Annotated in this window: 54 protein-coding genes (2 of these 54 cut by a window edge); 21 read left to right on the forward strand and 33 right to left on the reverse strand. The window is 70.2% G+C overall.

The annotated features are described in order from the left end of the window. The 3 genes from nusB to AC5Y5E_RS06805 all read right to left on the reverse strand — a co-directional run. On the reverse strand, nucleotides 1-447 hold the 5' portion of the coding sequence (nusB, locus tag AC5Y5E_RS06795) for a transcription antitermination factor NusB (RefSeq protein WP_499902221.1). The gene continues 12 nt to the left of window position 1, outside the view; only the first 447 of its 459 coding nucleotides appear in the window; the start codon lies at nucleotides 445-447; its stop codon lies beyond the left edge, outside the window. Nucleotides 448-456: 9 nt separating this feature from the next. Next, a complete protein-coding gene (gene efp, locus AC5Y5E_RS06800) occupies nucleotides 457-1020 on the reverse strand; it encodes an elongation factor P (RefSeq protein WP_066929672.1) in 564 nt (187 codons plus the stop codon). A gap of 123 nt (nucleotides 1021-1143) precedes the next feature. Next, entirely contained in the window at nucleotides 1144-1668 is a 525-nt protein-coding gene (locus AC5Y5E_RS06805; RefSeq protein ID WP_499902222.1) for a PE family protein, read from the reverse strand. A gap of 174 nt (nucleotides 1669-1842) precedes the next feature. Between AC5Y5E_RS06805 and AC5Y5E_RS06810 the strand changes: the two genes are divergently transcribed. Next, nucleotides 1843-3072 carry a PE family protein gene (locus AC5Y5E_RS06810; protein WP_499902223.1) on the forward strand — a complete coding sequence of 410 codons (1230 nt, stop codon included), beginning with the start codon at nucleotides 1843-1845 and terminating at the stop codon, nucleotides 3070-3072. On the opposite strand, the gene AC5Y5E_RS06815 is transcribed toward AC5Y5E_RS06810, so the two are convergent. Then, nucleotides 3069-4178, reverse strand: coding sequence for a M24 family metallopeptidase (locus tag AC5Y5E_RS06815; RefSeq protein ID WP_499902224.1), 1110 nt, complete (start codon nucleotides 4176-4178; stop codon nucleotides 3069-3071). The genes AC5Y5E_RS06810 and AC5Y5E_RS06815 overlap by 4 nt on opposite strands. Nucleotides 4179-4211: 33 nt before the next feature. Between AC5Y5E_RS06815 and AC5Y5E_RS06820 the strand changes: the two genes are divergently transcribed. Next, complete coding sequence (locus AC5Y5E_RS06820; protein ID WP_499902225.1) at nucleotides 4212-4898, forward strand: B-4DMT family transporter; 687 nt, start codon at nucleotides 4212-4214, stop codon at nucleotides 4896-4898. On the opposite strand, the gene aroQ is transcribed toward AC5Y5E_RS06820, so the two are convergent. The 10 genes from aroQ to AC5Y5E_RS06870 all read right to left on the reverse strand — a co-directional run bounded on the left by aroQ (nucleotide 4895) and on the right by AC5Y5E_RS06870 (nucleotide 14261). After that, nucleotides 4895-5323: a type II 3-dehydroquinate dehydratase gene (gene aroQ / locus AC5Y5E_RS06825; RefSeq protein ID WP_499902226.1), complete on the reverse strand. Its 429-nt coding sequence runs from the start codon at nucleotides 5321-5323 to the stop codon at nucleotides 4895-4897. The two genes, AC5Y5E_RS06820 and aroQ, sit on opposite strands and share 4 nt — an antisense overlap. Continuing rightward, nucleotides 5320-6402 (reverse strand): 3-dehydroquinate synthase, encoded by a 1083-nt coding sequence (gene aroB / locus AC5Y5E_RS06830; RefSeq protein WP_499902227.1) that lies wholly within the window; start codon nucleotides 6400-6402, stop codon nucleotides 5320-5322. Before aroB ends, aroQ begins: the two co-directional genes overlap by 4 nt. Next, nucleotides 6399-6923, reverse strand: coding sequence for a shikimate kinase (locus tag AC5Y5E_RS06835; RefSeq protein ID WP_499902228.1), 525 nt, complete (start codon nucleotides 6921-6923; stop codon nucleotides 6399-6401). The genes aroB and AC5Y5E_RS06835 overlap by 4 nt, the downstream gene beginning before the upstream one ends. After that, entirely contained in the window at nucleotides 6923-8128 is a 1206-nt protein-coding gene (gene aroC / locus AC5Y5E_RS06840; protein ID WP_499902622.1) for a chorismate synthase, read from the reverse strand. The genes AC5Y5E_RS06835 and aroC overlap by 1 nt, the downstream gene beginning before the upstream one ends. A 20-nt stretch (nucleotides 8129-8148) precedes the next feature. Next, on the reverse strand, nucleotides 8149-8568 hold the full coding sequence (locus tag AC5Y5E_RS06845; RefSeq protein WP_499902229.1) for a prepilin peptidase: 420 nt from the start codon (nucleotides 8566-8568) through the stop codon (nucleotides 8149-8151). 10 nt (nucleotides 8569-8578) lie between these two features. Continuing rightward, nucleotides 8579-9388, reverse strand: a complete 810-nt coding sequence (locus AC5Y5E_RS06850) for a shikimate dehydrogenase (RefSeq protein ID WP_499902230.1) — start codon at nucleotides 9386-9388, stop codon at nucleotides 8579-8581. Further along, a complete protein-coding gene (locus AC5Y5E_RS06855; RefSeq protein ID WP_499902231.1) occupies nucleotides 9363-10610 on the reverse strand; it encodes an endolytic transglycosylase MltG in 1248 nt (415 codons plus the stop codon). The genes AC5Y5E_RS06850 and AC5Y5E_RS06855 overlap by 26 nt, the downstream gene beginning before the upstream one ends. Continuing rightward, the gene (gene ruvX / locus AC5Y5E_RS06860; RefSeq protein WP_499902232.1) at nucleotides 10603-11106 is read right to left on the reverse strand and encodes a Holliday junction resolvase RuvX; all 504 of its coding nucleotides are present in this window, start codon (nucleotides 11104-11106) and stop codon (nucleotides 10603-10605) included. The genes AC5Y5E_RS06855 and ruvX overlap by 8 nt, the downstream gene beginning before the upstream one ends. Beyond that, nucleotides 11107-13809: an alanine--tRNA ligase gene (gene alaS / locus AC5Y5E_RS06865; protein WP_499902233.1), complete on the reverse strand. Its 2703-nt coding sequence runs from the start codon at nucleotides 13807-13809 to the stop codon at nucleotides 11107-11109. It abuts the gene before it with no gap. A gap of 62 nt (nucleotides 13810-13871) precedes the next feature. After that, complete coding sequence (locus AC5Y5E_RS06870) at nucleotides 13872-14261, reverse strand: secondary thiamine-phosphate synthase enzyme YjbQ (protein ID WP_499902623.1); 390 nt, start codon at nucleotides 14259-14261, stop codon at nucleotides 13872-13874. 169 nt (nucleotides 14262-14430) lie between these two features. Between AC5Y5E_RS06870 and AC5Y5E_RS06875 the strand changes: the two genes are divergently transcribed. Both AC5Y5E_RS06875 and AC5Y5E_RS06880 read left to right on the forward strand, forming a co-directional pair. Further along, on the forward strand, nucleotides 14431-15051 hold the full coding sequence (locus AC5Y5E_RS06875) for a hypothetical protein (RefSeq protein ID WP_499902234.1): 621 nt from the start codon (nucleotides 14431-14433) through the stop codon (nucleotides 15049-15051). Nucleotides 15052-15165: 114 nt separating this feature from the next. Continuing rightward, nucleotides 15166-15789, forward strand: a complete 624-nt coding sequence (locus tag AC5Y5E_RS06880) for a hypothetical protein (RefSeq protein WP_499902235.1) — start codon at nucleotides 15166-15168, stop codon at nucleotides 15787-15789. On the opposite strand, the gene AC5Y5E_RS06885 is transcribed toward AC5Y5E_RS06880, so the two are convergent. Both AC5Y5E_RS06885 and AC5Y5E_RS06890 read right to left on the reverse strand, forming a co-directional pair. Then, nucleotides 15786-16121, reverse strand: a complete 336-nt coding sequence (locus tag AC5Y5E_RS06885) for a hypothetical protein (RefSeq protein WP_499902236.1) — start codon at nucleotides 16119-16121, stop codon at nucleotides 15786-15788. The genes AC5Y5E_RS06880 and AC5Y5E_RS06885 overlap by 4 nt on opposite strands. Next, on the reverse strand, nucleotides 16118-17467 hold the full coding sequence (locus AC5Y5E_RS06890) for a replication-associated recombination protein A (RefSeq protein ID WP_499902237.1): 1350 nt from the start codon (nucleotides 17465-17467) through the stop codon (nucleotides 16118-16120). Before AC5Y5E_RS06890 ends, AC5Y5E_RS06885 begins: the two co-directional genes overlap by 4 nt. Before the next feature lie 136 nt (nucleotides 17468-17603). Here AC5Y5E_RS06890 and AC5Y5E_RS06895 point away from each other — a divergent pair, with 136 nt between their 5' ends. The 3 genes from AC5Y5E_RS06895 to AC5Y5E_RS06905 all read left to right on the forward strand — a co-directional run bounded on the left by AC5Y5E_RS06895 (nucleotide 17604) and on the right by AC5Y5E_RS06905 (nucleotide 24629). Further along, the gene (locus AC5Y5E_RS06895; RefSeq protein ID WP_499902238.1) at nucleotides 17604-18596 is read left to right on the forward strand and encodes a hypothetical protein; all 993 of its coding nucleotides are present in this window, start codon (nucleotides 17604-17606) and stop codon (nucleotides 18594-18596) included. A gap of 72 nt (nucleotides 18597-18668) precedes the next feature. Beyond that, nucleotides 18669-21998, forward strand: coding sequence for a transglutaminase family protein (locus AC5Y5E_RS06900; RefSeq protein WP_499902239.1), 3330 nt, complete (start codon nucleotides 18669-18671; stop codon nucleotides 21996-21998). Then, complete coding sequence (locus tag AC5Y5E_RS06905; RefSeq protein ID WP_499902240.1) at nucleotides 21999-24629, forward strand: circularly permuted type 2 ATP-grasp protein; 2631 nt, start codon at nucleotides 21999-22001, stop codon at nucleotides 24627-24629. A gap of 246 nt (nucleotides 24630-24875) precedes the next feature. Here AC5Y5E_RS06905 and AC5Y5E_RS06910 read toward each other — a convergent pair whose 3' ends face one another. Beyond that, the gene (locus AC5Y5E_RS06910; protein WP_499902241.1) at nucleotides 24876-26102 is read right to left on the reverse strand and encodes a PE family protein; all 1227 of its coding nucleotides are present in this window, start codon (nucleotides 26100-26102) and stop codon (nucleotides 24876-24878) included. Between the two features lie 282 nt (nucleotides 26103-26384). On the opposite strand from AC5Y5E_RS06910, the gene AC5Y5E_RS06915 reads away from it, so the two are divergent. Then, on the forward strand, nucleotides 26385-26969 hold the full coding sequence (locus AC5Y5E_RS06915; protein WP_499902242.1) for a TetR/AcrR family transcriptional regulator: 585 nt from the start codon (nucleotides 26385-26387) through the stop codon (nucleotides 26967-26969). After that, nucleotides 26969-28201, forward strand: coding sequence for a glycosyltransferase (locus AC5Y5E_RS06920; protein WP_499902243.1), 1233 nt, complete (start codon nucleotides 26969-26971; stop codon nucleotides 28199-28201). The genes AC5Y5E_RS06915 and AC5Y5E_RS06920 overlap by 1 nt, the downstream gene beginning before the upstream one ends. Before the next feature lie 333 nt (nucleotides 28202-28534). Here AC5Y5E_RS06920 and AC5Y5E_RS06925 read toward each other — a convergent pair whose 3' ends face one another. Together AC5Y5E_RS06925 and AC5Y5E_RS06930 are read right to left on the reverse strand one after the other, a co-directional pair. Continuing rightward, nucleotides 28535-29581: a zinc-binding metallopeptidase family protein gene (locus AC5Y5E_RS06925; protein ID WP_499902244.1), complete on the reverse strand. Its 1047-nt coding sequence runs from the start codon at nucleotides 29579-29581 to the stop codon at nucleotides 28535-28537. Then, a complete protein-coding gene (locus AC5Y5E_RS06930) occupies nucleotides 29574-30494 on the reverse strand; it encodes a transglutaminase family protein (RefSeq protein ID WP_499902245.1) in 921 nt (306 codons plus the stop codon). Before AC5Y5E_RS06930 ends, AC5Y5E_RS06925 begins: the two co-directional genes overlap by 8 nt. A gap of 72 nt (nucleotides 30495-30566) precedes the next feature. Between AC5Y5E_RS06930 and AC5Y5E_RS06935 the strand changes: the two genes are divergently transcribed. Beyond that, entirely contained in the window at nucleotides 30567-30956 is a 390-nt protein-coding gene (locus AC5Y5E_RS06935) for an MmcQ/YjbR family DNA-binding protein (protein ID WP_499902246.1), read from the forward strand. Here AC5Y5E_RS06935 and AC5Y5E_RS06940 read toward each other — a convergent pair. The 3 genes from AC5Y5E_RS06940 to aspS are packed head-to-tail and all read right to left on the reverse strand — an operon-like array spanning nucleotide 30951 to nucleotide 34161. After that, complete coding sequence (locus AC5Y5E_RS06940; protein ID WP_499902624.1) at nucleotides 30951-31979, reverse strand: FUSC family protein; 1029 nt, start codon at nucleotides 31977-31979, stop codon at nucleotides 30951-30953. The genes AC5Y5E_RS06935 and AC5Y5E_RS06940 overlap by 6 nt on opposite strands. Further along, nucleotides 31958-32389, reverse strand: coding sequence for a nitroreductase family deazaflavin-dependent oxidoreductase (locus AC5Y5E_RS06945; protein ID WP_499902247.1), 432 nt, complete (start codon nucleotides 32387-32389; stop codon nucleotides 31958-31960). Before AC5Y5E_RS06945 ends, AC5Y5E_RS06940 begins: the two co-directional genes overlap by 22 nt. Next, nucleotides 32386-34161 carry an aspartate--tRNA ligase gene (gene aspS, locus AC5Y5E_RS06950; RefSeq protein WP_499902248.1) on the reverse strand — a complete coding sequence of 592 codons (1776 nt, stop codon included), beginning with the start codon at nucleotides 34159-34161 and terminating at the stop codon, nucleotides 32386-32388. The genes AC5Y5E_RS06945 and aspS overlap by 4 nt, the downstream gene beginning before the upstream one ends. Before the next feature lie 48 nt (nucleotides 34162-34209). Between aspS and AC5Y5E_RS06955 the strand changes: the two genes are divergently transcribed. The 5 genes from AC5Y5E_RS06955 to AC5Y5E_RS06975 are packed head-to-tail and all read left to right on the forward strand — an operon-like array spanning nucleotide 34210 to nucleotide 39109. After that, complete coding sequence (locus AC5Y5E_RS06955) at nucleotides 34210-35187, forward strand: alpha/beta hydrolase (protein ID WP_499902249.1); 978 nt, start codon at nucleotides 34210-34212, stop codon at nucleotides 35185-35187. Between the two features lie 13 nt (nucleotides 35188-35200). Further along, nucleotides 35201-36088, forward strand: coding sequence for an oxidoreductase (locus AC5Y5E_RS06960; protein ID WP_499902625.1), 888 nt, complete (start codon nucleotides 35201-35203; stop codon nucleotides 36086-36088). A 9-nt stretch (nucleotides 36089-36097) separates the two neighbouring features. Then, nucleotides 36098-36601 carry an SRPBCC family protein gene (locus AC5Y5E_RS06965; RefSeq protein ID WP_499902250.1) on the forward strand — a complete coding sequence of 168 codons (504 nt, stop codon included), beginning with the start codon at nucleotides 36098-36100 and terminating at the stop codon, nucleotides 36599-36601. A gap of 9 nt (nucleotides 36602-36610) precedes the next feature. After that, entirely contained in the window at nucleotides 36611-37489 is an 879-nt protein-coding gene (ypfJ, locus tag AC5Y5E_RS06970; RefSeq protein ID WP_499902251.1) for a KPN_02809 family neutral zinc metallopeptidase, read from the forward strand. A 6-nt stretch (nucleotides 37490-37495) separates the two neighbouring features. After that, complete coding sequence (locus AC5Y5E_RS06975) at nucleotides 37496-39109, forward strand: MFS transporter (protein WP_499902252.1); 1614 nt, start codon at nucleotides 37496-37498, stop codon at nucleotides 39107-39109. A gap of 15 nt (nucleotides 39110-39124) precedes the next feature. Here AC5Y5E_RS06975 and AC5Y5E_RS06980 read toward each other — a convergent pair whose 3' ends face one another. Next, nucleotides 39125-39553 (reverse strand): Rv2576c family protein, encoded by a 429-nt coding sequence (locus AC5Y5E_RS06980; protein ID WP_499902253.1) that lies wholly within the window; start codon nucleotides 39551-39553, stop codon nucleotides 39125-39127. An 81-nt stretch (nucleotides 39554-39634) separates the two neighbouring features. Between AC5Y5E_RS06980 and AC5Y5E_RS06985 the strand changes: the two genes are divergently transcribed. Further along, on the forward strand, nucleotides 39635-41200 hold the full coding sequence (locus AC5Y5E_RS06985) for a purple acid phosphatase family protein (RefSeq protein WP_499902254.1): 1566 nt from the start codon (nucleotides 39635-39637) through the stop codon (nucleotides 41198-41200). 1 nt (nucleotide 41201) lies between these two features. Here AC5Y5E_RS06985 and AC5Y5E_RS06990 read toward each other — a convergent pair whose 3' ends face one another. Beyond that, complete coding sequence (locus tag AC5Y5E_RS06990; RefSeq protein ID WP_499902255.1) at nucleotides 41202-42206, reverse strand: Rv2578c family radical SAM protein; 1005 nt, start codon at nucleotides 42204-42206, stop codon at nucleotides 41202-41204. A 52-nt stretch (nucleotides 42207-42258) separates the two neighbouring features. On the opposite strand from AC5Y5E_RS06990, the gene AC5Y5E_RS06995 reads away from it, so the two are divergent. Continuing rightward, nucleotides 42259-43131, forward strand: coding sequence for a haloalkane dehalogenase (locus AC5Y5E_RS06995; RefSeq protein WP_499902256.1), 873 nt, complete (start codon nucleotides 42259-42261; stop codon nucleotides 43129-43131). On the opposite strand, the gene AC5Y5E_RS07000 is transcribed toward AC5Y5E_RS06995, so the two are convergent. Continuing rightward, on the reverse strand, nucleotides 43128-44642 hold the full coding sequence (locus AC5Y5E_RS07000; protein ID WP_499902257.1) for an HNH endonuclease signature motif containing protein: 1515 nt from the start codon (nucleotides 44640-44642) through the stop codon (nucleotides 43128-43130). The two genes, AC5Y5E_RS06995 and AC5Y5E_RS07000, sit on opposite strands and share 4 nt — an antisense overlap. A gap of 141 nt (nucleotides 44643-44783) precedes the next feature. Here AC5Y5E_RS07000 and AC5Y5E_RS07005 point away from each other — a divergent pair, with 141 nt between their 5' ends. Both AC5Y5E_RS07005 and AC5Y5E_RS07010 read left to right on the forward strand, forming a co-directional pair. Continuing rightward, nucleotides 44784-45230, forward strand: coding sequence for a DUF6636 domain-containing protein (locus tag AC5Y5E_RS07005; RefSeq protein ID WP_499902258.1), 447 nt, complete (start codon nucleotides 44784-44786; stop codon nucleotides 45228-45230). A 35-nt stretch (nucleotides 45231-45265) separates the two neighbouring features. Next, complete coding sequence (locus AC5Y5E_RS07010; protein WP_499902259.1) at nucleotides 45266-45712, forward strand: DUF6636 domain-containing protein; 447 nt, start codon at nucleotides 45266-45268, stop codon at nucleotides 45710-45712. Between the two features lies 1 nt (nucleotide 45713). Here AC5Y5E_RS07010 and AC5Y5E_RS07015 read toward each other — a convergent pair whose 3' ends face one another. The 5 genes from AC5Y5E_RS07015 to AC5Y5E_RS07035 form a co-directional block, all read right to left on the reverse strand. Beyond that, on the reverse strand, nucleotides 45714-46190 hold the full coding sequence (locus AC5Y5E_RS07015) for a hypothetical protein (RefSeq protein ID WP_499902260.1): 477 nt from the start codon (nucleotides 46188-46190) through the stop codon (nucleotides 45714-45716). A gap of 8 nt (nucleotides 46191-46198) precedes the next feature. After that, on the reverse strand, nucleotides 46199-46507 hold the full coding sequence (locus tag AC5Y5E_RS07020) for a hypothetical protein (RefSeq protein WP_499902261.1): 309 nt from the start codon (nucleotides 46505-46507) through the stop codon (nucleotides 46199-46201). A 106-nt stretch (nucleotides 46508-46613) separates the two neighbouring features. After that, nucleotides 46614-47369, reverse strand: coding sequence for a hypothetical protein (locus tag AC5Y5E_RS07025; protein WP_499902262.1), 756 nt, complete (start codon nucleotides 47367-47369; stop codon nucleotides 46614-46616). 114 nt (nucleotides 47370-47483) lie between these two features. Then, nucleotides 47484-48749, reverse strand: a complete 1266-nt coding sequence (hisS, locus tag AC5Y5E_RS07030) for a histidine--tRNA ligase (RefSeq protein WP_499902263.1) — start codon at nucleotides 48747-48749, stop codon at nucleotides 47484-47486. Further along, nucleotides 48746-49408: an MBL fold metallo-hydrolase gene (locus tag AC5Y5E_RS07035; protein WP_499902264.1), complete on the reverse strand. Its 663-nt coding sequence runs from the start codon at nucleotides 49406-49408 to the stop codon at nucleotides 48746-48748. The genes hisS and AC5Y5E_RS07035 overlap by 4 nt, the downstream gene beginning before the upstream one ends. 107 nt (nucleotides 49409-49515) lie before the next feature. On the opposite strand from AC5Y5E_RS07035, the gene AC5Y5E_RS07040 reads away from it, so the two are divergent. Both AC5Y5E_RS07040 and AC5Y5E_RS07045 read left to right on the forward strand, forming a co-directional pair. Then, nucleotides 49516-50412, forward strand: a complete 897-nt coding sequence (locus AC5Y5E_RS07040; RefSeq protein WP_499902265.1) for a peptidylprolyl isomerase — start codon at nucleotides 49516-49518, stop codon at nucleotides 50410-50412. Between the two features lie 78 nt (nucleotides 50413-50490). Beyond that, nucleotides 50491-52266, forward strand: coding sequence for a protein kinase domain-containing protein (locus tag AC5Y5E_RS07045; protein WP_499902266.1), 1776 nt, complete (start codon nucleotides 50491-50493; stop codon nucleotides 52264-52266). A 5-nt stretch (nucleotides 52267-52271) separates the two neighbouring features. Here AC5Y5E_RS07045 and AC5Y5E_RS07050 read toward each other — a convergent pair whose 3' ends face one another. The 3 genes in view from AC5Y5E_RS07050 to AC5Y5E_RS07060 are tightly spaced (at most 43 nt apart) and all read right to left on the reverse strand, a layout consistent with a single transcriptional unit that may run on beyond the window. After that, on the reverse strand, nucleotides 52272-54632 hold the full coding sequence (locus AC5Y5E_RS07050) for a RelA/SpoT family protein (RefSeq protein ID WP_499902267.1): 2361 nt from the start codon (nucleotides 54630-54632) through the stop codon (nucleotides 52272-52274). Nucleotides 54633-54675: 43 nt separating this feature from the next. Further along, a complete protein-coding gene (locus tag AC5Y5E_RS07055) occupies nucleotides 54676-55221 on the reverse strand; it encodes an adenine phosphoribosyltransferase (RefSeq protein ID WP_499902268.1) in 546 nt (181 codons plus the stop codon). Beyond that, nucleotides 55203-56655, reverse strand: the 3' portion of a protein-coding gene (locus AC5Y5E_RS07060; protein ID WP_499902269.1) for an ABC transporter substrate-binding protein. Its footprint extends 206 nt past the window's final position; 1453 of the gene's 1659 nt are visible here — the last part of the coding sequence; the start codon falls outside the window, past its right edge; the stop codon is at nucleotides 55203-55205. The genes AC5Y5E_RS07055 and AC5Y5E_RS07060 overlap by 19 nt, the downstream gene beginning before the upstream one ends.

A 56655-nucleotide genomic window follows, 5' to 3' on the forward strand; every position in this document is an offset into this window, starting at 1 on the left:
CCGGACCGCCTTGGCCGCCGCGCGGATCTGCGGGGTCACCAGCATGACCTGGCCGAGAACCCCGTTGACGAAGCCCGGCGACTCGTCGGTGGACAGCTCCTTGGCCAGCTGCACGGCCTCGTCCACGACGACGGGCTCGGGGACGTCGTCGGAGTAGAGCAGCTCCCACACCGCGACCCGCAGGATGGCCCGGTCCACCGCCGGCAGCCGGTCCAGCGTCCAGCCCTGCAGGTGCGTGCTGATCAGGTCGTCGATGTGGGCGATGTGCTCGCCCACCCCCCGGGCCGCGGCGGCCGTGTACGGATACAGCGCCGACACGTCGGGGTTCGCCTCGGCCAGCGCGGTCCGGACGTCGACGACCTCCACCGGGGTCAGCCCCCGGGCCTCGGCCTCGAACAGCAGGTCGACGGCGCGCTTGCGCGCCAGATGGCGTCCCCTAGCAGCCATGGGGCCGGCTCACGCGTTGACGCGGCCCAGGTAGCTGCCGTCGCGGGTGTCCACCTTGAGCTTGTCCCCGGTGTTGATGAAGAGGGGCACCTGGATCTCCGCGCCGGTCTCGACGGTGGCGGGCTTGGTGCCCGCGCTGGACCGGTCGCCCTGCAGGCCGGGCTCGGTGTGGGTGACCTCCAGCTCGACGGACACCGGCAGCTCGAGGTACAGCGGCGCCCCGTTGTGGAACGCCACCTGCACGGGCAGGCTCTCGAGGAGGAACCGGGCGGCGTCGCCGACCAGGGACTCCGGCAGGTGGTGCTGCTCGTAGTCCTGGCTGTCCATGAACACGAAGTCCGAGCCGTCGCGGTACAGGTAGGTGGTGTCGCGCCGGTCGACGGTGGCGGTTTCCACCTTGACGCCGGCGTTGTACGTCTTGTCGACCACCTTGCCGGACAGCACGTTTTTCAGCTTGGTGCGCACGAAGGCCGGCCCCTTGCCGGGTTTGACGTGCTGGAACTCGACGATCTGCCATAGCTGGCCGTCGATCTCCAGCACCAGTCCGTTCTTGAAGTCGGCAGTCGATGCCACGGCGGTGTATCTCCTCAGGGATGGCAGTTCACGCGAACTTCGCTGTCGGTTCGCCCCATGCAGATTACCCGCGCCGCGGCCCCGGCCCGCACCGTGCGCCAGTGATCGCGCGCACCCCGGCCCCTAGAGGGCGACCAGGATATTCAGCGCGATGTCGATCGTCGGCAGCACGAAAACAAAGAAGAATGCGGTCGAAAAGGCGATGGCTTGGCGAATCAGCGGAAGCAGAAATCCCGCCAATTGATTGAGCATCTGTTCGAAAGTGGTGAGGGCGCCGGCGAAGAAATTCTGCACATCGCCCCATAGGGCGGAGATGGCGCCGGTAATCGATTCCGCGGGCGCGGCCGCGGGTGGCAGCAACGCGGCGTTGGCGGCCTCGGCGGCCGCATACGATCCCGCGCCCCTGGCCAACTGCTGGACGAACTGCTCCTGCGCCGCCGCCGCCTGACCGGCCTGCGCCTGGTAGTGCTCGGCGTGCCGGGCGAAGAAGTTCGCGATGGTCACCGACACCTCATCGGCGGCCGCGGGCAGCACCGCGAGGGTCGGGGCGGCCGCCGCGATGTGCGCGGCGCTGAGATTCGAGCCGATGCCTGCCAAATCCGTTGCCGCGGAGGCGATTACCTCCGGCGCCGCGGTCAAATACGACATGTCGGCTCTCGCACCCGGTCAGCCTAGCCTGCCGGTGCGCGCGCGAAAACTTAACAAATGGCCAACTTTGGGCGTCGCGTCCGGCCAACTTTGTAGGGAAATCCCTAATTGAACGCCCAGTCCCCCGATCGCTAGCGTCGCCGCCAACGGGTTTGGGGCAACTGGGAGGTAGGCATGTCGTTTGTCATTGCGGCGCCGGAGTTCATGTCGTCGGCCGCATCGGATCTGGCAAACATCGGCTCGGCGCTCGATGCCGCCCACGCCGCGGCCGCGGTCCCGACGTCCAACGTGCTGGCGGCCGCCGGCGACGAGGTGTCGGCAGCCATCGCGTCAATATTCGGGGCGCACGGGCAGGCCTACCAGGCGCTCAGCGCCCAGGCCGCACAGTTCCACCAGCAATTCGTCGGGCTGATGAACGCCGGGGTGGCGCAGTACGCCGGCGCCGAGGCCGCCAACGCCAACCCGCTGCAGACCCTCGAGCAGGACATCCTCGCGGTGATCAACGAGCCCACCGAGATACTGCTGGGACGCCCGCTGATCGGCAACGGCGCCAACGGGATCACCAACGCTCAGGGCGTCGGCACCCCCGGCCAGGCCGGCGGGATCCTGTGGGGCAACGGCGGCGCCGGCGGCAACAGCACGGCCGGCGGAGTGGCCGGCGGCGCCGGCGGTGCCGCCGGGCTGTTCGGTCGCGGCGGCGCCGGCGGCACCGGCGGCCAAGCCGCGAACGGCGGGGCCGGCGGGGCGGGCGGCCTCATCTACGGAGGCGGCGGCAACGGCGGCGCGGCCGGGGGTTCGGCCGGGTCCGGCGGCGTCGGCGGCGCCGGCGGGTCGGCGGGCCTGTTCGGCAGCGGCGGCCTCGGCGGCGCCGGAGGCGGCGGCGCCCACGGCGACGGGGGCGCCGGCGGCGCCGGCGGCAACGGGGGCCTGCTCTACGGCAACGGCGGCGGGGGCGGCATCGGCGGCGACAGCGCCCAGGGCAACGGCGGCGCCGGAGGCGGCGGCGGGCACGGCGGCCTGGTCGCCGGCAACGGCGGCGCGGGCGGGGCCGGCGGTGGAGCCGGCGACCAGGGCAGCCCGCACGGCGGCGCCGGCGGCAACGGCGGCGCCGCCGGGGCGCTGTTCGGCGACGGCGGAGTCGGCGGCCAGGGCGGCGTCGCCCTCAACGGCGGCCACGGCGGCAACGGCGGCGACGCCGCCCTCTTCGGCTCCGGCGGTGGCGGTGGCAACGGCGGCAACAGCGACGGCGGTGGCGGCGCCGGCGGCGCCGGCGGCAACGCCAAGCTGGTCGGCAACGGCGGCAACGGCGGCAACGGCGGGACCGGCTTCACCAACGGCCAAGGCGGCCCCGGAGGTGCTGGTGGGCTGTTGAACGGCGCCCACGGGGCCAACGGCACCAGCTAGCTGAGAATGGCCAGTTCCTTGGGGAACCGCGTCAGCAGTTCGGGGCCGTGCCCGTCGGCGCCGTCCGGCACGACGAGGGTGTCCTCGATGCGCACGCCGCCACGGCCGGGCAGGTAGACGCCGGGCTCCACGGTGACCACCGACCCCGCCAGCAGCGTGCCGGCGGACGTGGCGCCGATTCCGGGCGCTTCGTGGATCTGCAGGCCCACCCCATGCCCCAGGCCGTGGCCGAACTGCTCGCCGTAGCCGGCGTCGGCGATCAGCTGGCGCGCGGCGCCGTCCACCTCGCGCAGGTTGGCGCCCGGCTTCAGGGCCTCGCGGCCGGCGCGCTGCGCCTCGGCGACCAGCTGGTAGATCTCCAGCTGCCAGTCGGCGGCCCTGCCCAGCACGAAGGTGCGGGTCATGTCGGAGTGGTAGCCGGCGACCAGGGCGCCGAAGTCGATCTTGACGTAGTCGCCCTCGGCCAGCACCGCGTCGGTCGGGCGGTGGTGCGGGATCGCCGAATTCGGCCCGGCGGCCACGATCGTCTCGAACGAGATCGCGTCCGCGCCGTGGTCGAGCATCAGCGACTCCAGTTCGCGGCTCACCTCGCGTTCGGTGCGCCCGGGCCGCAGGCCGCCGCGCGCCACCAGATCGGCCAGCGCGGCGTCGGCCGCCTCGCAGGCCAGGCGCAGCAGCGCGACCTCGCCGGCGTCCTTGACCTCGCGCAACGCCTCGACGGTCCCTGCGGCCCGCACCAATTCGGTCGAAGCCTTGCGCTCCTCGATCTCGCCGGTCAGCGCGTCGAAGCCGTCGACGGTGACCACGTTGCTCTCGAAGCCCAGCTTGCCGACGGCGGCGTCGGCGGCCCGGCCCGCCAGGTACCGCCCGACCGCGCGCTCGATGGCGACCTCGAGGTCGGGCGCCTGCGCGGCGGCCTGGGTGCGGTACCGGCCGTCGGTGGCCAGCACGGGGTCGCGGTCGTCGGCAAACACCAGCAACGCGCCGTTCGATCCGGAGAAACCGGACAGATACCGCACGTTGACCAGGTCCGTGACCAGCATCGCGTCCAGCCCGCTGGCCCCGATCTGCGCTTTCAGCTTGTCTCGGCGCTGGGAATGTGTCACGACCCTTGACGGTACTCGCTAGGCTTTCCCTTCATGAGGAACTGGATCCTGCGCGGATTGGTGTTCGCCGCCGCGATGGTCGTCGTCCGTTTGATACAAGGTGCGTTGATCAACGCGTGGCAAACACAGGCCGGGTTGATCAGCATCGTGCTGCTGCTCCTGTTCGTGATCGGCGTCGTCGTGTGGGGGGTGCTCGACGGTCGGGCGGACGCCACGGCGCAGCCCGATCCGGACCGCCGCCAGGACCTGGCCATGACGTGGCTGCTGGCCGGCCTGCTGGCCGGCATCCTCAGCGGCGCCGTCGCCTGGCTCATCGCGCTGGCCTACACGGGGCTGTATACCGGGGGCCTGATCAACGAGGTGACGACGTTCGCGGCGTTCACCGCGCTGCTCGTCTTCCTGCCGGGGATCATCGGTGTGGCCGTGGGCCGCTGGCGCATCGACCGCAACCCGCCGCCCCGCCCGCACGAGCCGGGCGACGAGCGGGCCGACACCGACGTCTTCTCGGCCGTCCGCGGCGACGAGGCACCGACGGGCGAGATACCGGCGCAGACGGCCCCGGGTGTGCAGGCCGAGGAACGCACCGGTTCGGTCGCGACCGCCGAGCGCGACGCGCCCACGGAAGTCATCCCGACGGGCCAAGACGACGCCAAGACGGAGGTCATCCGCACCGACGACGCGAGGCACACCAAGCCGGGCTCCGAGCCGGAAAAAGGTTAACCCGCGTCGGCCAGGTAGCGCAGGGCGAGCAGGTAGCCCTGGACGCCAAGCCCGACGATCACCCCGGTCGCGACCGGGCTGATGTAGGAGTGCCGCCGAAACTCCTCGCGGGCATGCACATTGGAGATGTGCACCTCGATCAGCGGCGCACTCAGGTCGGCGCACGCGTCGCGCAGCGCCACCGAGGTGTGGGTCAGGCCGCCGGCGTTGAGGATCACCGGTTCGCCGGCATCGGCCGCCAGGTGAATCCAGTTCAGCAGCTGTGCTTCGTTATCGCTTTGCCGCACAACGACTTTGAGGCCGAGAGCGGCGGCTTCGCGTTCGATCAGCACCGTCAGTTGTTCGTGCGTGGTGTCGCCGTACACGTCGGGGTCGCGGCGGCCCAGCCGGCCCAGGTTCGGGCCGTTGATGACATTCACCGTCATAACGCCTCCAACCCCGAGTAGGCCGCGGCCAGCAGCGACGGGTCGGGTCCCGTCAACCGGCCCGGCTTCCCGAGCCCGTCGAGGACGACGAACCGAAGCACGCCGGCACGGGTTTTCTTGTCCCCTGCCATGTATTCCAGCAACTGCGGCAACGCGTCGGCGTCGTAGGTGACCGGCAGTCCGAGCGAGGTCAGGATGCTGCGGTGCCGCGCCGCGGTGTCGTCGTCCAGCCGGCCGGCGAGGCGGGCCAGCTCCGCGGCGAACACCAGGCCCACCGACACCGCGGCGCCGTGGCGCCACCGGTAGTGCTCCCGGCGCTCGATCGCGTGCGCCAAAGTGTGTCCGTAGTTGAGGATTTCGCGCAGCTCCGACTCCTTCTCGTCGGCGGCGACGACCTCGGCCTTGACGGCGATCGCGCGCCGGATCAGTTCCGGCAGCACGTCGCCCGCGGGATCCAGCGCGGACTGCGGGTCGGCCTCGATGAGGTCGAGGATCACCGGGTCGGCGATGAACCCCGCCTTCACCACCTCGGCCATCCCGGCGACGAGTTCGTTGCGCGGCAACGTCTTCAGCGTCTCCAGGTCGACGAGGACGGCCAGTGGCTGATGGAACGCGCCGACCAGGTTCTTGCCGGCGTCGGTGTTGATGCCGGTCTTGCCGCCGACGGCCGCGTCGACCATGCCGAGCAACGTGGTGGGGACGTGCACGATGTCGACGCCGCGCAGCCAGGTCGCGGCCGCGAAACCGGCGACGTCGGTGGCGGCGCCGCCGCCCAGGCTGACCAGGGCGTCCTTGCGGCCGATCCCGATGCGGCCCAACACCTCCCAGATGAATCCGACGACGGGCAGGTCCTTGCCCGCCTCGGCGTCCGGGATCTCGATGCGGTGTGCGTCAATCCCCTTGTCGGCCAGGCGGCTTCGGATCTCCTCGGCGGTGTCGGCCAGGACCGGCTGATGCAGGACGGCGACGCGGTGCCGCCCGGACAGTAGGTTCTCCAGCTGGCCGAGCAGGCCGGTGCCGATCACCACCGGATACGGTTCTTCGACGGCCACGTGCACGGTGACCGGGGCGGCGGTCATGTGGTGGCCCCGCTCGTCGTCTCCAACCGGCTGAGGATGTTGCGGACCACCGCGCCGGGATTGCGGCGGTTGGTGTCGACCTGGATGGTCGCGACGCGCCGGTACAGCGGGACGCGTTTGGCCATCAGCTCGCGGTATTTCTCGGCGCGGTCCGGCCCGGCCAGCAGCGGGCGCACGGCGGTCCCGCCGGTGCGCCGCACCCCCTCGCGCGCGCCGATCTCCAGGTAGATGACCGTGTGCCCGGTGAGCGCCTCGCACACGCCGGGGCTGGTGACGGCTCCGCCGCCGAGCGAGAGGACGCCGTCGTGGTCGGCCAGCGCCGCGCGCACGACCTGTTCCTCGATGCGGCGGAACTCCTGCTCCCCGTCGGTGGCGAAGATGTCGGCGATGCTGCGTCCGGTCTGCTGCTCGATCGCCGCGTCGGTGTCGAGCAGGCCAACCCCGAGCGCCTTGGCCAGCCGCCGCCCGATGGTGGACTTGCCGGAGCCCGGCAGCCCCACGAGCACCGCCTTGGGGGGCATCATGCGGTACCGCGCGCGGCGGGCGATTCCCGATCGGCGACCGCGCGCTGGTAGGACTCGACGTTGCGGCGGGTTTCGGTCAGCGAGTCGCCGCCGAACTTTTCCAGCGCCGCGCGGGCCAGCACCAGCGCGACCATGGTCTCGACCACGACGCCGGCGGCCGGCACCGCGCACACGTCCGAGCGCTGATGGATCGCGACGGCCTCGTCGCCGGTCGCCATGTCGACGGTGGCCAGGGCCCGCGGGACGGTGGAAATGGGCTTCATCGCGGCGCGCACCCGCAGCGGCTGGCCGTTGGTCATGCCGCCTTCCAGCCCGCCGGCGCGGTTGGTCGAGCGGACGACACCGTCGGGCCCGGGGTACATCTCGTCGTGGGCGCGGCTGCCGCGGCGACGGGCGGTCTCGAAGCCGTCGCCGATCTCGACGCCCTTGATCGCCTGGATGCCCATCACGGCGGCGGCGAGCTGGCTGTCCAGCCGGTTGTCGCCGCTGGTGAACGAGCCCAGCCCGACCGGCAGGCCCAGCGCCACCACCTCGACGACGCCGCCGAGGGTGTCGCCGTCCTTCTTGGCCGCCTCGATCTCGGCGATCATGGCTTCCTCGGCCGCCTTGTCGAACGCGCGGACCGGGCTGTCGTCGATCGCGGCCAGGTCCTCCGGGCGTGGCGGCGGACCGTCGTAGGGCTTTGACGGGCCGATGGCGATGACGTGCGAGAGCACCTCGACGCCGAGCGCCTGACGCAGGAACGAGCGGGCCACGGTCCCGGCGGCCACCCGCGCCGCGGTCTCGCGGGCGCTGGCCCGCTCCAGCACCGGCCGGGCGTCGTCGAAGCCGTACTTCAACATGCCCGCGTAGTCGGCGTGGCCGGGCCGCGGCCGGGTCAGCGGTTCGTTGCGGGCGCTGTTCGTCAGTTCGGCCGGGTCCACCGGGTCGGTGGCCATCACGGTTTCCCACTTCGGCCACTCGGTGTTGCCGATCTCGATCGCGATCGGCCCGCCCAGGGTGACGCCGTGGCGGATCCCGGACAGGATGGTCACCGCGTCGCGCTCGAACTTCATCCGCGCGCCGCGACCGTAGCCCAGGCGGCGGCGAGCCAGCTGATCGGCGATTTCGTTGGACGTGACGCCGACGCCGGCAACCATGCCTTCCACCACGGCCACCAGCGCGCGACCATGGGATTCTCCGGCGGTGATCCAGCGCAACACCCGGCCATTCTCCCATGCGCTCAACCGAGCAAGGCCAACCCCGCCGCGCCCGCGGTGGCCAGGCACATCGACGGGCCATGCGGCACGGTCCGCGCGCCGCGCCACCACGCGACCAGGCCCGCCAGCGCGGTCAGCAGCGGCGCCGCCAGCGCCGCGAGGAACCACACGTCGGGCCCGAAACAGCCGGCTAGGCCGCCCAGCCCGGCCGCCAGCTTGACGTCACCGGCCCCCATCGCCGCGGGCGCGACGAGGTGCACCAGCAGGTAGGTACCGGTCAGCGCCGCCGCGCCGGCCAGCGCCGGCTGCCCGTGGCCGGTCAGGGCGGCCGCCAGCAGGATGCCAACAGCCCCGGGCAGCGTCAGCAGGTTGGGCAGCCGGCGCCGCCGGATGTCGAAGACGCTCAGCGCGCCCATCCACAGCAACACCACCCCGGCCGCCACGTTCGGCACGCTAGCGCAGCGCCGCCTCCATCGCCGCTCGCGGCGCGGGCAGCCCGGTGAACTGTTCCACCTGGGAAAACGCCTGGTGCAGCAGCATCTGCAGACCGTCGATCACCCGGCCGCCCGCCGCGGCCACCGCGGCGGCCAGCGGCGTCGGCCACGGGTCATAGACGGCGTCCAGCAGGACCGGGATCGCGGCGAACGCGCCCGCGTACCGCGCGGCCACCTCCGCGGGGATGGTGCTGACCAGCACCTCCGCGCCCGCCACCTCGTCGGGCAACTGGGCGCTGTCCAGGCCGCAGAACCGCGTCTCGACGCCGACGCGGACGCCGAGATCCACCAGCCGGGCGGCCTTGTCCGGATCCCGCGCCACCACCGTGACCCCGGCGACGCCGAGCTCGGCCAGGCCGACGACGGCCGCCGGCGCGGTGCCCCCCGATCCACAGACCAGCGCCCATCCAGAGGCCGATCCGACGGCGCCGGAGACCCCGTCGACGTCGGTGTTGTCGGCCCGCCACCCCGCCGGCGTGCGCACCAGCGTGTTGGCCGCGCCGACCAGGGCCGCGCGCTCGGTGCGCTCGTCAGCGAAGCGCAGCGCGGCGAATTTGCCCGGCATGGTCACCGACACCCCGACCCATTCCGGCCCGAAACCGCCGACCACGCCGGGCAGCTCCTCGGCGCCGCAGTCGATGCGCTCGTAGGTCCAGTCGTCCAGCCCCAGCGCCCGATACGCGGCCAGGTGCAGGTCGGGGGACTTCGAATGGGCGATCGGGCGTCCGAGCACCCCCGCCTTTCTAGCGGGGCGTGCTGTCGAGGACACCGTTGTGCTTAGCCAGCTCGATATTGGCCAGATGCTGCTGATAATCCTTCGTGAACAGCGTCGTGCCCTGGGCATCGATCGTGACGAAGTACAGCCAGTCCCCCGGCTCCGGATGCTCGGCGGCGCGCAGCGCGTCCACCCCGGGCGAACAGATCGCCGTGGCCGGCAGCCCCTGGGACACGTAGGTGTTCCAGGGCGTCTTCTGGGCGCGGTCGGCGTCGGTGGTGGCGACCTCGCGGCGGTCCAGCGGATAGTTCACGGTCGAGTCGAATTCCAGCGTGTGGTGGGCGTGCAGGCGGTTGTAGATCACCTGCGCCACCTTCGGGAAGTCCTGGGTGTTGGATTCCTGCTGCACCAGCGACGCGACCACCAGGATGTCGTAGGGCGACAGCCCCCTCGCCTGCGCGGAATCCTGCAGGCCCGACTTCGTGTACTCCACGGCGCCCGCGCTGATCAGGCTCGTCAGGATGCTCTCCGCCGACGACGCGGGGTCGACGTTGAAGGTCCCCGGCGCGATCAGGCCCTCGATCCGGCGATGGTCCTTGCCCAGCTCGGTGACCGGCTCGACGGCCCACGGCGGCACCGCCAGCGTCGTGGGCGCGCTGTTGGACGCCGCGGCGCGCAGGTCGTCCACCGAGACGCAGCGCTTGTCGCCGTCGAGGTCCACGCAGGTTGCGCGGGAGATCAACGAAAAGATGCCGGGATTCACCTTGTTGGTCTTCATGTCGGTGGTGTCGTCGAGCTGACGGCCCTCCGGGATAACCAGTCGCCCCACCCGGTTGTTCGGGTCGGCCAACCGCGCGACGGCGTTGGCCGCCGGGATCTCCGTGCGCATCCGGTAGTAGCCGGGCTGGATCGAGTTGATCGCGGCGTTGCCGTGCGCGGCGTTGACGAACGCCCGCACTGTGGCGACCACTCCCTGGCTGTGCAGCGTCTCGCCGACCATGGTCGTCGAGTCACCGTCCTGCACGTGAATCACGATGTCGCGCTTGCCGTCTCCGCTGAAGTCGTCACCGGAGCCGACCACCGTGTTCCACAGCCGGGTGCCGACGAAGACCACCACGACCGCGACCACGACCAGCGTCGCGAGGGCGATCCGGCCAACGAAGCGCTTGCGCCGCTTGCGCTGTGCTGCCCGGTTGCGGGCAACCCGGCTCATTCGGCGCCGTGGCGCCCCAACCGCTTCCGGCTCGGCGCGCTGGCCGCGGGCGCTGTCAACCATCGCCGACCCCTCCGCTGGCCGCGCGGCGCTGGTCGAGCCAGCTCTGCAGGATCGCCACCGCCGCGGCCTGGTCGATCACCGCGCGCTGCTGCCGGGCCCGGACCCCCGCGGCGCGCAGGGACCGCTGGGCGCTGACGGTGGTCAGGCGCTCGTCGGCCAGCCGCACCGGTGTGGGGTCGATCCGCCGGGCCAGCGTCTCGGCCAGCTCGATCGCGTCCACCGCCGACGGCCCGGTGCGGTCGGCCAGCGTGCGCGGCAGCCCGACGATCACCTCGACGGCCTCCAGCTCGGCGGCCAGCTCGGCCAGCCGGCGCACGTGCTTGCCGGAACGGTCGCGGCGCACCGTCTCCACCGGGGTGGCCAGGATGCCGTCCGGGTCGCTGGCAGCCACGCCGATCCGCACGCTGCCCACGTCGATGCCGAGCCTGCGACCTCGCCCTGGGTCCTGATCGGGGTCGCCGGGCCGGTCGGGGAGGCGGTGCTGTGTCAAGACCACTCAACCGACCCGCGCGATCGCTGCGATCTGGGCGCGAACCGCCTCAAGCGCCGCGTCGATGCCGGTCGGGTCCTTTCCGGAGCCCTGCGCCAGGTCGGCCTTGCCGCCGCCGCGGCCGTCCACGGCCCCGGCCAGCGGCTTGATCAGCTCGTTGGCGCGGATGCCGAGGTCCTGGGCCGCGGCGTTGGCGGCGATCGCATACGGCACGCTGTTGCCCTCACCCTCAGAGATGAGCGCCACGACCGCCGGATCGCTGCCCAGCTTGCCCCGGATGTCGCCGACCAGGGAGCGCAGGTCGGCCGCCGTCATCCCGCTCGACATCCGCTGCGCCACCACACGCACGTTACCGATGCGCTCGGCGCCGGCCGCGGCGTTGGTCGCGGCGGCCCGCGCGCCCGCGAGCCGGGCGCGCTCCAATTCCTTCTCGGCGGCCTTGAGGCGCTCCACCAGGTTGGCGACCCGGGCCGGCACCTCCTCGGACGGCACCTTCAGCGACGACGCCAGCCCGGCCATCAGCGCGCGCTCCTTGGACAGGTGGCGGAAGGACTCCAGCCCGACGTAGGCCTCCACGCGGCGGACCCCGGACCCGATCGACGACTCGCCCAGGAGGGTCACCGGACCGATCTGCGCCGAGTTGTGCACGTGCGTCCCGCCGCACAGCTCGAGGGAGAACGGCCCGCCGATCTCCACCACCCGCACCTCGTCGGGGTAGGCCTCGCCGAAGAGCGCCATCGCCCCCATCGCCTTGGCCTTCTCCAGCTTCTCGGTGAAGGTGTGCACCTCGAAGTCGGCCTGCACGGCCTGGTTGGTGACCTCTTCGATCTGGGTGCGCTGGTCCTCGCTCAGCGGCCCCTGCCAGTTGAAGTCGAAACGCAGGTAGCCCGGCCGGTTCAGCGATCCCGCCTGAACGGCGTTGGGCCCCAGCACCTGTCGCAGCGCGGCGTGCACCATGTGGGTGCCCGAGTGTCCCTGGGTGGCGCCGCGGCGCCAATCCGGATCCACGGCGGCGACGACGGTGTCACCCTCCACGAACTCCCCGGACTCGACGTTGACCCGGTGCACCCAAAGGGTTTTGGCGATCTTCTGCACGTCGGTGACGGCCGCGCGGGCGCTCCCGCCCGCGCCGGTTCCGCTGATGCTGCCCTCGTCGGCGATCTGCCCGCCCGACTCCGCGTACAGCGGGGTGCGGTCCAGCACCAGCTCGACGCGCTCGGCCCCGTCGGCTCCGTGCGCGACGACCGGCACCCGCTTGCCGTCCACGAAGATGCCCAAAATCCTTGCCTCGGAGGTCAACTCGTCGAAGCCGGTGAACTCGGTGGGCCCGGCGTCGACGAGCTCGCGGTAGGCGCTCAGGTCGGCGTGCGCGTGCTTGCGGGCGGCGGCGTCGGCCTTGGCACGCTGGCGCTGCTGGAGCATCAGCTCGTGAAAGCCCGCCTGGTCGACCTTCAAACCGGCCTCGGACGCCATCTCGAGGGTGAGTTCGATCGGGAAGCCGTAGGTGTCGTGCAGGGTGAACGCATCGGAGCCCGAGACCTGTTTGGCGCCCGATGATTTCGTCGCGCTGACCACCTCGTCGAACAACCTCGAACCCGACGACAGCGTCCGGTTGAAGGCCGTCTCCTCGGCCACGGCAATGCGCCGGATCCGGTCGAAGTCGGTGACGAGTTCGGGATACGACGGGCCCATCGAGTCGCGCACGGTGGCCATCAGGTCGCCGACGATCGGGTCCTCGATGCCCAGCAGCTTGGCCGACCGGATCACCCGGCGCAGCAGCCGGCGCAGCACGTAGCCGCGCCCGTCGTTGCCGGGGCTGACGCCGTCGCCGATCAGGATCGCCGCGGTGCGGCTGTGGTCGGCGATGACGCGATAGCGCACGTCGTCGTCGTGGTTGCCCACGTCGTAGCCCCGCGGCGCGCGCGCCGCCACCACGTCGATGATCGGCCGCAGCAGGTCGGTTTCGTAGACGTTGTGCACACCCTGCAGGACCAGCGCGATCCGCTCGACGCCCATGCCGGTGTCGATGTTCTTGCGCGGCAACGGCCCGAGGATGGCGTAGTCCTCCTTGGTGCTGCCCTCGCCGCGCTCGTTCTGCATGAAGACCAGGTTCCAGACCTCGAGGTACCGGTCCTCGTTGGCGACGGGACCGCCCTCGGGGCCGAACTCGGGCCCGCGGTCGTAGTAGATCTCCGACGACGGCCCGCACGGCCCGGGAATGCCCATCGACCAGTAGTTGTCGGCCATGCCCCGGCGCTGGATCCGTTCGGCCGGCAGGCCGGCGATCTCCTGCCAGAGCTCGACGGCCTCGTCGTCGTCGTGAAACACCGTGGCCCAGAGCCTTTCGGGGTCCAGGCCGTAGCCGCCGTCGGCGACCGGATTGGTCAGCAGTGACCAGGCCAGCTCGATCGCCCCGCGCTTGAAGTAGTCGCCGAAGGAGAAGTTGCCGGCCATCTGGAAGAAGGTGTTGTGCCGGGTGGTGATGCCCACCTCGTCGATATCGGGCGTGCGGATGCACTTTTGGATGCTGGTGGCCGTCGCGTACGGCGGCGTGCGCGCGCCCAGGAAGAACGGCACGAACTGGACCATCCCGGCGTTGACGAACAGCAGGTTGGGGTCGTCGAGGATCACCGATGCGCTCGGCACCTCGGTGTGGCCCGCCTTCACGAAGTGATCGAGGAATCGCTTCCTGATCTCGTGTGTCTGCACTTTTGGTCCGCTTCTTCCTTGTTGCGTTGCTTTGCTTCGATCGGGGTTCCCAGCCTAGACAGCTAGCCCTCCAGGAAGCTCAACCGCACCGACCGCCGTGGATTGTCCTGGTTGAGGTCGACCAGCACGATGCTTTGCCAGGTGCCCAGCTGCGGGTCGCCGCTGGCGACCGGCACCGTCACCGACGGCGCGACGATCGCCGGCAGCACGTGGTCGGCGCCGTGCCCGGGCGACCCGTGCGCGTGCCGGTACCGCTCGTCGCGCGGCAACAGCCGCTCCAGCGTGTCGACCAGGTCGTCGTCGGAGCCGGCGCCGGTCTCGATGATCGCGACCCCGGCCGTCGCGTGCGGGACGAACACGTTGCACAGGCCGTCGCCGTAGCTGAAGCAGAACCGCCGCACCGCATCGGTCAGATCGACGATGCGGCGCTGGGCGGTGTCTACCTGCAGCACATCGGTATGCACCCGGTCCAGCCTACGGCGAGGCCAGCATGACCGGCCAATCGTTTGTGAGGGCGGCCACACCCCCGGGGGGCATTGCCACCGTTAACTGCCAGGAGGAAGGTAACTCCTGGACCGGTGGCGCCACCGGGGCGCTGCCCCGACAAAGAGGGGGTGGATCGTGTACGCACGCTCTACCACTATTCAGGCGCAAACCTCTTCCATCGACGGGGGTATCGCGCACGTTCGCGATGAGGTGATGCCCGCGCTGCAGGCCATGGCGGGCTGTGTCGGGGTGTCCCTTTTGGTCGACCGGCAGTCGGGCCGGTGCATTGCTACGAGCGCGTGGGAGACCGAGGACGCGATGCGCGCCAGCGCGGATCGGGTAACGCCGATCCGCGATCGGGCCGGGGAAATGTTCGGCGGCACGGCATCTGTCGACGAGTGGGAGATCGCGACGCTGCACCGCGACCACCACGCGCCCGACGGTGCGGGCGTCCGAGCGACCTGGGTCAAGGTGCCGCAGGACCAGATGGACAGCGGCATCGAGTACTTCAAGTCGTCCGTTCTGCCCCAGCTCGAGGACCTCGACGGGTTCTGCAGCGCCAGCCTGCTGGTCGACCGCGCATCCGGGCGGGGGGTGTCGTCCGTGACGTTCGACAGCCTCGACGCGATGGATCGCAACAGGGACCAGGCGACCGCCCTCAAGATCGCGTCGATCCGGGAGGCCGGCGTCGAGGAACTCGACGAGCGCGAGTTCGAGCTGGCGCTGGCGCACCTGCGCGTTCCTGAGATGGCCTGACCTGGGTCAGGTGGCTCCGCCGGGCCCATTGCCACGCCCAGTTCGCAGGAGGAAGGTAGTCGGTGGGACCGGTGGCGCCACCGGGGCGCTGCCCCGACATAGGAGGGGTCGGTCGTGTACGCACGCTCTACCACCATCCAGGCGCAACCCTTGTCGGTCGACATCGGCATTGCGCACGTGCGCGATGTCGTCATGCCCGCCCTACAGGAAATGGACGGGTATGTCGGGATGTCGCTGCTGGTTGACCGGCAGGACGGCACCTGCATCGCAACCAGCTCCTGGAACAGCCTGGAGAAGATGCGCGCCAGCGCCGAGCGGGTGGCGCCCATCCGCGACCGCGCCGCCATGATGTTCTCCGGCCAGGCGCGGGTCGAAGAATGGGACATCTCGCTGATGCGTCGCGATCATCGGTCGCATCAGGGGGCATGCGTGCGGGCCACCTGGCTCAAAGTGGTGCCGGACCAGATCGAGCGGTCCCTCAACTTCTACCGGATGTATGTGCTGCCGGAGTTGGAGACGCTCGACGGCTTCTGCAGCGCCAGCCTGATGGTCGACCACCCGGCGTGCCGGCGCGCGGTGGCGTGCTCGAGCTTCGACAGCATGGAAGCGATGGCACGAAACCGGGACCGGGCCAGTGAGCTGCGCAGCAGGCGCGCGCGGGACCTGGGAGCCGAGGTGCTCGACGTCGCCGAATTCGAGCTGGCGATCGCCCATTTGCGGGTGCCCGAGCTGGTCTAGGGCAAAGCGTCCCCGGGGAATCCGCGGCACTCGTGCACCTGATAGGTGAACACCCCCGCCGCCACCCCGGGGTCGTCAGCCATGATCGTGGTGGTCTCGTCGACCGTGGCCGCGAACACCCCGATGCCGCACACGTCGGAGGAGTCGGTGACCGGCAGCACCACCGCCAGCACGCCGTCGTCGCGCAGGCCGAAGTTGCGCCGGCCGTGCTCCCAGATGATCCCGGGCGACGACTCGTCCCCGAACCTCGGGCCGCGCTTGAGGATGACGACGCTGTAGGCCTTGGCAGTGGGCAGCAGCCGGCCCATCTCCTCGTCGGTGAAGGTCTTCATGCCCGTCCCCTCTTGCGGATGATCGCGCGCAGCCGGTCCAGTCGGCCGGCCATCTCGCGCTCGCCGCCGCGGCCGGTGGGCCGATAGTAGTCCACGCCCACCAGCTCGTCGGGCGGATATTGTTGGGCGACAACGCCATCCGGGGCGTCGTGCGAGTACTTGTAGCCCTGCGCGTTGCCCAGCGCCGCGGCGCCGGAGTAGTGCCCGTCGCGCAGGTGCGGCGGCACCAGGCCGGCCCTGCCGCCCCTGATGTCGTCCATGGCCGCCGCCAGCGCGGTGGTGACCGCGTTGGATTTCGGCGCGGTGGCCAGGTGGATGGTGGCGTGCGCCAGCGTCAGCTGGGCCTCGGGCATGCCGATGAGCGCCACGGTCTGGGCGGCGGCGACCGCGGTCTGCAGCGCGGTCGGATCGGCCATCCCGATGTCCTCGCTGGCCAGGATCATCAGCCGGCGCGCGACGAACCGCGGGTCCTCCCCCGCGACCAGCATGCGGGCCAGGTAGTGCAGCGCGGCGTCGACGTCGGAGCCGCGCACCGACTTGATGAAGGCGCTGACGACGTCGTAGTGCTGGTCGCCGTCGCGGTCGTACCGCACGGCGGCCTTGTCCAGCGACTGCTCGATGGTCTCGACGGTGACGAGCTCGTTCGCCTCGGCCGCGACCTCCAGCGCGGTCAGGGCGCGGCGGGCGTCGCCGGCGGCCAGCTGCACCAGGAGGTCGACGGCCCCGGGCTCCACGTCGACCCGGCCGCCCAGGCCGCGGGGGTCGTCGATCGCGCGGCGGACCAGGGCGCGGATGTCGTCGGAGGTCAGCGGCCGCAGCTGCAGGATCAGCGAGCGCGACAGCAGCGGCGCCACCACGGAGAACGACGGGTTCTCCGTGGTCGCCGCCACCAACAGCACCACCCGGTTCTCCACGGCGGACAGCAGCGCGTCCTGCTGGGTCTTGGAGAACCGGTGCACCTCGTCGATGAACAGGACGGTCTGCTCGCCGGAAAGCAGCGCGTGCCTCGCCTTGTCGATCACCGCGCGGACGTCCTTGACGCCGGCCGACAGCGCCGACAGCGCCTCGAACCGGCGGCCGGTCGATCCCGAGATCAGCGCGGCCAGCGTGGTCTTGCCGCTGCCCGGGGGCCCGTACAGGATCACCGACGCGACGCCGGAACCCTCCACCAGGCGGCGCAGCGGCGATCCGGGCGCCAGCAGGTGGCCCTGGCCGACGACTTCGTCCAGCGACGCCGGCCGCATCCGCACGGCCAGCGGCGCACCCGCCGACACGCCGAAGCCCTGGTCGGTTGTCTGCGGTGCGCCGGGAAGGTCGAAGAGACCGTCGGACACGGTTTTAGGCATACCACGTCGGGACGACGGCATGCGCCGGCGGAAAAGGCCGAAAACAATCCAAGCGTCCTGGCGACTTATTTGCTAAGTTCCGGTTTGCCAGATTCCGTGCGCGTGGCCACAGGTTGAATCAACAGCTAGGACGGACATGAGCCAGCCCCCCGAGTACCCCGGCACCCCCCAGAACCCTCCCGGCTACCCGCCACCGCCCGGTTACGGCGCACCTCCGCCACCACCGCCCGCGGGCCCGCCGCCCGGTTACGGCGCACCGCCGCCCGGCCCGCCGCCCGGTTACGGCGCTCCCCCGCCACCCCCTCCCGGCTACGGCGCGCCGCCGCCCGGCTATGCGCCGCAGCCCGGCTACGGCGGCGCCCCCGGCGGTCAGCCGGCCTTCAGCATCGGCGAGGCGTTCAGCTGGGCCTGGGGCAAGTTCACCCAAAACGTCGCGCCCCTGGTCGTCTCCGCTCTGATCTACGCGGTCCTGATCGGCATCGCCTACAGCGCGATCCTGTTCGGCGGCGGCATGGGCTCGACCACGACGACCACCAACATCGACGGCTACACGACCGCCACGACGAGCATCGGCGCCGGCGGGATGATCGTGATGATCGTCGGCTACGTATTGATCTATGCGGTAGGCATTTTCGCCCAGTCCGCGTTCCTGTCCGGGTGCCTGGACATCGCTGACGGCCGGTCGGTGAGCATCGGTTCGTTCTTCAAGCCGCGCAACCTCGGCAATGTGATCCTCGCCGCAATCATCATCGGGATCCTGACGTCGATCGGCTCGGTGTTGTGCTTCATCCCCGGCCTGATCGTGGGCATCTTCGCGCAGTTCGCCATCCCGTTCATCATCGACCGGTCGCAGGGCGCCATCGACGGGCTGAAGTCCAGCTTCACCACCGTCCAGGCGAACTTCGTCAACGCCCTGCTGGCGTGGCTGGTGCAGGCGGCGGCCGTCGTCGTCGGCTTCATCGCTTGTGGCCTGGGCATCCTCGTCGGCGGGCCCGTCGCCGCGCTGATCGGGATCTACGCCTACCGCAAGCTGTCCGGCGGCCAGGTCGTTCCGCTGGAGCAGCCGGGGGGTGGTTACCAGGCCGGGCCGCCCCCGGGCACGCCGCCGCCGGGGCCCCAGTACGGGTAGGCCGGGGGGCCAAGGCGGTTCGCCGATTGCGGCCGCGCTGCGACCTTGTGGCGCTTGTGATGCAATCAGCGGGTGAGCATCAAAGTTGCGCTGGAGCACCGCACCAGCTACACCTTTGACCGACTGGTCCGGGTCTTCCCGCACGTGGTCCGGCTGCGCCCCGCCCCCCATTCCCGCACGGCCATCGAGGCCTACTCGCTGCGCGTCGAGCCGGGCGACCACTTCATCAACTGGCAGCAGGACGCGGTCGGCAATTTCCTTGCCCGGCTGGTGTTTCCGAATCCCATGAGCCGGCTGACCATCACCGTCGGGCTCATCGCCGACCTCAAGGTGATCAACCCGTTCGACTTCTTCATCGAGGACTGGGCCGAGACATGGCCCTCGGGCGGGTGGACCTACCCCAAGGAGCTGGCCGACGACCTCAAGCCGTACCTGCGGCCGGTCGACGAGGACGGTGAGGGGTCGGGCCCCGGCGAGCTGGCGCAGGCCTGGGTGGGCAACTTCCGGGTGCCCGACGGCACCCGCACCATCGACTTTCTGGTCGCGCTCAACCACGCCATCAACGCCGACGTCGCCTACAGCCTGCGGATGGAACCCGGCGTGCAGACACCGGATTTCACGCTGCGCAACGGCGTGGGCTCGTGCCGCGACTCGGCGTGGCTGTTGGTGTCGATCCTGCGCCAGCTCGGGCTGGCCGCCCGGTTCGTGTCGGGCTACCTGGTGCAGCTGGCCTCCGACGTCGAGGCGCTCGACGGGCCGTCCGGCCCCGCCGCCGACTTCACCGACCTGCACGCGTGGACCGAGGTGTACATCCCCGGCGCGGGCTGGATCGGGCTGGACCCGACGTCGGGGCTGTTCGCCGGCGAGGGCCACATTCCGCTGGCGGCCACGCCGCACCCGGCGAGCGCGGCGCCCATCAGCGGCGGCACCGAGCCCTGCGAATCGATCCTGGAGTTCTCCAACACCGTCACCCGCGTCCATGAAGATCCGCGCGTCACGCTGCCCTACACCGACCAGGCCTGGCGGACCATCTGCGACGTGGGGCGGCGCCTCGACGAGCGGCTGGCCGCCGCCGACGTCCGGCTGACGGTCGGCGGTGAGCCGACGTTCGTCTCGGTGGACAACCAGGTCGACGAGGAGTGGACGACGGCCGCCGACGGCCCGCACAAGCGGCAGCGGGCCTCCGACCTGGCCGCCCGGCTGAAGTCGGTGTGGGGGCCGCAGGGGCTGATCCAGCGCGGGCAGGGCCGGTGGTATCCGGGAGAACCGTTGCCGCGCTGGCAGATTGCGCTCCACTGGCGCACCGACGGGCGACCGCTGTGGACCGACGACACGCTGCTGGCCGATCCGTGGGGCGCCGCGCCGGGCCGGGTCGACAAGGACGCGGCCTACGAGGTGCTCGCCGCGATCGCCGACGGGTTCGGCCTGCCGGCCTCGCAGCTGCGGCCGGCGTACGAGGACCCGCTGGCCCGGCTGGCCGCCAAGGTGCGCAAGCCGCACGGCGAGCCGGTCGAGGTGGGCGACGACCTCGACCCGGACACCGACACCGCCGAGAACCGCGCCGCGCTGCTGGCGCGCCTCGACGAATCCACCACGGCCCCGGCCGCTTTCGTGCTGCCGCTGCACCGGCGTGAAGACGAGCTCGGCTGGGCCAGCGCGAACTGGCGGCTGCGGCGCGGGCGGATCGTGCTGCTCGAGGGCGACTCGCCGGCGGGCCTGCGGCTGCCGTTGGACTCGATCAACTGGCGCCCGCCCCGCGCCACGTTCGACGCCGATCCCTTGACCGCGGGAGGCGAACTCGCGGCGGACGCCGCGAGTGACGCCGTCGTCACCGACCCCGGCGGCGCGCCGCCGACCGCGATGGTCGCCGAGGTGCGCCGCGGGCAGCTGTACATCTTCGTGCCGCCCACCGAGGCGCTCGAGCACTTCGTCGACCTCGTCGCCCGGGTCGAGGCCGCGGCGGCCAAGGCCGACTGCCCGGTGGTGATCGAGGGCTACGGCCCGCCGCCGGACCCGCGGCTCACGTCGGTGACCATCACCCCCGACCCCGGGGTCATCGAGGTCAACGTGCCGCCCACCGCCAGCTTCGCCGAGCAGACGCGGCTGCTGGAGACGCTGTACGAACAGGCCCGGCTGGCCCGGCTGTCCACGGAGTCCTTCGACGTCGACGGCACGCACGGCGGCACCGGCGGCGGCAACCACATCACGCTGGGCGGCGTCACGCCCGCGGACTCCCCGCTGTTGCGCCGCCCCGACCTGCTGGTCTCGCTGCTGACCTACTGGCAGCGGCACCCGTCGCTGTCCTACCTGTTCGCCGGGCGGTTCGTCGGCACCACCTCGCAGGCGCCGCGCGTCGACGAGGGCCGCTCCGAGGCGCTGTACGAGCTCGAGATCGCGTTCGCCGAGATCGCGCGCCTGTCCGGACCTTTCGGGGGCGGTGCCCCAAAGCCCTGGGTGACCGACCGCGCGCTGCGCCACCTGCTCACCGACATCACCGGCAACACCCATCGCGCCGAGTTCTGCATCGACAAGCTCTACAGCCCCGACAGCCCCCGCGGCCGGCTCGGCCTGCTGGAGCTGCGCGGCTTCGAGATGCCGCCGCACCTGCGGATGGCGATGGTGCAGTCGCTGCTGGTGCGTTCGCTGGTGGCGTGGTTCTGGGACGAACCGCTGCGCGCCCCGCTGATTCGGCACGGCGCCAACCTGCACGGGCGATACCTGTTGCCGCACTTCCTGATTCACGACATCGCCGACGTCGCCGCCGACCTGCGCGCGCACGGCGTGCCCTTCGAGACCAGCTGGCTGGACCCGTTCACCGAGTTCCGCTTCCCGCGCGTCGGCACCGCCGTCTTCGACGGCGTGGAGATCGAGCTGCGCGGGGCGATCGAACCGTGGAACACCCTCGGCGAGGAGGCCACCGCGACGGGCACGGCCCGCTACGTCGACTCGTCGGTCGAGCGCATCCAGGTCCGCATCATCGGCGCCGACCGCCACCGCTACGTGGTGACGGCCAACGGCTACCCGGTGCCGCTGCTGGCCACCGACAACCCCGACATCCACGTGGGCGGCGTGCGGTTCAAGGCCTGGCAGCCGCCCAGCGCGCTGCACCCGACCATCAGCACCGACGTGCCGCTGCAGTTCGAGCTGGTCGACCTCACCACCGGGACGTCGCGCGGCGGCTGCACCTACCACGTCGCGCATCCCGGCGGCCGCTCCTACGACGAGCCTCCGATCAACGCCGTCGAGGCCGAGTCGCGCCGCGCCCGCCGCTTCGAGGCGACGGGCTTCACCCCGGGCAAACTCGACCTGTCCGCGATCAAGGAGCGGCAGGCCCGGATTTTCACCGACATCGGCGCGCCGGGCATTCTCGACCTGCGGCGCGTGCGTACCGTTCAGCAGTAAATGTCGTCCCTCGAAGTCCCCTCCGCCCACTACGACGCCGACCGGCTGCTGGCCGGGTACCGGACCGCGCGGGCCCAGGAAGCGCTGTTCGACCTGCGGCACGGACCCCGGGTCGGCTACGACGAGTTCGTCGACCGCGACGGCAACGTGCGCCCGGCGTGGTCCGAGCTCGCCGACGCGGTCGCGGAGCGCGGCCGGGCCGGGCTGAACCGGCTGCGCTCGGTGGTGGACGGCCTGATCGACAACGACGGCATCACCTACACCGAGGTCGATCCCGACCACGGCGGCGTGGAGCCCCGGCCGTGGAACCTGGACACGCTGCCGATCGTGCTGTCCGCGGCCGACTGGGACGTGCTGGAGGCCGGGCTGGTGCAGCGCTCCCGGCTGCTCGACGCCGTGCTCGCGGACCTGTACGGGCCCCGCGCCCTGCTCACCGAGGGCATCCTGCCGCCGCAACTTGTGTTCGGTCACCCCGGTTACGTGCGGCCCGCCAACGGCATCGAGGTGCCCGGGCACCACCAGCTGTTCATGCACGCCTGCGATGTCAGCCGGGTGCCGGATGGCAGCTTCGCGGTCAACGCCGACTGGACGCAGGCGCCGTCCGGCGCGGGCTACGCGCTGGCGGACAGACGCGTTGTGGCGCACTCGATTCCGGACCTCTACGAACGGATCGCGCCGCGGCCGACGACCCCGTTCGCGCAGGCGCTTCGGCTCGCGCTCATCGACGCCGCCCCCGACGTCGCCCAGGACCCGGTGGTCGTGGTGCTGTCCCCCGGCATCTACTCCGAGACCGCGTTCGACCAGGCGTACCTGGCCACCCTGCTGGGCTTCCCGCTGGTGGAGTCCGCGGACCTGGTGGTGCGCGACGGCAAGCTGTGGATGCGCTCGCTGGGCACGCTCAAGCGCGTCGACGTGGTGCTGCGGCGGGTCGACGCGGAGTACACCGACCCGCTGGACCTGCGCGCCGATTCCCGCCTCGGCGTCGTCGGGCTGGTGGAGGCGCAGCACCGCGGGACGGTGACCGTGGTCAACACGCTGGGCAGCGGCATCCTGGAAAGCCCTGGGCTGCTTCGGTTTCTGCCGCAGCTGGCCGAGCGGCTGCTCGACGAGGCCCCGCTGCTGGCGACCGCGCCGGTCTACTGGGGCGGTGTCGCCGGCGAGCGCTCGCACCTGCTGGCCAACCTGTCGTCGCTGCTGATCAAGTCCACCGTCGGCGGGAAAACCTATGTCGGGCCGACGCTTTCGTCGGCGCAGCTGGCCGAGCTGGCCGCGCGCATCGAGCACATGCCGTGGCACTGGGTCGGCCAGGAGCTGCCGCAATTCTCCTCGGCGCCCACCGACCACACCGGCGTTTTGACGTCGGCCGGCGTGGGCATGCGGCTGTTCACGGTCGCCCAGCGCGGCGGCTATGCGCCGATGATCGGCGGCGCCGGCTACGTGCTGGCCCCCGGCCCGTCGGCGTACACGCTGAAAACCGTTGCCGCAAAAGATGTCTGGGTGCGCCCGACGGAGCGGGCGCGGGCCGAGACCGTGACCCTGCCGTCGGCGCCGGCGCCGGCGAAGACCGCGGCGGGCACCTGGGGGGTCAGCTCGCCGCGCGTGCTGTCCGACCTGTTCTGGATGGGCCGCTACGGCGAGCGGGCCGAGGAGACGGCCCGGCTGCTCATCGTGGCCCGCGACCGCTTCCACGTCTACCGGCACCAGCAGCACACCGAGGAAAGCGAGTGTGTGCCGGTCCTGATGGCCGCGCTGGGCCGGATCACCGGCAGCGACACCAGCGCGGGCTACGGCGACACCGACGACCACGCGGAGATGATCGCCGTCGCCCCCTCGATGCTGTGGTCGCTGACCCTGGACCCGAATCAGCCCGGGTCGCTGGTGGGTTCGGTGGACGGGCTGGGGCTGGCCGCCAGGTCGGTGCGCGACCAGTTGTCCAACGACACGTGGACGGTGCTGTCCGGGGTGGAGCGCGCGCTGGCGGCGCGAACCGAACCGCCGGACTCACTCGCCGAGGCCGACGCGCTGCTCGCGTCGGCCCAGACCCACACGCTGGCCGGGATGCTGACGCTGGCCGGGGTGGCCGGCGAGTCGATGGTGCGCGACGTGGGCTGGACGATGATGGACATCGGCAAGCGCATCGAACGCGGCCTGTGGCTGACCGCCCTGCTGCGGGCCACGCTGACCACCGTCCGCGGCGCGGCCGCCGAGCAGACCATCATCGAGGCGACGCTGATGGCGTGCGAGTCGTCGGTCATCTACCGGCGGCGCACCGTGGGCAAGGTCAGCGTCGCCGCGGTGGCCGAGTTGATGCTGTTCGACGCCAGCAACCCGCGGTCGCTGCTGTACCAGCTGGAGCGGTTGCGGATCAACCTCAAGGACCTGCCGAGCTCGTCGGGGTCGTCGCGCCCCGAGCGGTTGGTGGAGGAGATCAACACGCTGCTGCGCCGCTCGCACCCCGAGGAGCTGGAGGAGATCGCCGACGGCCGTCGCGCGCAGCTGGCCGAACTGCTCGACGCGATCCACGCCGAGCTGCGCAACCTGGCCGAGGTGATCACCGAGACGCAGTTGCGGTTGCCGGGCGGGTTCCAGCCGCTGTGGGGCCCCGACGAACGCCGGGTGATGCCGGCCTAGGCCCGGCCCCGGTTTCTCCCCGCTGATCCGTAGCAAGGTGTCTCGCCGCCTAGCGGCCTGCTGGTCAAGCTGGCGGAGTTGGGGTTGGCCGATGTCGCAGGGCTGCGGGCGACGATGAGCCAACTACCGGCGAATCAGGGCACGCGCCGAAGCACACCCACCGCCGACCGGCCGGCTCGGGCCGCACCCATCAAGCTGACGACGCCATCGGGGCGTTCGGGCACTTCAAGGCGGTCGGCTCTTCGGTCAGCTGGCGCCGGTCGTGCCATGCGCGCCGAACAAGAGTCCGCCCGTGCCGCCGGCACCACCCTTACCGTGGCTTTCGCCGACCGCGCCGTCGCCGCCGTTGCCCCCGCTGCCGACCAGCTGGGCGTTTCCGCCGTTGCCGCCGGCGCCTCCGCCGAGGCCGCCGCCGCCGGCCCCGCCGCCGCCCCCGTTACCGAACAGGGCCGCGGCGCCGCCATCGCCACCGCGACCGCCGTTGATGCTGTCGCCGCCATGACCACCGGCCCCGCCATCGCCGATCAGCGCGCCGGCGGCACCGCCGGCGCCACCGGCGCCGCCGTGGGGGCCGCCATCAGTGCCGCCGTCGCCGCCGTCCCCGCCGGCACCGCCGCTGCCCACCAATCCGCCATGTCCTCCGCTGCCGCCGGCGCCGCCGTCGCGCATCGATCCGCCATGTCCTCCGCTGCCGCCGGCGCCGCCGTCCCCGTAGAGCAGCCCGCCGTTTCCGCCGGCACCGCCGGCGCCGCCGGCGCCGAAACCACTAGCGCCGCCGGCACCGCCAATTCCGCCGTGACCAAAGAGGCCCGCCGAGCCGCCGGCACCGCCAATCGGGCCGGTAAGCTCTGCGGAACCGGCGGCACCGCCGTTGCCGCCGGCGCCGAAGATAAGGCCGCCCGCCCCGCCCGCCCCGCCGTTCCCAAACTCAGCCCCCCTGCCCCCCATGCCGCCATTTCCGAACAGCCCGGCGGCCCCGCCCGCGCCGCCAGCCACACCGGCGGCGGTGCTGTTGCCGCCGTTACCGCCGTTGCCCCAAAGGATTCCGCCGGCCTGGCCGGGCGTTCCCACCCCTTGGGCGTTCGTCGTGCCGTTGGCACCGTCGCCGATCAGGGGGCGACCCAGCAGCGTCTCGGTGGGCGCATTGATCACCCCGAGCAGGTCTTGCTCGAGGGTCTGCAGCGGATCTGCGTTCGCGGCCTCGGCGAGCCCGTATTGAGTGGACGCGGCATTGAGCAGCGTGACGAACCGCTGATGGAAGGGCTCCGCCTGGGCGCTGAGCGCTTGGTACGCCTGCCCGTACTGGCCGAATAGTGCCGACACCGCGGCCGAAACCTCGTCGGCGCCGGCGGCCAGGATGCCCGTCGTGGAGGAGGCGGCGGCCGCGTGCGCCGATTTGATAGCCGAGCCGAGGTTGTCCAAGTCCGTGGCCGCCGACGTCAACAGGTCCGGTGTTGCTACCACAAAAGACATGAGCACTCCTTCGCCTGTTCCAGTGCGTGGTACGAGATTGAGACGCGTGACGAACGACCCCGCCCGGGCCACGACATCTCATTAGGCCTGGTCTGTGGCCGCTCCCCAGAGGAATCGCAACTTCATTTTACTGTGACTAACGCCAATATAGATATTGGTGTGAGTGATGTCAACATGAATATGGCGGCGTCTGCGACTTGGGGTCGCGGCACACAGGTTCGCGGCATCGATCACGATCGCCACACCGACTGTTTTGGTGGTAACGTCGGTGACATGAAATTGATGCGGTCGTACGATATGACCAATCGGTCGGCGGCCGCGGCGCAGACCGCGGAGCGCATCGCGTCCTCGGCGATGACGTTGTTGGAGTCCACGCCGGCGGCCACGGTGACGTTGGCCGATATCGCGGCCGGCGCAGAGGTCACCGTGCAGACGGTGTTGCGCCACTTCGGTGATCGCGACTCGGTGTTCGCCGCGGCGATCGAACGCTTCGCGCGCGAGGTGTTCACCCAACGTGGACAGGCGGTATCCGGCGATCCGGCGGACGCGATCACGAACTTGGTGGACCACTACGAAGCACATGGGGCTTTGGTGCTCAAGCTGATCGCCGAACAGTCCGCCTCCCCGGCGATCGCCGCCATGGCGACCGGCGGGGCGCGCTATCACCGCGACTGGTGTGCCCGCGTGTTCGCCGACTCGCTAGTGGGCCTGACCCGCGCTGAGCGTGCCCGGCGGCTGGCCCAGTTCGTCGCGCTCTGCGACGTGCGCACCTGGCACTTGCTGCGCAACGATGGCCACCTGACACGCGCTCAAACCCTGACCGCGTTGCTGGAGTTGGTAACCCCCCTGGTCGAGGGGACCCGGTGATGGGCGTCGTGTTGGCCTATACCTCGCCGTCGCTGGGTCATCTCTATCCCATGGTGCCGCTTCTGGCAGAACTTCGATCCCGTGGTCACCGGATCGTGGTGAAGACGCTCGGCGCTGGTGTCAGCGTCGCACAGCAGCTCGGATTCGCGGCAGAGGCCATCGACCCGCAGATCGAATCGGTCGCGATGAGCGACTGGAGGGCGCCGAACTCGTTGGCGGCACTCAAAGTCGTGATGTCCGTCTTCGGTGCGCGCGCCGCCGTGGAAGTCGCCGACGTGCGCGTCGCGTTGGCGGCGCACCGGCCAGACGCGATGATCATCGACGCCAACTGTTGGGGCGCAGCATCTGTGGCCGAAGCCGAAGGGATGGGTTGGGCGACGTTGTGGCCCTATCCGCCATTCATCCGATCGCGAGGGGCGCCGCCCTACGGCCCGGGCCTGCGACCCTGGCCCGGGCTGCGCGGGCGCCTGCGCGACGCCGCCGTTCGACCCTTCGTCACCGGCGCGCTCGAACGCGCCATGGTCTCGGCGCTCGCCGAAGTGCGCCAAAGTGCGGGCGCCGACACCATCAACAGCGCGGATGACTTCGCACTACGGCCCCCACTGGTCTTGGTAGCCACCGCCGAACCCTTCGAGTACCACCACCCCGACTGGCCCTCCCATGTGCACCTCATCGGTCCCTGCGACTTCGACCCGTCACCGGCGGACGTTCCCGGTTGGCTAACAAGCATCGAGCGCTCCATCGTGCTCGTGACCTCGTCGACCGAGTTCCAAGACGATGCCGCGCTGCCATCGGCGGCATTGAAAGCATTGCACGGCAGTCAATTCCACGTCGTGGCAACCATTCCCGCAGGCCTGCCGCCCGAGATTGCGACACCTCTCAATGCGACGGTGACCAGGTCGGCACCGCACGGGATGATCTTGGACCGGGCGGTGTGTGCCATCACCCACGGCGGCATGGGTTCAACACAGAAGGCCCTGGCGCGGGGAGTACCGGTCTGCGTCGTCCCGCACGGCCGAGACCAATTCGAAGTAGCACGCCGCGTCGAGGTCGCCCAGTGCGGCACCCGGCTACCCGCTCGCCGACTATCCGTCAAGCGACTACGTCACGCCATCGACGCCGCGCTCTCCATGACCGCCGGCGCCGAACGCGTCGCTCGCGGATTCACCGCTTCCGGCGGTGCCACTCACGCCGCCGACCTCGTCACCCGCGCACTCCTCAGCCCAAACTAATTCGCACGAAGTCGACAGCGGCAGCGGCGAATCAGATTCCGCGAGTTCGCTGTCGGCACCACACCTAGGCGTGGGCTTTCTTCGCGGCGCGGCGTCCAGCTGACTTGGCGAGTTTCGCTAGAAACGTAGCGGTCGCTCTTTGGAGTGCCCGACAATCCGCGTCGCTCCAACGTCGCCGGCGCTGCGGCTCCGCGCTCCATGCTGGGGTGGCGCCCCAATCACGCGTGTTGTTGGTCTGCCACTTGTCCAAATCCGTAGATCAATGCGTTGAGCCCATCGATCCAGAGCTCTCGGGCCGTGTCCTCTTCGGGCAGTCCAACTCGTGATCCCGGGCTACCCCGCGGCGGCCGCGGGTCCGCGCAACTCCGAGGTCACCTCGTCGATCACGTCGTGGATGAACTGCATCTTGTCCAGGACCGCGACCGGCAGCACGAACGGGTACAGGTCGTCGTGGCCCATCGAGCGGTTCACCATGTTCAGCGACCACGACAACGGCAGCCACATCTCGATGATGGTGGGAAATGCGCTGGGGCCCAACGCCGGACTGTTGAACGTCGCCGACGCCGGCGCCAGGCCGCACCAGGCCGAGGTGTCCAGGGCGTCGCGGATGTGCAGGTAATGGGCGAAGGTCTCGGCCCAGTCCTCGGCGGCGTGCATGGTCGCGTACGACGAGACGAAGCTCTCCTGCCACCCCTCGGGCGCGCCGTCGGCGTAGTGCCGGTCCAGCGCCTCGGAGTAGTCGGCGTCGGGGTCGCCGAACAGCTCCTTGAACCGCGCCAGGTTGTCGCTCGACGGGGTGATCAGCCGGTAGTAGTAGTAATGCCCCACCTCGTGCCGAAAGTGCCCGAGCAGGGTCCGGTACGGTTCGTCCATCTCGACCCGCAGCTGCTCGCGGTGCACGTCGTCGCCCTCGGCGAGATCCAGTGTGATGACGCCGTTCTCGTGGCCGGTGAACACCTTCTCGTGTGCGCTGGACAGCAGCCGGAACCCCAACCCGTAGTCCGGGTCGCGGTCCCGCCCGACGATCGGCAACTTCAGCTCGTGCAGCTCGGCGATCAGCCGCCGCTTGGCGGCCTCCGCGCGGGCGAATGCGGCCAGGCCGTCGGTGTCGTTGTCGTTGGGCCGCTCCAGCGTCAGCGCACACGACACGCACAGCCCCCCGCGATCGTTCTTCGGGACCAGCCAATTGCATTCCGCCAGATGAAGATTGGCGCACAGCTGGTACTCGTCGGCAGCCACGGCGCCAGCGTGCTCGCCGTTGGTGATCACCAGCAGGGCCATCTGCTCGAGGGAGAACCCCAGCGAGCTGCCGCACGACAGGCACGCCGAGTTCTCGAACGCCAGGCGCTGGCCGCAGTTGGGGCAGTGGAAGTCACGCATGCAGCGCGTCACCCCCGAACGGCACGACGTCGACCGCGACGTCGATCACGCTGTGCTCGGAGTTGGTGTAGATGATGCCGCGCAGCGGAGGCACGTCGGCGTAGTCGCGCCCGCGGCCGACGATGATGTAGCGCTCGTCGACCAGCTGGTCGTTCGTCGGGTCGAGCCCCAGCCACTCGAACCGGCCCGGTTCCTGCGGGGTCCACACTCCCGCCCAGGCATGGGTCGCGTCGATGCCGATCATCCGATCCTTCCCCGGTGGCGGGTCGGTGGCCAGATAGCCGGACACGTAACTGGCCGCCAACCCGTTGGCGCGCAGGCAGGCGATCGCTAGCCTCGCAAAGTCCTGACATACCCCTTCCCGGGCCGCCAGAACCTCATTGACCCCGGTGGAAATCGTCGTCGACCCGGATCGGTAGGTGAAGTCGGTGAAGATCCGCGACGCCAGGTCGCGCATCACATCGACCAGAGGGCGGCCCGGCTCGAAACTGGGGGCGGCGTATTCGCGGACCGCGTCGGTGATCTCCGGCGGGTCCAGGTCCAGGGTGAACTCGGTCGCGAGCGCTCCCCTGCGCCCGGCCGGCCGGGATGCCTCCCACGGCTGCACCGCCGGCCCGCTGGTGTAGCGCTCCGGGGGCGGCGGATACACGTCGACGATGGAGTCGCCGGTGATCGTCAGCGAGTGGTGCGGCTCGGTGACGTGGAAGTAGGAGCTGACGTTGCCGTAGCTGTCGCTGCTGGTGGAGCTGTCGGCGGGGGCCGGGTCGATGGTCAGCCGGTGCGCGATGCACCGCTGGCGCGCGGAATCCCGCGGCGTGAGGAACGCGCGGCCATAAGAGCTGGTCACGACGTCGGAGTAGCGGTACTGGGTGCGGTGGGTGACCCGGTGCCGGCGGGCCTCGGCTTCTGACACAACGCTGATCCCATCACACCGGGTTTGCCGATCGCGAGCCAAGCGCGCCATATCGGGCGCACAATCATCAGCGTGGCCACGTGGAACGACGTCGCCCGCATCGTTGGTGAGCTGGCACTTACCTCCGAGCCGTCACCGCACGAGTGGCGGGTCGGCAAGAAGTTGCTGGCGTGGGAGCGGCCGCTGCGCCCGTCGGACCGTGAGGCGCTGGCGGACAGCGGGGTCGAACCCCCGGAGGGCGACATCCTCGGCGTCCGGGTTTCCGACGAGGGCGTCAAGTTCGCGTTGATCGCCGACGAGCCCGGCGTCTACTTCACCACCCCGCACTTCGACGGCTACCCGGCGGTGCTACTTCGGCTGGCCGAGATCGCGCCACGTGATCTGGCGGAGGTGATCACCGAGGCGTGGCTGACGCAGGCGCCCAAGAAACTGGTGCAGGAGTTCCTGGCCGACTCGCTATGAGCGCAGGTCGATGACCCGCTGCAGGTCGTCGACGCAGGCCTGCACGGCGTCGGCGAGCACCACCTGGTTTTTCTCGCCGGCGGCCGCGCGCAACTGCGACGCATGATGGCGCGCGGCCGCGGTGTACGCGCACGCCCCGGCGGGGTCGGAGTCGGCCAGCGCCGTGGCGGCCGCCAGCACCACCAGCGCGCTGTGGACGGGCGGCGCGGCGCGGCAGCCGTCGCCGGGGACGACGGCGCGGGCGACTTCCAGCACCGAGCCCGCGAGCAGGGCCACGTGCACGGCCTGGTGATCGGCGGCCCGCACGGCAGCGCGCAGGCCCCAGCGCCGCGGCGCGACCGCCACGACCTGACGGGCGGTGGTGCGCGCCTCGATGAGCCCACCGAGCTCCGCGTGCACCCGATCGACAGCCGACAGGGGCCAGCCCGGCGGGGCCTCCCGGCGCCCGGCGGCGAGGTCCGCCGCGCGGGTCAGGACGCCCTGCAACACGCCCAACACGCCGACGCGGGCGCTGCGCAGGAGCGTCAACGGATCCGCCGGGAACAGCAGCACGGCGAAGACGATCGCCACGAGACCGCCGATCAGCGCGTCGTAGGTCCGCTCGAAGCCGACGTTGGTGCGGTACAGGGCCAGCACCAGGATCGCCGAGATGGCGGTCTGGTTGGCGAACATCATCCCCTGCCCGATGAAGCCGTGACCGATGAACACCGCGATGCACAGCGCGAGGAACGCGGCGATCCCGATGGCCAGCGCACCCGGCCCGAGCACAGCCTGCACCGCGATGCCCACGCCGATCCCCAGAATCACGCCGAAGATCATCTGCACGGCGCGCATGGCGCGCAGCACGTTGCTGATCGACAGCGACACCGCGGCGGCGATCGGCGCGAAGAACGGCTGCGGGTGGCTCAGCAGGTCGTGCGCGATGTACCAGGACAGCCCGGAGGCGACCGACGTCTGCACGAGGTAGAACCACACCCCGCGCAGCCGCTTGAGGCCCGCGCTTACGCCGGCTGCAACTCGAATAGCGGAATCACCCTGCTGGTCTTGGACTGGTATTCGCCGAAGCCGGGCGCCGCGGCCGCGACCTTGTCGAAGAGCGCGTCGCGCTCGTCGCGCGGCAGCTCGTGGGCGGCCACGTCGAACGCGTCCGTGCCGATCTCCACGTGGGCCGCCGGGTTGGCGCGCAGGTTGTGCACCCAGGCCGGGCTGACGGGCGCGCCGGCGAACGAGCCGATGATGATCAGCTTGCCGTCGATGCGAAAGTAGGCCAGCGGCGACACCCGGGGCTGGCCGGACTTGGCGCCCGTCGTGTGCAGCAGCAGTAGGTTGGCGCCCTCGAACTGGCCGCCGACCTTGCCCTCGTTGGAACGGAACTCGTCGATGATGCTCGTGTTGAAGGCGTTGATGGTGGCGGTGTCAGGCATTTCAGTCATGCCCGGTCAACCTTCTCCGGCTTGGCGTCTATTCCGGACTCTTTGCGCTGCTGGGGCGTGATGGGCGCCGGCGCGTTGGTCAGCGGGTCGACGCCGCCGCCGGTCTTGGGGAACGCGATCACCTCGCGGATCGAATCGACCCCGGACAGCAGCGCGTTGATGCGGTCCCAGCCGAACGCGATGCCGCCGTGGGGCGGCGCGCCGAACATGAACGCCTCCAACAGGAATCCGAACTTCTCCTCGGCCTCGGCCTTGTCCAGGCCCATCACGGCGAACACCCGTTCCTGGATGTCGCGGCGGTGGATACGGATCGAGCCGCCGCCGATCTCGTTGCCGTTGCAGACGATGTCGTAGGCGTCGGCCGGCACGCTGCCGGGATCTTTGTCGACGGCGTCGGAGAATTCGGGCTTGGGCGAGGTGAACGCGTGGTGCACCGCGGTCCACGCCCCGGTGCCGACCGCCACGTCCCCGGCGGCGGTCGCGTCCTCGGCGGGCTCGAACAGCGGCGGGTCGACCACCCACACGAACGCCCACGCGTCCGGGTCGATGAGGCCCAGCCGCTGGGCGATCTCGCCGCGGGCCGCGCCCAGCAGGGCCCGCGACGACTTCGCCGGACCCGCCGAAAAGAAGATGCAGTCCCCCGGCTTGGCCCCGACGTGGCCGGCCAGGCCGGCGCGTTCGGCGTCGGACAGGTTCTTGGCCACCGGGCCGCCCAGCTCGCCGTCGTCGCCGACCAGGACGTAGGCCAGCCCGCGGTGCCCGCGCTGCTTGGCCCACTCCTGCCAGCCGTCCAGGGTGCGCCGCGGCTGGGAGGCCCCGCCGGGCATCACGACCGCGCCGACGTAGGGCGCCTGGAAGACGCGAAACGTGGTGTCTTTGAAGAACTCCGCGCACTCGACGAGCTCGAGGCCGAACCGCATGTCGGGCTTGTCGGAGCCGAACCGGCGCATGGCGTCGGCGTAGCTGATCCGCGGGATCGGCGTGGGGAGCTGGTAGCCGATCAACCCCCACAGCGCGGCCAGGATCTCCTCGGAGATGGCGATGACGTCCTCGGCGTCGACGAAGCTCATCTCCATGTCGAGCTGGGTGAACTCGGGCTGGCGGTCGGCGCGGAAATCCTCGTCGCGGTAGCAGCGGGCGATCTGGTAGTAGCGCTCCATGCCGGCCACCATCAGCAGCTGCTTGAACAGCTGCGGGCTCTGCGGCAGCGCGTAGAACGAGCCCGGGTGCAGGCGCGCCGGCACCAGGAAATCGCGCGCCCCCTCCGGCGTCGACCGGGTGATGGTCGGGGTCTCGACCTCGACGAAGTCGTGCCGCGCCAGCACATCGCGCGCGGCCGCATTGACCTTGGAGCGCAGCCGCATTGCCGCGGCCGGGCCGTCGCGGCGCAGGTCGAGGTAGCGGTACTTCAGTCGCAGCTCCTCGCCGGCGGGCTCGTCGAGCTGGAACGGCAGCGGCGCGCTCTCGCCCAGCACGGTCAGCGAGCTGACGTTGAGCTCGATGTCGCCCGTGGCGATCTCCGGGTTGGCGTTGCCCTCCGGCCGGATCTCCACGACACCGGTCACCGCGACGCAGAACTCGGCGCGCAACCGGTGCGCCTGGGCCAGCACGTCGGCCGCGCGGAACACCACCTGCGCGACGCCGGACGCGTCCCGCAAGTCGATGAAGATGACACCGCCGTGGTCGCGGCGGCGGGCCACCCAACCGGCCAACGTCACCTGCTGGCCGGCGTCGCTGCTCCTCAGCGCACCGGCGGCATGGCTGCGCAGCACGAAATACTCCCCTTTTGCCCGATTGAACGACTGCCCAGTCTAGAGTGCATGAGCGACGTCGCCGCGGACGGATCAGGAGTGCACATGACCACGTATGCGTTCGATCCGGAAATCGCCGCCGTCGTCCCACTGCTGCCCGATCTGCCGGGCGACGACCCGTTGGCCATCCGGGCGGCGCTGTCGGAGATGATCGCCCAGTTTCCACCGCCGGACACCACCGGGGTGCGGATCGAGGACCGTCAGATCCCGGGCCGCGACGGCGATCCCGCGGTGCCGATCCGCATCTACCAACCCGAACGGCGCAGCGCTCCCGCCGCGATCTACCACGTCCACGGCGGCGGGTTCATCGCCGGCGACCTCGAGACCGAACACGCCTCGAACGTCGCGCTGGCACGCGAACTCGGCGTGGTCGTGGTGTCGGTCGACTACCGGCTCGCGCCGGAAACCCCATTTCCAGGCGGCCTGGAAGACGTCTACGCCGGGCTGGTCTGGACCGCCGCGCACGCGGACGAACTGGGCGTCGACCCGCACCGCATCGCCATTCAGGGCACCAGCGCCGGCGGCGGGCTCGGCGCCGCGCTGGCGCTGCTGGCGCGCGACCGCGGCGGGCCGCACATCGCCTTCCAGTTCCTGTCCGTGCCCGAGCTCGACGACCGCCTGGCCACCGCGAGCATGATCGCGTTCACCGACACCCCTTTTTGGAGCCGCCCCCGCGCGATCGTCAGCTGGAACTGCTACCTGGGGCCCGGCCGCGCCGGCGGGGACGACGTGTCGATCTATGCCGCGCCGGCCCGCGCGACCGATCTGGCGGGCCTGCCGCCCGCCTACGTTTCGGTCATGCACTTCGACCCGCTGCGCGACGAGGGCGTCGCCTACGCGCTGGCCATGCTCGCCGCCGGGGTGAGCGTCGAATTGCATTTGTTCCCAGGGACTTTCCACGGCTCGATGCTGATCCAGGATGCGGCGATCTCGAAGCGGGAGCAGGCAGAAACCGTCGCCGTGCTGCGCCAAGCGCTCGCGCTCTAGTAATTTCGGACCTATCGCCACCAACATCGCACTGGTCGGTCCCGGCGCCGTCGGCACGACGGTCGCCGCGCTGCTGCACAAGGCCGGGCATTCCGTGCTGGTGTGCGGCCGCACCCCCCGTGACGCCATCGAGCTGCGGCCCGACGGCGCCGACCCGATCGTGGTGCCCGGCCCCGTGTGCACGGATCCCGGCGCGGTCGCCGGCCCCGTCGACGTGGTGATCCTGGCGGTCAAGGCCACCCAGAATGACGAGGCGGCCGGCTGGCTGGGCCGCCTGTGCGACGAGCACACGGTCGTCGTCGTGCTGCAGAACGGTGTCGAGCAGGTCGAGCAGGTGCAGCCGCACTGCCCGTCGTCGCCGGTGGTGCCCGGGATCGTCTGGTACGGCGCCGAGACGCAGCCGGAAGGGTGGGTGCGGTTGCGCACCGAACCGCGGCTGGTGTTGCCGTCGGGGCCCTCGGCGGAAGCGGCGGCCGAGCTGCTGCGCGGCGCCGGCTGCCAGGTCGAGTGCGATCCCGACTTCATCACGGCCGCCTGGCGCAAGCTGCTCGTCAACGCGCTGGCCGGGTTCATGGTGCTGACCGGGCGGCGGTCCGGGATGTTCCACCGCGACGACGTCGCCGCGCTGTCGCGCCGCTATGTGGCCGAATGCCTGGCCGTCGCGCGCGCCGAGGGCGCCCGGCTGCCCGACGGCGTGGTCGACGAGCTGGTCGACATGTTCCGCAAGGGCCCCAAGGACATGGGCACGTCGATGCTGTTCGACCGGGAGAACCACCGGCGGCTCGAGTGGGACATCCGCAACGGCGTGATCATCCGCAAGGCCCGCAACCACGACCTGGCGACCCCGATCAGCGACATCCTGGTGCCGCTGCTGGCGGCGGCGAGCGACGGGCCGGGTTAGGTTAGGGCCATGTTCCCTTGCGAGCGTGTCGACCTGGGCTTCGTAGATACCGCGCCGTTTCGTTTCCGCAACAGCGTCGACCTCGCCGTCACGCCCGAGCAGCTGTTCGAGGTGCTCGGCGACGCCGGGTCGTGGCCGCGCTGGGCGCCGGTGATCACGAAAGTCACCTGGACAACTCCCGAGCCGCGCGGCGTCGGCACCACCCGCACCGTCGAGATGCGCGGCGGGATCGTCGGGGACGAGGAGTTCCTCGCGTGGGAACCGTTCACCCACATGGCATTCCGGTTCAACGAATGCTCGTCGAAGGCGGTCGCGGCGTTCGCCGAGGACTATCGGGTCGAGGTCATCCCCGGCGGGTGCCGGCTGACGTGGACCATGGCGCAGAAACCGGCCGGCCCCGCCCGGCTGGTGATGCCGGTGTTCGGGCCGCTGCTCAACCTGGGGCTCCGCCGGTTCCTGCGCAACCTACGCAGCTACACCGACGCCCGGTTCCCCGTAACCCGGCAACCTTAGGAGCGTGCAATGACCTTCAACGAGGGCATGCAGATCGACACCAGCACCGCGTCGTCTTCCGGCGGGGGCGGGATGGGGATGGCCATCGGGGGCGGTGGCCTGGGGCTGCTGATCCTGCTCGGGGCGTTGTTCTTCGGCATCGACCCGGGCCGCATCATGACCCAGCAACAGACCAACACCGGCGGCTATTCGGCGCCCGGTTTCGACCTGAGCCAGTGCAAGACCGGCGCCGACGCCAACAAGTACGTCCAGTGCCGCGTCGTCGCCACCGGTAATTCCGTCGACGCGGTCTGGCATCAGCTGATGCGCAACTACACCCGCCCACACGTGCGCCTGTTCACCGGATCCGTCGACACCGGGTGCGGCCCGGCCACCACCGCGGTGGGACCGTTCTACTGCCCGGTGGACCAGACGGCGTACTTCGACACCGACTTCTTCCAGGAACTGGTCGACCGATTCGGTTCCAGCGGTGGACCATTCGCGCAGGAGTACGTCGTCGCGCACGAATACGGCCACCACGTGCAGCAGCTGCAGGGCGTCCTGGGCCGCGCCCAGCAGGGGGCGCAGGGCGCCGGGGGCAACGGGGTGCGCACGGAGCTGCAGGCCGATTGCTACGCCGGCATCTGGGCCCACTACGCGTCAACCGTCAAGCAGCAGAGCACCGGCGTGCCGTACCTGGAGCCGTTGAGCGACAAGGATATTAACGATGCGCTTTCGGCCGCCGCGTCGGTGGGCGACGACCGCATCCAGAAGCAGGCGACCGGACGCGTCAACCCGGAGTCCTGGACGCACGGCTCGTCGACGGAGCGGCAGAAGTGGTTCACCATCGGCTACCAGACCGGTGACCCCAACCAGTGCAATACGTTCGCCGCGACCGATCTGGGCTGAGCGCTCATGGTGGTCCAGGATCAGGAGCTGGCCGACGATGGGCAGGCGTCGGCGTGGGCACCGTTGCGCAATCGCATCTTTCGCAACCTGTTCATCGCGCAGTTCGTCTCGAACATCGGGACCTGGATGCAAAGCGTGGCGGCGCAATGGTTCCTGATCGAGGACCACAGCAGCGCCACCGTCGTGGCGCTGGTGCAGACGGCCAGCCTCGGGCCCACGCTGCTGCTGGGGCTGTTCGCCGGGGTGCTCGCCGACCTGTTCGACCGACGGCGCCTGCTGATCGTCCTGCAGTCGTATGCGGTGGTGGTGGCGCTGGCCCTGGCGGCGGTGACCTACCTCGGTAGGCTCACGCCGACCGCGCTGTTGCTGTTCACCGTCGCGATCGGCCTGGCCTCCGCGCTGACCGCGCCGGCCTGGCAGGCGATTCAGCCCGAGGTTGTGACGCGCGAGCAGATCCCGTCGGCGGCGGGCCTGTCGAGCGTCTCGGCGAGCGTCGGCCGGGTAATCGGGCCGGCGATCGGCGGCGTCGTGGTCGCAATCGCCGGTCCGGCAGCGGTATTCGCGATCAACGCCGTGTCGTTCACCGGGATCATCTTCGCCCTCACGGCGTGGCAGCGGCCCAAGCAACTCGCGCCGCTCGAACGGGAACAGTTCGGCCAGGCCATGGTGAGCGGATGGCTGTACGTCGTCAACAGCCCGATCTTTCGTCGGATCCTGCTGCGCACAGCGCTTTTCGTGTTTCCCGCCTCGGCCCTGCTGGCGCTGTTGCCGGTGGCCGCCTCGCACAGCTGGCACCTGGGAGCCAGCGGTTACGGTCTGACGCTGGGGGCCATCGGCTGCGGGGCGGCGCTCGCCCTCGCGGTGCCGAACCCGATCCGCGAGAAGGTGCCGCCCAACGCGCTGTTGGCGGCGTGCGCCGCCGCGTACGGAGTTGCGGCGCTCGCGGTGGCCCGGCTGTCGTTCACCGCGGCGGCCCCCTTCCTGGTGTTGTCGGGGACGGCCTGGCTGCTCACGTTGACGACGCTGAACGCGGCGGCCCAGCTGCATCTGCCGCGCTGGGTCCGGGCCCGCGGATTGGCGATGTACCTGTTGGTCTTCACCGGCTGCCAGGCGGTCGGCGCGTACCTCTGGGGTCTCGTCGCCACCCGCGACGGGCTCGACGCCGCGCTGACTTGGTCGGCCGCGCTGCTGGCCGTTGCCGCCCTCAGCGTCCCCGTGCTCGGATTGCTGCCCGCCACCGGGAAGCTGAGCCGCAACATTTCCAATTGTTGGGCGTCGCCGATGGTGATGCTCGAACCGCGCCCCAACGACGGGCCGGTGCTGGTGACCGTCCGCTACCGGGTGTCGACGGAGAACCTCAACGAGTTCGTCGGCGCAATGAGCGCGGTCCGGCGCTCACGCCTGCGAACGGGCGGTCACAGCTGGCGGCTGTATCGAAACCTGGAAGAACCCGACATGGTCCTCGAGCGGTTCACCGTGCCGTCGTGGACCGAATTCGAACGCCAGCACACCGAGCGCTGGCTGGAGTCCGACCACGACGGCGCGGCCAAGGCAGCCAGCTACACCGTCGACGACACCCGGCGGCACGAGTACTACCTGGCCGTGCGCGTGCAGCATTGAGCCGGCGCCGGCGGGCTAGCTGGGTCGGCAGGTGACGGTGGTGGTGGCGTCCGCGTGGGCGACCACCTGGCCGTCCACCGCGATCTCGCAGTGGAACTGGGCCGGGCCGTTGCCCGAATCCGGCCAGTGCAGCATGCCGCTGGCGGTGATGGTCGCGAACTGGTTCGGGTTCGCCAGCGTGGCGGTGTAGGTGACCGGCGTTCCCCCGCTCAGCGGCGCCTGCACACTCGTCGTGAACTTCGACGGGTCCGCGCTGTAGGCCGCCTGGCTGGGTGGATCCGAACTCACATAGCTGACCGTGGCGGTCAGATTGTTGGGGCTCGTCACGGTGTAGGTCACCTGGTGGCCATCCGCATGGGAAATCGCGGGCGCCACGGCCACCCCCATAGCCGCCGCAAACGTTGCCACCGCCACCCCGCAGGTCACTTTTCGCACGTTCGTCATATCGAAAACGCTACCGGATTCGTTACCCCGGTAGCTGTGACCAGGATGCGGGCGTTCACCCCGGTCGGGTATGAAGCAGGCATGACCGATCTTCCGGGGATCAGCCGCCGCAGGCTGTTGACCACGAGCGCGGTCTCGGCCGCCCTGGGGGCGGGCATCGGGGGCGGGGCGGCGCTGCTGTGGTCGCAGGTGCGCGGTCCCGCCGTCTGGTATCAGCCGGACCGCGGCGGCGCACCGCCGGTGACCGGCCTGCACCTGCAGTTCGGCGCGAACGCCGCGACCGAGGTGGTGGTGTCATGGCACACCACCGAGGCCGTCCGCAATCCCCGCGTCATGCTGGGCACCCCGGCCTCCGGGTTCGGGCACACCGTCGCCGCCGAGACCCGCACCTACCGGGACGCCAAGTCCAACATCGAGGTTCGCGTCAACCACGCGCGCCTGACGGGCCTGATCCCCGACACCGATTACGTGTACGCCGCGGTGCACGACGGCGCCGAGCCGGGCGGCGGGACGGTGCGCACCGCGCCGTCGGGGCGAAAGCCGCTGCGCTTCACCAGCTTCGGCGATCAGTCCACCCCCACGCTGGCCCGGATGCCCGACGGCCGGTACGCCACCGACAACATCGGGTCGCCCGCGGCCGCGGACACCACGCTGGCGGTCGAGCGCCTCGGTCCGCTGTTCAATCTCGTCAACGGCGACCTGTGCTACGCCAACCTGGCCCAGGACCGCATCCGGACCTGGTCGAACTGGTTCGAGAACAACACCCGCTCGGCGCGGTTCCGGCCGTGGATGCCGGCCGCCGGCAACCACGAGAACGAATTGGGCAACGGGCCGATCGGTTACGGCGCCTACCAGACCTACTTCGCGGTGCCCGATTCGGGCTCCAGCCTTCAGACCCGCGGCCTGTGGTACTCGTTCACCGCCGGCTCGGTGCGGGTGATCAGCCTGAACAACGACGACGTGGCCTACCAGGACGGCGGCAACTTCTACGTGCACGGCTACTCAGGCGGGGAGCAAAGGCGCTGGCTCGCCGGCGAACTCGCCGCCGCACGGCGCCACCCGGACGTCGACTGGATCGTCGTCTGCATGCACCAGACGGCGATCTCGACCGCCGATAGGACCAACGGCGCCGACCTCGGGATCCGCCAGGAATGGCTGCCGCTGTTCGACCAGTATGAGGTCGATCTGGTGCTGTGCGGCCACGAACACCATTACGAGCGGTCGCATCCGTTGCGCGGGTCGCTGGGCACCGACACCCGGACGCCGATACCCGTCGAGACCCGCAACGATCTCATCGACTCGACCAAGGGCACCGTGCACCTCGTCATCGGCGGCGGCGGCACCTCCGCGCCGTCCAACGGGATGTTCTTTCCCGAGCCGCGGTGCCGCGTGGTGACCGGCGTCGGGGCATTCGACCCCGGAATCGGCCGCAAGGCGCCGATCTACGTGCTGGAGGACGCGCCGTGGTCGGCGTTTCGCGACCGCGACAACCCTTACGGCTTCGCGGCTTTCGACGTCGACCCGGGCCAACCTGGCGGCAACACCTCGATCAAGGCGACGCATTACGGGCTGAGCGGGCCGTTCGGCGCCGTCACCGTGGTGGACCAGTTCACGCTCACCAAGCCGCGCCGCGACCGGCCCGCCTAGCTCAAAACAGCGTCGGCTGCAGCGGTTCCGCTGTGGCTTTTGCCGATGGGATCGGGCGGGGGTCGCCGCCCAGCCGGTGCTTGGCGATCAGCGGCGCGGCCCGTTCGCGCAGCATGTCGCGGTAGCTCGGCGGCAGGTAGGCGCCGCGGCGGTACAGCTCGCGGTACCGGCCGACCAGCTCCGGGTGCGAGCGGGCCAGCCAGGACATGAACCAGCCGCGCGTCGATCCGCGCAGGTGCAGGCCGAAGACCGTGACGCCGGTGGCGCCGGCCGCGGCGATCTGGCCGAGCAGGCCGTCGAGGTGCTCGGTGGAATCCGTGAGATGCGGCAGCACGGGCGCGACCATCACGTGGCAGCCCAGGCCGGCGTCCCGGATGGCGGTGATCAGGCCCAGGCGGGCCTGCGGTGTCGGCGTTCCCGGCTCGACGTCGCGGTGCAACTCCGGGTCGGCGACGGCCAGCGAGACGGCGACCGATACCGGGACCTGGTGTGCCGCATCGGCTATCAGCGGCAGGTCGCGCCTGAGCAGGGTGCCCTTGGTGAGGATCGACATCGGCGTGCCGGACCCCGCGAGCGCGCCGATGATGCCCGGCATCAGCGCGTAGCGCCCTTCGGCGCGCTGGTAGGGATCGGTGTTGGTGCCCAGCGCGACCGTCTCCCGCTGCCAGGACGGCCGGCGCAGCTCGCGGTTCAGGACCTCGGCGACGTTGGTCTTGACCACCACCTGGGTGTCGAAGTCGGCGCCGCAGTCGAAGTCCAGGTATTCGTGGGTGGGGCGCGCGAAGCAGTAGCGGCAAGCGTGCGAGCAGCCGCGGTAGCCGTTGACCGTATAGCGGAACGGCAGCGCAGAGGCGTTGGGCACCTTGTTGAGCGCCGACTTGCACAGCACCTCGTGGAAGGTGATCCCCTCGAACTGCGGCGCGCGCACGCTTCGGACCAGGCCGATCCTGGCCAGCCCCGGGAGCGCCCCGTCGTCGAGAGCGACGGCCTGACTAGCCCAGCGCATACGCTCTATTCGAACTGTTGTTCGATCCGATGTCAAGTGACAGGATGGCGCCATGGAACTGCGACACCGGGAGATCGCCGGCAAGCGAATGGCCTACATCGACGAGGGCGAGGGCGACGCGATCGTCTTTCAGCACGGCAACCCGACGTCGTCGTACTTGTGGCGCAATGTCATGCCGCACCTGGCGGGGCTGGGCCGGCTGGTGGCATGCGACCTCATCGGGATGGGCGCGTCGGACAAACTCAGCCCATCGGGTCCAGACCGCTACAACTACGCCGAGCAACGAGACTTCTTGTTCGCGCTCTGGGACGCGCTCGACCTGGGGGACCGCGTGGTGCTGGTGCTGCACGACTGGGGCTCCGCGCTGGGCTTCGACTGGGCGAACCAGCATCGCGACCGCGTGCAGGGGATCGCATTCATGGAGGCGATCGTCACGCCGATGACATGGACGGATTGGCATCCCAGCGTGCGGGGTGTTTTCCAGGGGTTCCGGTCGCCGGAGGGTGAGCGGATGGTGTTGGAACAGAACATGTTTGTCGAAGCGGTCCTGCCCGGCGCTATTCAGCGGAAACTTTCCGACGAGGAGATGAACGCCTACCGCGAGCCGTTCCTCAATTCCGGCGAGGACCGGCGACCCACGCTGTCGTGGCCGCGCAACATCCCCATCGATGGCGAGCCGGCCAACGTTGTCGCCATCGTCGACGAGTACCGAGCCTGGCTCGAAAAAGACGACGTGCCAAAGCTGTTCGTCAACGCCGAGCCCGGCGCGATCCTCACCGGCCGCATCCGCGACTACGTCCGGACGTGGGGTAACCTCAGCGAAGTCACGGTCCCCGGGGTGCATTTCATCCAAGAAGACAGCCCGGACGAGATCGGTTTGGCCGTGGCTCAATTCGTCAGGCGGCTACGGTCGGCCGGCACCTAGAAGGGCGGCGGATCGTCATCGCCGTCGGCGGGTGGGGCGGGCAGGGTGTAGCTCCACGCCTCGGCCCGGCGGGCGGTGCGGGCGTCGCGGTTGTGGCGGCGTTCGGTGGCGATGCGGTAGGCGCGGTCTTGGGCGCGGGTGCGGCGGCGTCGGGGCATCATCGCGGTGCGCTCGGGGCAGTAGTCGGCCGGCGGGTCGGCCTCCGGTGTGGGCATGCCGCCCACCGAATAACACAGGCTGGGAAACAGCAGCGCGCTGCCCGGGGTGGTGACATACGTCTGCCCGGCCGGGGAGGTCAGAATCAGCGTCCCGTCAGGCAATTGCTGTTCGGCCCAACCCAGAAACGTCTTGACCAAATGATGAGTTCGACAGTAGCACTTCAGGTTTGACGCGTGCGTGGGCCCGCCCTGGGCATAGGGGATCGTATGATCCAGATCGCAGCCGATGGCCGGGGCGTCGCAGCCCGGCCAGCGGCACGTCAGATCGCGACACCGCACGAAATCGGCCAACGCCTGCGAGGGCACATACCCGTCCTCGGGTGGCGCGTCGCCGGGGTGGATCAGCGGCATGAGCTTGGCCGAGGCCGCCAACTCCCGCACGAGTTCGGGTGGGATCAGCCCGTCGGCACCCACCTCCGAGGCCGGCGCGCCGCCGGTGCCGTCGAGGGTGGCCTGCTCGGCGATGACATGAATCAGCACCGGCGACGCGGCGGGCCGTGTCCCTGCGGCGCAGTCGGGGCGCCCGCAGCGACACCCCAGCCGATCCGCCCCAGCGGCCAGCGCGCCCAGCGCATCCGCGCGGCGCTGCTCGCGGGTACGCGGGTCATGCGCGCACACCGTGGCCGCCACCGCATTCAGCCGCTTGTCCAGGGCGTGCGCATCCGGGGACAACAGGACACCACCGAACTCGGCCCGGCCGTCCTGATCCGGCCCGAACCACACCTCCCGATCCCGCTGGGCCTTCGCGCGCCGGCGCACCGCATCCCCATCGGCCTTGGCCACGATCCGATCCACCTGCGCGCCCAACCGGCCCTGCGTCATCGAGGGCCAGCGCGCCACATTGGCCGCCAACCGCGCATCCACGCCCGCCAGCACCTCGGGATCCTCGATCAAATCCGTGCGATACACGATCGTCTGAAACATCCGGTAGTCGATATCCCCGGCGGCAAAGACCTCCCCCACCTCCGGGAGGCGTTCGCGCATCGCCCGGGCGTAGCGCAGCCGGCTGGCCGCCAGCCCCTGGCTTATCCGCAACGCCGCCCCCACCTCGGCCGCCACCGCCTCCATCGTGTCGATCGCCCACTCCTCGGTCTCCGAACACCGCGACAACCGATACCGAAACAACTCACCGATCGCATCCAACTGCGCCGCCGCCTGCCGGTTCTCGGCCCGCGAGGCGGCGCAAATCCGATCGACCATCACCGCGGACTCCGCCGTCGTCGACGGATAACGCCGCTCGATCATCTCGTCGAACCGGGCAATCACCTCAGCACGGGCCGCTTCATCGAACATGCGTTCGAGTATGCCACGGCACCCCGACAATCCGCCGATGCCGGGGACGGTGCCGCAAGATTCGCACAAGGATCAGGCAAGGCGGCTGCGGGATTGTTTGCACAACGGCCGTCACAGGCGCGCACAGCTAAGGAGACGTACATGACAGTCACCAAGCTCGCCCTCGTCGCAATGACGGCGGTCGCGGCGGCCGCCGGCCTTCCGGCCGCTGCACACGCAGATGAGGGCTACGACTTTCAGTCCCCTTCGGGCAGCATTTACTGCAAGATGGGCTATGCCCAGGGGACCGATCCAGGCGTCGTTTGCACCATCGCGAACTCCACCTACACGGGACAACGCCAGTCCGACGGCGTGGTCGCCTGGCCGCAATTCGGGCTTTGGCAGGGCGGGTCGCCGTCGTCGCCGAAGGACATGCCGTGTGTCGTCGGTGCCAACAAAACGCCGATATCGCCCACGCTCGACTACGGCCAAAAAACGCGCTCGCTGGGCGCGATCAGTTGTGCCAGTAAGCAATCCGGCGTGACATGCACCGACAGCAGCACCGGTCACTTCTTCCAGGTGTCATCAGAGTCCTACCAGGTGGGCTGATCGAGTCCCCCGGGCACGTTTTCAAAGGAGCAACCATGAAAAGCAAAATGATCGCGGCCTTGTCGATCGCGAGTGTCGCGACGGCGGTCGGCCTGGCCGCGACCGCGCACGCCGACAACGATGAGATCGAGTTTCAAACACCGTCGGGAAACATCGCCTGCACGATGTTGTTGGTGCCGGGCGCTGACGGCAACAACAATGTGCAGTGCGATCTTGCCGACCACACCTTTCCGACACCGGGGACGTGCAAAACGTCGGCAACTGGTGTTGCGGCGATTCTGAACATCTCAAGGCCCCTGCCAGACGTGGGCTGCGACGCGTACGCTTCCCTACTGCCCTCCTCCTGGCCCGTACTCGACTACGGCCAATCGCGATCGCTCGGCGTGCTCACCTGCGATAGCGAACCTTCGGGGGTAACTTGCACCAACACCAAAACCGGGCACTTCTTCCGCCTCTCGCGCGACTCCTACCAAGTCGGCTGATTCAGGCGCCACAGAAGTGGCTGTAGCCATACTTCTGTGAGCACCAGATGTCACCTGCGTTCGCATCGGTGAGTTCGGCATCGTTGTGGGCCAAGTGGAGGACGGTGACACCGTCTGGGGCCACAACGAGCTCGGCCTTCCACGCGGTCTGCTCGTTGATGTCGCCGCCGAGCCCATCGCCCCAGGCACCGATGCGCTGCTCCAACCTGATCCCGAGACCCGGGCCGTCGCCCTGCGTCCAGCGCATCGTCCACCTCTCGCCATCGCGGGCGCTGGACCCGAGCAGCATCGTCCCGGTGCCGTCGGGCGCGATCGTCAGCATGCTCAGGTGTCTCTGCCAGTCTCCGACGTACTCGCCGCGTGCCGTCTGCATCGGCGGGTTCCCCGCCGGATCGGCGTTGGCGACCGGGGCATGCGCAATGAGGGCGGCCGCTGTCGCGGTGAGCGCCGCGATCGAGCGGGCAGCAAATTTGGGCATGGCGAATGTTACAACCCGGGCAGGCAGATGGGCGCTCCGTAGCACGGCGGCGGTCCGAGCGGCTGCCGTGGAGCGTCGCCCTCCCAGACGAACTGGCCGACGTTGCCCATGCCCCCGACGGGAACCCAGTACCAGTGGTGGCAGACGTTCATGTCCCACCGGACATCCGGCATCGGCAGGGGTTTACCCGGGCACCAGTCGTGCGGGACGGTGAAGTTGTCGGCATGGGCGGTGCCCGCGGTCAGCCCCAAACCCGCCACCGCGACGCCGCTCGAGAACAGCGCCCCGGCAACCACTTTCTTCAGCGTGGTGTCCATGACCGCAATGTAGCGCCGGCCGCTTGCGAAATTCTTGCGCCGGACCGGCTACCGGGCGACGCGCGAAAGCACGTCGGCGACAACGGAATCCCATGTCCAGACCGACCTAAGTGGCCGCCCCGGCCGGCGAGGTCGAATCCAGGGGCTCATAGCAGTGCTTCTCCGCGCGAATCGCCCGATAGAACTGGATGAACGTGATGACGAGAAACGGAACGTACGACCCGACGGGCAGCCAGAATCCGATGATGCCGTTCCAGGTCAACGGTCCGGAGAAGAAGAAAATGCACGCGAGCCCAGTCCCGCCGATCGTTGCCATCCAGAGATTCAGGTACAAGAACCAGCGGGGAAACACCTGCGGCCCCTGCCGCTGAGTGAATCCGGCCATTGCGAGACAGAACAGCTGCATGCTGAAGGTCGGAAAGAACATCAGGAACTCGAGCCACGTCATGTCGTTGACGAGCTGAACCAGCTCGGGCGAGCGGTCGAGGCGATAGAAGGCGCCCGCCCAGAAGATGAACGGCAGGATGAAGGCCACCGCATTCACGCAGCCGGCGCCGAACGCAAAGATGGCCCAGAGCGGGACGCGGCGCCCCTGCTCCATACGGGATATCTGCAGGGCGACCATCGCCGACCAGGGAACCAGCAGGGTGCTACCCAGCAGCCCCACGACGATCCCGAGCTTGACCCAGGTCAGCCTGGGCCCGAACTCGGCCATCAATTGGGCACCGGACAGCTGGGGCGACGGCGGCGGAATGAAACCCGACAACGGCATGAGCCCGACAAAGAACAACACCCCGAATGCGATGCCGCAGCCCCATAGCGCCAGCTGAAGCTTTTCGTGGACGTACTGCGATGGCGTCATGACTTTGCGCGCCCCTCACGTCGACATGGAATTGAGATCGTTTGTATCATAAAAACTGATCTATGGGCAGGGCCCTCCGCCGATCACGTTGCCCGGCCTCACCGCCGCGCCCCCCTAGTCCTGCCGCAGCCGCGAAAGCACCTCGGCGACAACGGAATCCAAGGGCACCGAGACCTGGTCACCCGAGCCGAGGTCCTTCACCCCGACGGTCCCGGACTCGAGGTCCCGGTCGCCCGCCACCAACGCGAAGCGGGCTCCCGAGCGGTCGGCGGCGCGCATCGCACCCTTGAGCCCGCGGTCGCCGTAGGCCATGTCGACGCGGACGCCGGCGGCGCGCAACTCGCCCGCCACCACCGCAAGCCGCAACTTCGCCGCGTCGCTCAACGGGACCCCGAACACGTCGCAGCGCGTGGTCCCCCCCACGGTCTTGCCCTCGGCGCGCAGCGCCAGCATCGTCCGGTCCACGCCCAGCCCAAAGCCGATGCCCGACAGGTCTTGTCCGCCGAGCTCGCTCATCAGGCCGTCGTAGCGGCCACCGCCGCCGATCCCGGACTGCGCGCCCAGACCGTCGTGCACGAACTCGAACGTGGTCTTCGTGTAGTAATCCAGCCCGCGCACCATCCGCGGGTTGATCACGTACGGCACCCCGAGCGCGTCGAGATGGGCCAGCACCGTGTCGAAGTGTTGCTTGGCGCCGTCGGACAGGTGGTCGAGCAAGACCGGCGCGTCGGCCGTCATGGCCCGCACGTCGGGCCGCTTGTCGTCGAGCACCCGCAACGGATTGAGCCGCGCGCGTCGCCGCGTCTCCTCGTCGAGGTCGAGGCCGAACAGGAACTCCTGCAACAGTTCCCGGTACTGCGGGCGGCAGCTCTCGTCTCCGAGGGAGGTGATCTCCAGCCGGAAGCCCTCCAGGCCCAGCGAGCGGAAGCCACCGTCGGCGACGGCGATCACCTCGGCGTCCAGCGCCGGGTCGTCGACGCCGATCGCCTCGACGCCGACCTGCTGCAGCTGGCGATACCGCCCGGCCTGCGGACGCTCGTAACGGAAGAACGGGCCCGCGTAGCAAAGCTTCACCGGCAGCGCGCCGCGATCCAGACCGTGCTCGATCACCGCGCGCACCACCCCGGCCGTCCCCTCCGGCCGCAAAGTCACCGAGCGATCGCCGCGGTCGGCGAACGTGTACATCTCCTTGGAGACGACGTCGGTGGATTCGCCGACGCCGCGGGCGAACAGGGCGGTGTCCTCGAAGATCGGCAGCTCGACGTCGCCGTAGCCGGCCCGGCGGGCCGCGGCCAGCAACCCGTCGCGCACCGCGACGAACTGCGCCGAATCGGGCGGCAGGTAGTCCGGCACCCCCTTGGGGGCAGAGAACTCCGTCACCGGCTCAGGCCCTCGAGGAACGGATTGAACCGCCGCTCCGCGCCGATGGTGGTCGACGGGCCGTGCCCGGGCAGTACGACGGTCTTGTCGTCCAGCACCAATAGCTTGTCGATGATCGACGTCAGCAGGTCGCGGCCGCTGCCGCCGAACAGGTCCGTGCGGCCCACCGAGCGCTCGAACAGCGTGTCGCCGGTGAACACGACGTCCTTGTCGGACGAGACCCGGAAGACCACCGATCCGCGCGTGTGCCCGGGCGTGTGATCGACGTTGACGGTCACACTGCCCAGGTCCAGCTTGTCGCCGTCGCGGTCCAGCTCCACCACCTGCTTGGGCTCGCGGAAGAACGCGCCCGTCACCAGCTGCGCCAGCTTCGGGCCGTAGCCGTGGATCGGGTCGCTCAGCATGAAGCGGTCCTCGGGGTGGATATAGGTGGGGCAGCCGAAGGTGTCGGAAACCTTCTGCGCCGACCAGATGTGGTCGATGTGCCCGTGGGTCAGCAGCACCGCGGCGGGGGTCAGCCGGTTCTCGTCCAGGATTCGCCGCAGTGCGCCCATCGCGCGCTGACCGGGGTCGACGATGACGGCGTCGGTTCCGGGCCGGTCAGCCAGCACATAGCAGTTGCACTGCAACATGCCGGCGGGGAATCCAGTGATCAACACGGTTCCCAGTTTCCCACGGGACCCGATTGACACCGGTCACCGCGCCCACATTAGCCTGGGCTGGCAATCTCGGGCCCCGACCCATCAACCATGGAGGCATTCCGGCCGTGCCGACCAACGAACAGCGACGTGCCAACGCCAAGCGCAAACTCGAACGGCAGCTCGAGAAGCGCCAGAAGCAGGCCAAGAGGCGCCGGATCGTGGTGATCGCCGCGGGTTCGGTCGCGGCGGTGGCCGTGATCGTCGCCGTGGTGATCGCGATCGTCAACACCAAGCACGAGAACAAGAGCAACACCGCGGCGCCGACCAGCACCACCGCCGCCAGCAGCTCTCCCGAGAGCACGACGCCCGGGCCGACGCCGGCCGTCCCGCCGCTGCCGCCGTTCAAGGCGTCGGCCAACCTGGGTGCCAACTGCCAATACCCGGCGTCCTCGGACGCGGCCGCCAAACAGGTCAAGCCGCCGCGCACCGGCAAGGTCCCGACCGACCCGGCCCAGGTGAGTGCGAGCATGTCGACCAGTCAGGGCAACATCGGGCTGATGCTGGCCAACAACGAATCACCTTGCACGGTAAACAGTTTCGCCAGCCTCATCGGCCAGAAATACTTCGACGGCACCAAATGCCACCGGCTGACCACCTCGGACACGCTGGGCGTGCTGCAATGCGGCGACCCCAAGGGTGACGGCACCGGTGGCCCCGGCTACCAATTCGCCAACGAGTACCCGACCGACCAGTACCCGCCCAACGACCCCAAGGCGCAACAGCCGGTCGTCTATCCGCGCGGCACCCTGGCGATGGCCAACGCCGGACCCGGCACCAACGGCAGCCAGTTCTTCATGGTCTACAAGGACTCCCAGCTGCCGCCGCAGTACACCGTGTTCGGCACCATCCAGGCCGACGGGCTGGCCATCCTGGACAAGATCGCCAAGGCCGGCGTCGCCGGCGGCGGCGAGGACGGGGCGCCGGCCAGCGAAGTCACCATCAAGTCGCTGCTGCTCGACTAAAGCCGCAAGGCCGCAACACCGGCCGCGGATTGGTGAGAATCACCAGAATCACTTGCTCCACCGTTTAGGGTTCGATGGGTGAGTGTGGATCCGGAGACGTTCGGCCGCTACCAAATAATGGCATTGCTGGGCCGGGGCGGCATGGGACGCGTGTACCGCGCCTACGACCCCGCCACCGATCGCGTGGTGGCGCTCAAAGTGCTCCCGCCGCATTTGGCCGAGGACAATCAGTTCCAGCAAAGGTTCCGCCGCGAGGCACGCATCGCGGCCGGCCTCAACGATCCGCACATCGTGCCCATCCACGGCTACGGCGAGATCGACGGCCAGCTCTATGTCGACATGCGGCTGATCGAGGGGCGCGACCTGGCGGAGTACATCGTGCAAAGCGGTGGGCGCCTGTCCCCCGAGCGCACCGTCGCGGTGATCGAACAGGTTGCGGCGGCGCTGGATACGGCCCACTCGGTGGGCTTGATCCACCGGGACATCAAGCCGAAAAACATCCTGGTGACCGCCGCGCGAGATTTCGTCTACCTGATCGATTTCGGCCTCGCCCGCGCGCAGACCGACACCGAGCTCACCGGCACCGGCGCCACGATGGGCACCGTGGCGTACCTGGCGCCCGAACGCTTCAGGGGCACAACGGATCACCGCGCCGACGTGTATTCGTTGGCCTGCGTGCTCTACGAGTGCCTCACCGGAAGCCGGCCCTTCCCCGGCGACAGCCTCGAGGAGCAGCTCAACGCGCACGTGAACACGCCGCCACCGCGAGCGTCGATCATCGCGCCCGGCGTGCCGCCGGCCCTTGACGCGGTGATCGCGCGGGGCATGGCGAAGGACGTCAACGCCCGCTACCAGTCGGCGATGGAGCTCGCCGAGGCCGCCAGGGCAGCGCTGACCGCCACCGACGCGCCAGCCGTCGCACCACCCGTCGCACCACTCGTCGCGCCGCCCTCCGCTGTGGAACCGGCGGCACCGGCGTCGCAGCCGCAGCCGGCGCCGCAGCCGGTCCAGGCGAAGGCCTTCAACAGGCGGCTGGCCCTGGGCATCGTCGGCGGGTCGCTCGTCGCGCTGGCGGCGGTGGTGGCCCTGGTCATTTCGCTGGTGACGCAGAGCCACGGCTCGACGAACAATGCGGCCTCCCCCACCCCGAGCCGCGCCAGGGTCCCCGCCCGGCCCGGGTCGGCCCCCGGGCCGACGTCGGCGACCGGCGCGACCGTGCCGCCGCTGCCGGCGTTCGCGGCCCCACCCGACCTCGGCGCCAATTGCCAGTACCCGCCGTCGCCGGATCCGGCGAGCAAGTCCGCCAACCTGCCGCCGACGGGCCGGGTCGCCACCGAACCGTCCCCGATCCACGCCGTCATCTCGACCAACTTCGGCGACATCGGCGTCCAGCTCGCCAACAACGAGTCCCCCTGCACGGTGAACAGCTTCGTCAGCCTGGCCAAGCAGGGGTTCTATGACAACACCGTGTGCGGGCGGATGATCGACGAGCCGGAGGGCGGGACGCTGCTGTTCGGTGGCCCCGACGCCGACGGCGGCGGAGGCGCCGGTTACGAATTCGCCGACGAGTACCCCACCAACCAGTACAAGGCCGACGACCCGGCGCTCAGGGCAACCGTGATCTATCCGCGCGGGACCCTCGCGACGGCCACCAACGGGCCCAACACCAACGGAAGCCAGTTCTTCGTGGTCTTCCGGGACGCCGAGATCGAGCCGACGTCAACCGTGTTCGGCTCCGTCGACGAGGCGGGCCTGGCCACCCTCGACAAGATCGCGAAGGTGGGGGTGGCCGGCAACCGCACCAGGGGCATGCCCACCAGCACCGTCACGATCACGTCCGTGCGGGTGGGCTAGGAACTTCAGGCTGCGGACGTCACGCGGTAGACGTCGTACACGCCCTCGACGTTGCGCACGACGTTGAGCAGGTGCCCGAGGTGCTTCGGGTCGCCCATTTCGAAGGTGAACCGGCTGATCGCCACGCGGTCACCGGAGGTGGTGACCGACGCCGACAGGATGTTGACCTTCTCGTCGGCCAGCACCCGCGTGATGTCCGACAGCAGCCGGTGCCGGTCGAGCGCCTCGACCTGAATGGCCACCAGGAACACCGACGACGCCGACGGCGCCCAGAGCACCTCGATGATGCGTTCGGCCTGCTGCTGCAACGAGGCGGCGTTGGTGCAGTCGGTGCGGTGCACGCTGACCCCGCCGCCGCGGGTGACGAAGCCCATGATCTGGTCGCCGGGCACCGGCGTGCAGCACTTGGCCAGCTTGGTCAGCACGCCCGGGGCGCCGGGGACGGAGACGCCGACGTCGTCGCTGCTGCGCGGGCGGCGCAGCATGGTGGTCGGCGTGGACCGCTCGGCGAGTTCCTCCTCGGCCTGGTCGATGCCGCCGAGCTCGGCCAACAGCCGCTGCACGACGTGGCGGGCCGACACATGCCCCTCACCGATCGCGGTGTAGAGCGCGGACACGTCGGCGTAGTGCAGCTCGCGGGCCACCGCGGCCATCGACTCGCCGTTTACCAAGCGCTGCAACGGAAGTCCGCCGCGGCGCACCTCGCGCGCCATCGCGTCCTTGCCGGCCTCCAGCGCCTCCTCGCGGCGCTCCTTGGCGAACCACTGGCGGATCTTCGTCTTGGCGCGCGGGGACACCACGAACTGCTGCCAGTCCCGCGACGGCCCGGCGTTGGGCGCCTTGGACGTGAAAACCTCGACGACTTCCCCGTTTTCGAGCTTGCGTTCCAGCGCCACCAGGCGGCCGTTGACCCGGGCGCCGATGCAGCGGTGGCCGACCTCGGTGTGCACGGCGTAGGCGAAGTCCACCGGCGTCGACCCGGTCGGCAGCGTGATCACGTCGCCCTTGGGGGTGAAGACGAAAATCTCCTGGACCGCAAGGTCATAGCGCAGCGACTCGAGGAACTCGCCCGGGTCGGCGGCCTCCCGCTGCCAGTCGAGCAGCTGACGCATCCAGGCCATGTCATCGATCTCGGCGGTGGCGTGCGGATGCGGAACGCCGTTGCGGCCCTTTGCTTCCTTGTAGCGCCAGTGCGCGGCGATGCCGTACTCGGCGGTGCGGTGCATGTCGCGGGTGCGGATCTGAATTTCCAGCGGCTTGCCCTCGGGCCCGACGACGGTGGTGTGCAACGACTGGTACACCCCGTAGCGGGGCTGGGCGATGTAGTCCTTGAACCGGCCCGCCATCGGCTGCCACAGCGAGTGGACGACGCCGACCGCGGCGTAGCAGTCGCGGATCTCGTCGCACAGGATGCGGATGCCGACCAGGTCGTGGATGTCGTCGAAGTCGCGGCCCTTGACGATCATCTTCTGATAGATCGACCAGTAGTGCTTGGGCCGGCCCTCGACCGTCGCCTTGATCTTCGACGCGCCCAGGGTGTTGACGATCTCGGTGCGGACCTTGGCCAGGTAGGTGTCGCGCGACGGCGCGCGCCCGGCGACCAGCCGCACGATCTCCTCGTACTTCTTGGGGTGCAGGATCGCGAACGACAGGTCCTCCAGCTCCCACTTGACGCTGGCCATGCCCAGCCGATGGGCAAGGGGTGCAATGACTTCCAGCGTCTCGCGGGCCTTGCGGGCCTGCTTCTCCGGCGGCAGGAAGCGCATGGTGCGCATGTTGTGCAGCCGGTCGGCGACCTTGATCACCAGCACCCGGGGGTCGCGGGCCATGGCGGTGATCATCTTGCGGATGGTCTCGCCCTCGGCGGCGCTGCCCAGCACCACCCGGTCCAGCTTGGTCACGCCGTCGACGAGGTGGCCGACCTCCTCGCCGAATTCCTCGCTCAACGCCTCGATCGTGTAGCCGGTGTCCTCGACGGTGTCGTGCAGCAGCGCGGCCACCAAAGTGGTGGTGTCCATGCCCAATTCGGCCAGGATGTTCGCGACGGCCAGCGGGTGCGTGATGTAGGGGTCACCGGAGTGGCGCAGCTGGGTGGCGTGCCGCTCGTCGGCGACCTCGAACGCCCGCTGCAGCAGCTGCAGGTTCGCCTTGGGATAGATCTCCCGGTGCACCGCCACCAGGGGCTCGAGCACGGGGTTGAGCGTGCTGCGCTGGGCGGTCATGCGCCGCGCCAGCCGGGCCCGGACCCGGCGCGACGCGCTGCTGGAGGTCTTCAGCGTCTCGGTCGGCGCCTCCGAGGGCTCGACGATCGGCGTCTCTTCGATCGGCGGCGCGACGGCCTGCGTCGTGCTCTGGTCGTCCGCCACGATTGTCACCTCCGAAGTCGAGGATATCGCTTATATCCCCGGGTTAGGCGCGGCTCAGGCTGTACACCGGCAGCGGCGTCACCGCCTCGCGACCGCCCAGCGCGACGAGCTCCACCACCACCGCGGCCGCCGTCACGTGCGCCCCGGCCCGCTCCAACAGCCGGGCGGCCGCGCCGAGGGTGCCGCCGGTGGCCAGCACGTCGTCGATGACGACAACGTCTCGGCCGCGCAGATCGATCCCGTCGGCCGGGATTTCCAGGGTCGCGCTGCCGTACTCCAGGTCGTAGCGCTCGGCGTACACCGGCGGCGGCAACTTGCCGGCCTTGCGGATGGCCAGCACGCCGGTGCCCAGCCGGCCCGCGACGGCCGCGGCGACCAGGAACCCCCGGGAGTCGATGCCGGCCACCAGGTCGGCGCCGGCCGCGATCTCGACCAGCGCGTCGATGACCGCGTTCATCCCGCCCCGGTCGGCGAACAGCGGGGTGAGGTCCTTGAACTGCACGCCGGGCTGCGGGAAGTCGGCGACGTCGCGCGTCAGCGACGCGATCAAGTCGGCCACCGGGACGCGCGTCACTCGACCAGCGCCCATCGATCCATGTTCCAGCCGGCTCCCCACCGGGTCGGATTCCTGCTCACGGCGTACATCTTCTTCGATGTCAGCAGCGTGCGCTGCTGCCGGTACAGCGGCAGGGTCGGCATGTCGGCCCACAGCAGGGGGGCCGCCTGCGCCAGCAGCCTGACCCGCTCGGCCGGGTCGGCCGACACCACCAGCGCGCTGATCGCCGCGTCGACCTGGGGATTGTTGTAGCCGGACAGGTTGTTGCCGTTGCCGCTGTGCAGGGCGTAGGCGTCCATGGCCGACGAGCCCGTCGACCCGCTGCCGGTGGCCCCGCCGGTGCTGGCCAGCAGTACGTCGATCTTGCCGTCGCGCAGCGCCTGGGGCCCGGAGGTGTCCAGCGGGACGCCGGTGACGGTGACGCCGGCCGGGGCGCAGGACTTGGTGATCGTCCCGACGGTCACGGCCAGCCGCGCGTTGGGCCCCTGGTAGCCGATGCGCACCGGCAGGGGCGCGCCGCCCAGCGCGTCGCGGGCGGCGGCGGGGTCGGCCTTGCCGAACGGGCCGGCTTCGGCGGCGCCCTCACCGGCCGCGATGGCGTCCTCGGTGGCCGGCTGCAGGCGGGAATTGGCGATCGCCACCCCGGCGTCGTGCGCGATCGTGTCGCGCGGCGTGCAGAACGCGAACGCGCGGCGGGCCTTGGTCTGCGCCAGCGGCCCCTGCGGCGCGAAGATCAGCTGCTCGATGCCGTCCGACGGCGAATCGGCGCGCTCGTAGTTGTCCGGGGTGGCCAGCGCGCCGGAGGAACCGGCCGCGACGTCGACGACGTCGACGCTGCGGCCGTTGACCCGGTCCTGGATGTCGGGCCCCTGGGGCCAGACGGTGATCCGCTTGGTGACCGCCTTGGGCCCCCACCACCGGTCGTTGGCGACGAGCACCACCGCGCCGCCGTCCAGGATTCGCTCGATCTTGTACGGCCCCGACGACGGGAAGCGCTTGACGTCGGCACCGGGCTTGAGGTCCCAGCCGGTGTTCCACAGCTTGGCGATCTGCGCCACCACCGGCCCGTTGTTGCTCAGCAGCGCCGCGGTCACGTCCACGTTGAGCTGATCGGCGATCACGTGCGACGGCAGGATCGAGGTCGCGGAGAACAGCTGGGCGTAGTCGACAACGGCGCGGTCGGGGGCGAAGGAAACCCGGGCCTTCTTCTGGCCGGGGATGCACTCGACGTTGGCGATGTCGACGTAGCCGGCCTGGGTGGCGGCGTCGAAGCCGGGAAACCGGCCCGACTGGGCCGCCCAGGCCAGCACCAGGTCGTCGCAGGTCACCGGCTTGCCGTCGCTGTAGACGGCGTTGTCGGCGATCTGGTAGTCCAGCACCAGCGGCGACCCGCTCACGACCGAGACGGAGCCGAAGTCGCGATCGGCGACGACCTGGCCGTCGGGGCCGTGATAGCCGAAGCCGGTG

This window comes from Mycobacterium sp. NGS54 (genome assembly GCF_059812465.1).

Coding starts and splice junctions, on each gene's coding strand:
- AC5Y5E_RS06995 (WP_499902256.1), top strand. CDS start 42,259: ATGGAACTGCGACACCGGGAGATCGCCGGCAAGCGAATGGCCTACATC.
- AC5Y5E_RS06955 (WP_499902249.1), top strand. CDS start 34,210: ATGAGCGACGTCGCCGCGGACGGATCAGGAGTGCACATGACCACGTAT.
- AC5Y5E_RS06915 (WP_499902242.1), top strand. CDS start 26,385: ATGCGGTCGTACGATATGACCAATCGGTCGGCGGCCGCGGCGCAGACC.
- AC5Y5E_RS06910 (WP_499902241.1), bottom strand. CDS start 26,102: ATGTCTTTTGTGGTAGCAACACCGGACCTGTTGACGTCGGCGGCCACG.
- AC5Y5E_RS07000 (WP_499902257.1), bottom strand. CDS start 44,642: ATGTTCGATGAAGCGGCCCGTGCTGAGGTGATTGCCCGGTTCGACGAG.
- AC5Y5E_RS06965 (WP_499902250.1), top strand. CDS start 36,098: ATGTTCCCTTGCGAGCGTGTCGACCTGGGCTTCGTAGATACCGCGCCG.
- AC5Y5E_RS06835 (WP_499902228.1), bottom strand. CDS start 6,923: ATGCCCCCCAAGGCGGTGCTCGTGGGGCTGCCGGGCTCCGGCAAGTCC.
- AC5Y5E_RS06820 (WP_499902225.1), top strand. CDS start 4,212: ATGAGGAACTGGATCCTGCGCGGATTGGTGTTCGCCGCCGCGATGGTC.
- AC5Y5E_RS07020 (WP_499902261.1), bottom strand. CDS start 46,507: ATGGACACCACGCTGAAGAAAGTGGTTGCCGGGGCGCTGTTCTCGAGC.
- aroQ (WP_499902226.1), bottom strand. CDS start 5,323: ATGACGGTGAATGTCATCAACGGCCCGAACCTGGGCCGGCTGGGCCGC.
- AC5Y5E_RS06985 (WP_499902254.1), top strand. CDS start 39,635: ATGACCGATCTTCCGGGGATCAGCCGCCGCAGGCTGTTGACCACGAGC.
- aroB (WP_499902227.1), bottom strand. CDS start 6,402: ATGACCGCCGCCCCGGTCACCGTGCACGTGGCCGTCGAAGAACCGTAT.
- AC5Y5E_RS07055 (WP_499902268.1), bottom strand. CDS start 55,221: ATGGGCGCTGGTCGAGTGACGCGCGTCCCGGTGGCCGACTTGATCGCG.
- AC5Y5E_RS06885 (WP_499902236.1), bottom strand. CDS start 16,121: ATGAAGACCTTCACCGACGAGGAGATGGGCCGGCTGCTGCCCACTGCC.
- AC5Y5E_RS07025 (WP_499902262.1), bottom strand. CDS start 47,369: ATGACGCCATCGCAGTACGTCCACGAAAAGCTTCAGCTGGCGCTATGG.
- AC5Y5E_RS06925 (WP_499902244.1), bottom strand. CDS start 29,581: ATGCGTGACTTCCACTGCCCCAACTGCGGCCAGCGCCTGGCGTTCGAG.
- ypfJ (WP_499902251.1), top strand. CDS start 36,611: ATGACCTTCAACGAGGGCATGCAGATCGACACCAGCACCGCGTCGTCT.
- AC5Y5E_RS06855 (WP_499902231.1), bottom strand. CDS start 10,610: ATGGTTGACAGCGCCCGCGGCCAGCGCGCCGAGCCGGAAGCGGTTGGG.
- AC5Y5E_RS06980 (WP_499902253.1), bottom strand. CDS start 39,553: ATGACGAACGTGCGAAAAGTGACCTGCGGGGTGGCGGTGGCAACGTTT.
- AC5Y5E_RS06975 (WP_499902252.1), top strand. CDS start 37,496: ATGGTGGTCCAGGATCAGGAGCTGGCCGACGATGGGCAGGCGTCGGCG.
- AC5Y5E_RS06920 (WP_499902243.1), top strand. CDS start 26,969: ATGGGCGTCGTGTTGGCCTATACCTCGCCGTCGCTGGGTCATCTCTAT.
- AC5Y5E_RS06945 (WP_499902247.1), bottom strand. CDS start 32,389: ATGACTGAAATGCCTGACACCGCCACCATCAACGCCTTCAACACGAGC.
- AC5Y5E_RS07015 (WP_499902260.1), bottom strand. CDS start 46,190: ATGCCCAAATTTGCTGCCCGCTCGATCGCGGCGCTCACCGCGACAGCG.
- AC5Y5E_RS07010 (WP_499902259.1), top strand. CDS start 45,266: ATGAAAAGCAAAATGATCGCGGCCTTGTCGATCGCGAGTGTCGCGACG.
- AC5Y5E_RS06890 (WP_499902237.1), bottom strand. CDS start 17,467: ATGCCTAAAACCGTGTCCGACGGTCTCTTCGACCTTCCCGGCGCACCG.
- AC5Y5E_RS07005 (WP_499902258.1), top strand. CDS start 44,784: ATGACAGTCACCAAGCTCGCCCTCGTCGCAATGACGGCGGTCGCGGCG.
- AC5Y5E_RS06810 (WP_499902223.1), top strand. CDS start 1,843: ATGTCGTTTGTCATTGCGGCGCCGGAGTTCATGTCGTCGGCCGCATCG.
- AC5Y5E_RS06905 (WP_499902240.1), top strand. CDS start 21,999: ATGTCGTCCCTCGAAGTCCCCTCCGCCCACTACGACGCCGACCGGCTG.
- AC5Y5E_RS06895 (WP_499902238.1), top strand. CDS start 17,604: ATGAGCCAGCCCCCCGAGTACCCCGGCACCCCCCAGAACCCTCCCGGC.
- AC5Y5E_RS06805 (WP_499902222.1), bottom strand. CDS start 1,668: ATGTCGTATTTGACCGCGGCGCCGGAGGTAATCGCCTCCGCGGCAACG.
- AC5Y5E_RS06990 (WP_499902255.1), bottom strand. CDS start 42,206: ATGCGCTGGGCTAGTCAGGCCGTCGCTCTCGACGACGGGGCGCTCCCG.